This window comes from Mesorhizobium sp. C395A, assembly GCF_030323205.1.
In the GTDB taxonomy this organism is placed as follows: domain Bacteria; phylum Pseudomonadota; class Alphaproteobacteria; order Rhizobiales; family Rhizobiaceae; genus Mesorhizobium.
The window spans coordinates 1,687,995-1,745,665 of the sequence record NZ_CP100473.1; the positions used below are offsets into that span (position 1 = coordinate 1,687,995).

Consider the following 57,671-nt stretch of genomic DNA (forward strand, 5'->3'; position numbering starts at 1 on the left):
CACTGGACCGAAGAACGTCTCCAGATGCCTGCGCGGTTTGCAGTTCCTTGACGGCGGTTTCGGCATCGCTTGGGGACTTGAAGCCAACGATAATCTGGCCCGGAACGAATTCCTTAGTGGGTTCTTTTTGCGCCACCGCCCGGTCTCCGGTCGCAACAACCAATGCCGCCAACGACATGGTTCGAATGAAAGACCACATGGGCTTCACCTCATCGAAGATTTCGACAGTCTTGGGCTAATAAAGTTGGTCAATTCTCATGGCCTTCCACCGTCTCCGACGAGGACGAATGGGGCCCAGTAGCTGGGGTGAGCCTTGTCGATCTGAGTGGGCGCGGCGATGGGACTGACGGGTTCGCTGGACAGCAGCTCGAGCATGGATCTGCGCAGCGCCTCGGCGCGGCTCAGCGAGCCGTCCGCGGCTTGCAGCCGCTGAAGGGTGGCGGTCGTGATCTCGACGGCGGCAGAGGACGCTACCGGCCAATGCGACACCAGGAGGGCGCGGCTGCCGGCATAGAAGAAGGCACGCGCCAATCCGGAGAGTGCCTCGGTGCCCGGCTTGTCGCCGGCTGCCGTATTGCAAGCCGACAGGATCACCCAGTCCGCATTGAGCTTGAGCGCGGCGATCTCGGAGGCGGTCAGCAGGCCATCATCCTGATCTGTCTCTGACCCGGGCGGGGGCGGTGTTAGCACGAGACCGGCCTCCTGCAGCTGGCTGCCCTGCGGCGTGCCATCCCCGCCGGTGAGTTGGCCAGCCAGCAGCCCGTGGGTGGCAAAGTGGACAACCCGGTAGCGCAACAGCCGATCCGAACTGCTGAGCGCCTTGACCGCCGTCTCGGTGGCCGCAGCATCGAGCAGGAGAGCCTTGGGGTCGGCCTTGAGGGTGGTCCCGACACAGCGGAGCTCGAAGGCCGTATCACACAGCCTGGGCAGTTTGTTCAACTCCCCGGCCTCGGCCAGCCCACCGCGAAAGTTCGATGAGGAATACCGGCCACTGACCCTGTCGCTGCTGGCGATCATGGTTCGGCTCGGGGTGCCCTTCGGACAAGCGCTCAGCGGTGGTGGTGACGGGCATGTCGTCTCACCCAGCACCGGATCGCCAATACCGATGAACGGCTCGGGCGCGGGCGTTCGGGTCGGGGTGGTCTGCCGCAGCGCCTTGAGGCTGGCGACCGCCGGCAGCATGGTAATGGCGTGCGAGCGCACAAGCCATGCCGCCTTCCGGTGGGCCTCGGTGATAGCGGCAATCGTCATATCGGGGGGCGCGGTGAGCAGGATATGGAACGGTAGCGCCGTCAGCGGTCCTGTCGGGACAATGATCAGCTCCTTGCCTGTAATTAGATCCTCTGCGGGCGCCAGCAGCTCCTGGTAGAGCTCATGCGCGATCGCCAGCGCCTTGTTGTTGAACGGAAGCCGCCTCACGAGGCGTTTCCCACCCAAAAGCTCGCGGCAGCGCTTTGCCTTGGCCTCATCCTCCCACTCGCCATTATCAAGCCCGCAGCGCAGTGCCGCCACCCGTTCCGACAGGCCCAACTCGCCGAGCTTGCTGCGGAACCAGGTCGACCTCTCCTTCGTCACCACCCAGATGAAGGTCTCCTCGGGGGTCGGCGTCGCCGCTGGCGTGACCAGAAGGAGAACGAGCGCCTCCTGCGGCCCAAGCATCCCCTGCACGTCCTCGCTCGCCAGCGGCGCCACACTGACCAGTTCGGCATAGTCCGGGAAGTCGCGTTCCAACTGAAGTGCTGCGCCGGATAGCTTCTCGTCTGTAGTTCGAAGCTCCAATCTTAGAGTTGCCGCGGTCGCTCCGGCTTGCTGACTGTCGTCGGCCCCAATCAAGTTAACAAGACGACGATCGATTGCAGTCCTGAGTTGCGCAAGGTCTTGTGCCTGACGCACTTTTGCAGCTAGTGGCCCTGAACCGGAAGCGAAACGCGCGGCCATCTGGCTAAGAGCTCCGTTTGCTGAATTCCGAGTACTCGACTGGGCGGCAGAAAATGCAGGATCAAATGCTGCGCTCCGCTGTCCGTTGCCTAGTACCCACGCCGCCCTTATCAACTGAGTGTATGCGAGTTCACTGGCGCTACGTTCATCAGAGTTCTTAAATCGCTTGAAGTCAAAAGCCGCGATTTTTATCTGAGCGGCGACCGCCTGTTGAAGGTAGCGGAAACCCTCCGTTAAAGACCGACGCTCAATGAGGATGAGTCCTAGTTGCCGAAAGGCGTCTGCTGTCTCTGGATGATTGTCTCCAAGCTGACTTCGCAGAATGTCCAATCCACTCTCGGCGTGATTCTGCGCCTCAGCCAGTCTTCCCGTTTCCCGAAGGGCTTCACCCAACCGCATCTGCGTAATCCCAGTGTGCGGATGGGTGTGTCCGATAGCCGACTTCCGAATAGCAAGCGCCTCTTGCAAATGTTCAATGGCCTTGTCGAATTTTCTATTACGAATTTCGGCCATGGCTAAGAAGTTTAATGCATTTGCAATCTCATGATGTCCTGGAGCTCGTGTGCGGATGCTCACCTCATAAGCGCGACCTAGCGTATTCTCCGCCTTGTCGTTTTGGTCCCACGAGAGATAGAGGCGCCCCAAATTCGACAAGATCTGGCCCATGCCTCGGAGCCCGGCGTCGGAGCGATTCTCCAGCAACCTTATCGCTCGCGAATAGATCCTCTCGGCGTCCTGCCCCCGATTCATAGCGGCATAGACCAGCGCTAGGTTATTGAGGACGGATGCCAAGTTGGGACCTCGAGGCGTAACGTGCTTCTCACGTATGGATAGAGCCAACCTCAATGCGTCCTCCGCATCATACAGTAATCCAAGCTCTCTATACACATTTCCCAAATTGTTAAGGCTTACCGAAACCTCATAATTCTCATGTCCAAGTGAAACCTTACGTATTTCAAGCGCCCGTCGATGGAGTTGCATGGCTTCAGTAAATTGACCCAATTCAACGAGCGTTGACGCTAAATTATTTAGGGCGTTTGCAAATTCCGGGCGAGAATTATAAGCTGGTTTATCTAAAGTTATTACTGCCTTTTCGTATATCGCTTTTGCTTCGGAATAATTCCCCCTCTGCCATCTAACATTGCCAAGGCCGACCATGATGGCTGCGACTTCGGGGCTGTCTTCTCTCAACAATGCAAGGCGTAAGTGCAGAGAACTGTTTAATGACCGCTCGGCCTCGTTCAACCGACCGAGTTCTCGTTGAAGATTTCCCAAGTCATAGTAATTTTGGCTTAGCTCAAGTTCGTGTTGTCCACTCATCCTGCGGTTCTGAGAAATTAACGATATAAGGATCTCCTCCGCCTCTAAAGTTCGTCCAGCACCCGCTAGAGCCACTGCCAAGAGGTCCGTCACAATTCTCTCGTGCCCGTGATTCGTATGCATTCTGGCCAAAGCTCGCGCGCGAACTAGATGGTGAATCGCTTCGTCCCAACGCCGGAGGGCAACTAATGCCTTTCCGACGTCGAGCAGCCGGTAGGACATAGAATTACTGTTAGAAGTTGGCGCCTCGATTCCCTCATTCAAAGCCTTTTCCGCTATGGAAAGGGCTTTAACGATGTCGCCTGATAAAAAAGTGGTGTTGAAATCCCCATAAGAGTTAGCGTGAACTTCATAATTAGCCAAGCCGGTGAAAAACAAGGCTGCAGAAACCGCAATTGTCAGCGATCGTAACTTCCACGTAGTGAAGCGATATTCGGCGAGATACATCATTCAGGTGCCTGCGGCTGCCGGATCTGCGATCGGGTATCTACGCGGTCTTCGACAACAGTCCGAATGGGAACTGGTCACATTGTCGGGGCACTGCCTAAGTCGTCTCAGTCGAGCCGAAGGGCACTTTGGCACCCTTCGATTGTCGAATGGATTGTGACCCCACGGCGTGAGAGGCGCAAGCTCAATATCGCGCGAAGTTGTTAAGGATGATCATCAGGTCCGTGAACTGACATTGGGTGCAATGATGCCAGTTTTCACAGTGGTTCTGCGGTCCGCGACAAAACGGCCGTTGCCAGTCTTTATGAGGATGAGCGTTGTGGGTCACACGCCAATGCTGGCATCCAATCTCACAGCTGCAACTGTTCCAAACAAGGTCAAGCGGAATTCCGCGATGGAAGATGGCGAGGGCGGTCATTTCCGGGCGTTGCTAACCGCCTACGAGGTTGACTTCGTCGAGCGCCACCGGTGGCCACCACTCATCAGATTTAATTAGGTAGATGCATGCTCCAATCGCGGAACGTCTGATTGCAGCTATCGCGGCAGTAGCAGATGTGTTTTACTAGACTGGAGGCGACACGACCTAAAACTTTTTTTTCACTACCGCGGCGGGATTTCGCATGCGTACGCTATTTTATGGACCAGTAATGATCGGTGCCGTGATCGCATTGGCCTTTGCCTGTCAGAATTCGCAGGCATTGGAGGGGAACGCACGGAACTCCCTCAAGTGTTGGAAGGAGGGGCCAACGCTTGAGTATAGTCAATTAGTTGGGTCGAGTGTGTCGGAAGAAACCGCAACGCCGTCGATTGCGGACAGCCCGATCTCGCTGATTCAGCCTGATTCGGAAGTTGCGCGGTCCAACACGTTGTGGATTAGCGTGGCCGGAGTTATGGTATTGCCGGCTGATACAAGCCTTGGCGCAACTGGCAGACCTGCAAACGAAGCCCCTCAAGGGCTTAGCCGGGCGTTGGATTCCCGGCGGACCGCAGAGTTGCAAGAGGCAATCGATAGTTCGCTACTGATCACAGCGAGCGGCCTACTCGCTCATCAACGGCCGAGACCAGTCTTTGAAGATCTAAGTGGCGAAGAAGAATTCTCAGCGCGGCAACTAGCCGAGGTTCTCCGCGACGGCCCAACTGCTCGAGTCAAAGCTGGGTTTGATAGAGAAGCGTTCCTGAGAGATCTTCAACTGCCAGTTAATCAAAAGTGCCTCCTTGCCAATGCCAAGGCGTTTGAGTCGCCATTTCAGAATAGGAAGGTTGAAGCTTATAACTTCCAGAATGACCCAATGGGATTCAATGGGTTGTTTGGAACAATGGCCAATGGCAGTGCCCTTCCTTTAACTATCAGGGTTTTCGGAGGCAACGAATGCCCAACATGCGAGCGTGTAAATCCCGTTGAACTCGCGGAGACATTTCAACGCGTCGATCCAATTGAGCTAGATATAGTGTTGAGGGCACTACCGAACCCGCAGGTTCCGGCACCTGCTGACGACGACCCACCAGCCGAGTTCCTGGTAAAGCTACAACAGTACGCCGAGACTGATCGGGCTAAAGCCTGCGCCTCTTCATTCGTACCTAACCAAAGCGCCAGTACGATACTTGAGGTAGCCGCTACGATGTGGTTGATCTACATCAATAACTGCTTCACGGTTATCGACCCGTCATCCCTTTCCGGCTCTCTAAAAAAGGCGCATCTCGAGCACGATCAAAAATTGCTCACGGCTGTGATGAAACGTGTCGTATCATTTGACTTTCCTGCTCCGACCCACCCTCCAAGCGAAGTTTGTAACAAGATAGTGCGCCGGCTGTGCATAAAGCCAAATCCTTGCCATGGCTACCTCATGTATCACGATGGCAATCTTACCATCACCACTGCGCGCCATTGTCTCTTCGCGAACGATTTCCTGAGAACCGAGACAGTGGCAGTGATGCCCTCAGACATAAATGGCATTCTACTCTCCGGAGAAGAATTGCGGGGGAAGCTGTGCGACAGTAGCTACGAATTCGCCAAAGCCTACGATACGGCTGCAGATATCGCCGAGATCCGTCTATGTTCCTTATTCATTGCTGGCGCTGAGATTCAATCGCAGCAATGGAAAGCTTATGACGACGCTCAGGATACACCGAAGTTCGGCGATCAGTTACTCGTTATCGCAAAGAGCCGCGATCTTACCAAGATTGGAGCAGACAAAAGGATTGTGGTGATGGATGACTCGCCCACATGCGCCCTCTTCGCGATAAGCGGGAGCAACCTGTTCCATAACTGTCAGACCATCGGCGGTGTGAGCGGTGCTCCCATTTTCAAAGTCCAAACAGACGGTACCAAGGTCAAGGGCTACACGTTCATCGGCGTTCACGACGGCTTCAGCACGGAAGTGTTGGGCACCCGCGACTTAGGGCGGCTAAAACTTTGGGCAAATTTTGGAACATTTCATGTGAGGAAATCATGAAACGCCAGGTCTTAATTGGTTTCTTGAGTCTGTTTGCCCTCGAAGCACACGCACAGGAACTGACACAAGGAGCAAGCAAAGTCGACGTCCAGGCGTTCGCACGGTTCAAAGGTTTCCAGGACCGCCTTGAGAGCGGGACCGATGCAAATATCAAGGTGAATTTTCCAGCTTTGGGAATACCCTCTGGCAACCCGAACAACCGATTGGAGACTGGGGATGATGTGACGTACACCGTTGACGATGAGGGTCAATGGTACGTGCAAGAATTAGAGGATCAGGAAGGCAGTATCGGTGTAAAGGGCTCGACAAAATTCGTTACCGATCCCGCGCTAGAAGAGGCCGATGAGAAAACTCCGACCGTTGATCACCCGCAGATAACATATTTAACGGATGACCAGGGGGAAGAGGAAGCGGGTGTGGCGTCACCCGATGCGCCGACGGCCGTCATCGCATCGTTCCAACATGGCAATGTAAACTTTTCCGTGCGCTTTTCTTGCAAGTCGGACACCCTTGAGCTGTGCACAGGCGACAAGGCAGTCACCGAAATTGTTGAGGGACTGGAAGTTATTGGGGGGACTGTGAAATGATCATTCGGGCTCTCGCAACTGTTGTTATCTTTCTACTCGCCTCAACTGCAAGTGGAGGAACGACATTCTCTTACTGCGCACCCGGCAAGTTGATGGGCAAGGACGAGGTGGGGTATTCGGGACGGCGAGTCTTCTTTCCAACGCTGAACTTCCCGGTTCAGTTCGATGTTAACCGCGAGCATGTTACAGCGAATAGTCAGATGTATATGCCTGGCGGATACTGCGCCAGCGGCACGTGCAACGGAAACCAGGGCGACCGATGCGCGGTCGCAAACTACCAGCCACCGTGGGAGGACACGTTCTGTGAAAAGGCCGGACGAGGATACACTAATGGGTTGTGTCCCGACAAAAGGGGACATCAGGGCCTAGATATTCGCGCTCCTAGTCTCATCACAGGCGAGACGAAAGCTTGCAAACACAACCGTTGGGTAGTGACTGCTGTGGCCGATGGTAAGGTGACGCGAGCTAAGGGAGCTGTAGTGGAAATCGAGACGGCGACTGGATCATTTATTTATCGCCATATGAACCCAGGAAGCATCAAGCAATTCGGGATCGAGCCCGGCGTTAAGGTTAAGGCGGGAGCGCCCATTGGCAAGATCGACAATTACAATAATGAGGGAACGAAGCCCTATACTTCGCTCCATCTGCATCTCGAAGCTCGGGTGACGACCGCAAAAGGGCGACTGGTGATTGTGCCTCCGTACACCTCCATGATCGCCGCATATCGACGTCAGATCGGCATTCCCGACGGCATTTCGAAGAGCGAACTTGTCAAAGACCAATATGAGGTGACCGCAGGATGCAGATAGCAACCCGAGCCCAGGTGGCGGTGTGGGTCACGCAAAGTTTAGCAGCGCTCCTAGCGATTGCCACGACTTCCGAGGCGGCCGGACGAAAGAGCGCCGACTACTGCCGATCTGGCGGTGGCATCGAAATTGCGGATACCTCTTCCCCGGTCACCGACAAGTTCCTGAAGGAATTGAAAATTGTCGGCGTTGAGACGATCGCCAGATACTACGATTACCCAAATGAGACTATCGAGGGAAAGCGTTTACGCTCAGAAGAAGTACCTCTGCTACAAAAATACGATATGAGTGTTCTTGTTGTATTTCAACACAATAATAACAAAGCGCGCACATTCATTGATTGGAGGTCAAGAGGTCCTTCTGATGCAAAGGAGGCTCTGCGACTTGCGGCGGCGTTCAAGCAAGCGGAACACTCGGCGATTTATTTCGGTGTCGACGGCGATTTCGTTGGCAGGTCTTCCGCCAATTACAAGTTTTACTCCGAGGAGGTGCGATCCTATTTCGAGCAGATAAACCAGGTCCTTCAAGAGCAAGGTGCCAAGTTCAAAGTCGGCGTATATGGGTCCGGCGCGACTTGTAGGATGTTGATCGAGGACAAGCTTGCATCCTTCTGTTGGCTGTCACATTCGCACGGCTTCACCGGCACAAGGGAGGCTATTAAGCAGAAGAATTTCCAAATCGAGCAACTGCTCCCCGCCACGTGTGGCGGGCGTGAGTTAGATCTTGACGATGTCCCGGACGGAATCAAAGACTACGGGCAATTCCAACCGTAAAGGTTGGCTTATCCGAGGTTGAGAAGCTGGCTCCCATGAATGCCGGCCGATCGAGCGATCTCGGAAACGCTGGCCACGGCTCAAACGTCGCTGCAACCAGCTGCTCCTTCTCCTCCGGAGACCCACGCCGGCGCCGCTCAACCGACGTGATCACCTCGATTTGATGCTTCGTCACAGGGCTACTCCTAGTGCTTGCACTAGGACTGCAGCCTTCAGCCTACCTCGGCAAGGCGGCCCTCACCGGAGGGGTACGAGTAAGTGCGACTCAAGTGCCATACTCTCGATGAGATCAGGCGAGCGGCCACATGGCTTCACCTCATCGAAGATTTCGACAGTCTTGGGCTAATAAAGTTGGTCAATTCTCATGGCCTTCCACCGTCTCCGACGAGGACGAATGGGGCCCAGTAGCTGGGGTGAGCCTTGTCGATCTGAGTGGGCGCGGCGATGGGACTGACGGGTTCGCTGGACAGCAGCTCGAGCATGGATCTGCGCAGCGCCTCGGCGCGGCTCAGCGAGCCGTCCGCGGCTTGCAGCCGCTGAAGGGTGGCGGTCGTGATCTCGACGGCGGCAGAGGACGCTACCGGCCAATGCGACACCAGGAGGGCGCGGCTGCCGGCATAGAAGAAGGCACGCGCCAATCCGGAGAGTGCCTCGGTGCCCGGCTTGTCGCCGGCTGCCGTATTGCAAGCCGACAGGATCACCCAGTCCGCATTGAGCTTGAGCGCGGCGATCTCGGAGGCGGTCAGCAGGCCATCATCCTGATCTGTCTCTGACCCGGGCGGGGGCGGTGTTAGCACGAGACCGGCCTCCTGCAGCTGGCTGCCCTGCGGCGTGCCATCCCCGCCGGTGAGTTGGCCAGCCAGCAGCCCGTGGGTGGCAAAGTGGACAACCCGGTAGCGCAACAGCCGATCCGAACTGCTGAGCGCCTTGACCGCCGTCTCGGTGGCCGCAGCATCGAGCAGGAGAGCCTTGGGGTCGGCCTTGAGGGTGGTCCCGACACAGCGGAGCTCGAAGGCCGTATCACACAGCCTGGGCAGTTTGTTCAACTCCCCGGCCTCGGCCAGCCCACCGCGAAAGTTCGATGAGGAATACCGGCCACTGACCCTGTCGCTGCTGGCGATCATGGTTCGGCTCGGGGTGCCCTTCGGACAAGCGCTCAGCGGTGGTGGTGACGGGCATGTCGTCTCACCCAGCACCGGATCGCCAATACCGATGAACGGCTCGGGCGCGGGCGTTCGGGTCGGGGTGGTCTGCCGCAGCGCCTTGAGGCTGGCGACCGCCGGCAGCATGGTAATGGCGTGCGAGCGCACAAGCCATGCCGCCTTCCGGTGGGCCTCGGTGATAGCGGCAATCGTCATATCGGGGGGCGCGGTGAGCAGGATATGGAACGGTAGCGCCGTCAGCGGTCCTGTCGGGACAATGATCAGCTCCTTGCCTGTAATTAGATCCTCTGCGGGCGCCAGCAGCTCCTGGTAGAGCTCATGCGCGATCGCCAGCGCCTTGTTGTTGAACGGAAGCCGCCTCACGAGGCGTTTCCCACCCAAAAGCTCGCGGCAGCGCTTTGCCTTGGCCTCATCCTCCCACTCGCCATTATCAAGCCCGCAGCGCAGTGCCGCCACCCGTTCCGACAGGCCCAACTCGCCGAGCTTGCTGCGGAACCAGGTCGACCTCTCCTTCGTCACCACCCAGATGAAGGTCTCCTCGGGGGTCGGCGTCGCCGCTGGCGTGACCAGAAGGAGAACGAGCGCCTCCTGCGGCCCAAGCATCCCCTGCACGTCCTCGCTCGCCAGCGGCGCCACACTGACCAGTTCGGCATAGTCCGGGAAGTCTGTCTTGAGCCGCCGATCGATCTCGCCGATGCAGGTGCCGATGGTGGCAAGGCGGGCCGCGGTTGCCGCCTCGCCAAGCTTGTCGCGCTTGTCGGGTGGCTGGGAGATGGCAGTAGTGCGAGCCACATCAAGTGCCTGCCATTCGGAGACCAGGTCCTGACGTTCGCGCACCATGGCGGCCAGAGTCGGATCACCCTTCGCCCCCCGGGCCGCCATCTGCGCGAGCGAGGCTGCGGCTTCGGAGGCCTGCGCCCACTGGGCGATCTGGAACATCTCGTGGCGCAGGCTGGCATCCTCATCGGGGCTTTTGGCCCCGATGCGATGGCCGGCCTTGACGAGCCCCCAGAATTGGTCACCCGATTGGTCAGCGTCGCTCTTTCCTTTGCCGGTTTGACTCTCGCCGATCACCGTCATGTCTCGCCGGCTGCGCGCCGCCAGAATGGCTGTGCTGCGCCGCCAGTGGTCGGCAGCCTGCACCCATTGGCTCTGGTCGAAATAGAGGGACGCGAGGTTGTGGAGACCCAAAACAATGTCAGGATGGTCAGCCGGCAACGCTGCCTCGCGGATCGCCTGCGCCCGCCTGTACAAATCCTCGGCGTCGCTGAACCGGGACTGGTCGTGATAGAGGCCGGCAAGGTTGTTGAGGCTCGTTGCTATGTAGGGATGGCCGGCCGGCAGTGCAGCCTCGCGCATTGCCAGCCCTCGCTTATACAATGGCTCGGCCTTGCTCAATCGGCCTTGCGCCTTATACAGGCCGGCAAGGTTATTGAGGCTCGTTGCGATATCAGGATGGCCGGCCGGCAGGGCCGCCTCACGCATCGCCAGCGCCCGCTTGTACAACGGCTCCGCCTCAGTCAACCGCCCCTGGGCCTCATAGTGACTCGCGAGATTGTTCAGGCTCGTTGCGATATCGGGATGGCCGGCCGGCAGCGCCCTCGCGGTCAGTTCCAACGCCCGCCTATACAACAGCTCGGCCTCGGTCAATCGGCTTTGCGCTTTATAAATGGCAGCAAGGTTATTGACGCTTTTTGCGATGTCGCTTTGGCCGGCCGGCAGCAGCGCCTCGCGCATTGCCAGCCCCTGTTTGAACAATGGCTCCGCTTCGCCGAAGCGGCCCAGGTCGTAATAGAGACTGGCGAGGTTGTTGAGGCTCGTGGCAATGTCGGGATGGCCACTTGGAAGTGCTGTCTCGCGGACTGCCAGTGCCCGCTTGAACAACGGCTCCGCCTCGCTGAGCAGGCCCCGGGCATAATAGAAACCAGCGAGATTGTTGAGGCCGGCGGCGATGTCGGGATGGCCGGCCGGCAGCGTAGTCTCCAAGATTGACAGGGCGCGTTTGAACAATGGCTCAGCCTCGCCGAGCCGACCTTGGGCTTGGTAGAGGCTGGCCAGGTTGTTCATGCTCCTGGCAATGTCCCCTTGATCAGGGGGAAGCATTGCTTGGCGCAGCTGCAAAGCTCGCTTTGCAGGGACGATTGCCTCCGCGTCCTTGCCATTCTGGTGGAGATCGAACACCTGAAGATCAAGAGCATTTGCCTCATCGAGCGGCGCCTGGGCTTGCGCGTGGGCAATGTTTACCAGCGACAGCCAACAGCCCAATCCGACGATCACAATTAGCGCCAACGTCCTCCACATCCTTTCCGGTTCGAGCTCAGAACCTATTGAGGTGCCGGCGCGGTCGTGGGCTGCCGCGTTATCATCGCCGCGACATCGAGCAGCCCAGGGCCGCAGGGCGTCGAACAGGCATTTCTGGGTAGTGGCGCGACGCTACTTGCTACCAACACGGCAATGGCTTGTGGGTTATTTCGGAGTCCGGCATTTTTTGCGATTGCCAAGGCGATTGCCGCACTGACGTGCGGGGCCGCCATTGAGGTTCCTTCAAATGCTGCCACGCCCAAAGGATGCGTTGACGAGGGCGCAACTAGACTCCAGATGCCGTCCGGAATTCCGTCCGCGTCATCATCTCGTTGAAGATCGCCGCCCGGCGCCATCACGGTCACGATCCCAAAATTGGAGTAGGGTGCGAGGTGTCCTCGCCGGTCGCTAGCGGCGACCGAGGTCACGTCCTGACAACTGGCCGGCGTGACATCCTTGATGTCCACTGCTTCGTTACCAGCAGCGACGACGATCGTGGTGCCGGCTTGCCGAGCAGCAGCAATTGCGTCAATGAGAACGCCATAGTCCTCAACGACGCAAGCCCCGCCAATGCCGAGGCTCAGGTTAATGACATCGGCCTTGTGAAGATTTGCCGGCGCGTCTTTCACCTCCAGACCCGCTGACCACCTGATAGCTGCGGCCACATCCTCAATGGCACCACCGCATCGACCGAGGACGCGCACGGGCAACACCGAAACTGCCCAATTAATGCCGGCAATGCCGAGCTTATTGTTGGTGGCGGCCGCGCCAATAGTACCGGCAACATGTGTGCCATGCCATGAATCAGACTGAAGATTGGAACAGTGATCACCCGGATCCGTCGGGTCAGCGTCGCGACCCGGGTGGGTGTCACCTTCAATCTCCGGCTGGCTGATGAAATCGTAGCCGGACAACAGATTGCCGGAGCCCTTGATGTCGGGATGCTCGGGCAGAATGCCGGTATCGATCACTGCGACGACGACTGACTTGTCTCCAGTGAGACTGTTTGCCCAGGCATCGATCGCATTCATGCCGACCGGTGGGCTGGCGTAGTCCCAATGGAGTCCGCCCCGGAAGACTGGATCATCCGGGCCCGACTGTGCGGCGCTGAACGGCCCGACCCGCGGTTTGAGCTTGACGTCTTCGAGGTGAACCGGATCTTGAATGCGTGGCCGCTGCAGCTGCATGATCCAATTCGGATGCGCATATTTGACCCGGGGATCTTCGCGGTAAAGTTCAGCAGCCTCTTCGAGCGCAGGCAGAGTCGCAGGACCACGCAGCACTGTGCCTCCTTTTCTGAAATCGAAGGTCACGCGAGCCGAGGTTGCGTCGAGGCGCTCGATCTCGATAATACTTGATTCAGCACCGCCACGAGACTGAACTTCTCCAGATGCCTGCGCCGTTTGCAGTTCCTTGACGGCGGTTTCAGCATCGCTTGGGGACTTGAAGCCAACGATGATTTCACCGGGAACGAATTCCCTGACGGGACTTTGTTGTGAGCTGGCTCCGTCAAGGACCGCAGTTATGCCAAGCGAGGCCAGTAACACAATTCGAATGATGGACCACATGGCGTCACCTCATTGCAAGTCTTGCAGTTCCATAGTTCTCTCACTCCGCTCTGCCGTCTCCGGTCCTGATAACGGCGGCCTTGGTCCTGACAAAGGCGGGCAAGATTGTTAAAGCTGCTTGCAACGTCGGGATGATCGGCCGGCAGAGCGCTCTTCCGAAGCTGCAAAGCACGTTCGGCCAACGGGATGGCTCGGCGTTCTTGCCAGCTTCGTACAGCTCTCTCGCACTGGCATCAAGGACTGTCGCCTCATCGAGCGGCGCCTGCTGGGCCTGAGACTGGGCATAGACCGGGCTTGTCAAAAACGGCGCGCATACGAGCCCTGCGACCAGGATCGACGCCAATGCTCGGATCATCTCAGCCGCCTTGCGTGACTCTTCGCTATCACTTGCTCAATGAAGCCGATTGTGGTCCCAAGACGTGCAAGTTGCAATGGACGGGAGCTCCAAGGACCTCTGGTGGTTTGCGACAGGCATCGGGCCAGCCGATCTCGAGGCTGGATTGCCAATTCTCATGGGCTTCCACCGTCTCCGACGAGGACGAATGGTGCCCAGTAGCTCCCGAGCCTTGTCGATCTGAGTGGGCGCGGCGATGGGACTGACGGGTTCGCTGGATAGCAGCTCGAGCATGGATCTGCGCAGCGCCTCGGCGCGGCTCAGCGAGCCGTCCGCGGCTTGCAGCCGCTGAAGGGTGGCGGTGTGATCTCGACGGCGGCAGAGGACGCTACCGGCCAATGCGACACCAGGAGGGCGCGGCTGCCGGCATAGAAGAAGGCACGCGCCAATCCGGAGAGTGCCTCGGTGCCCGGCTTGTCGCCGGCTGCCGTATTGCAAGCCGACAGGATCACCCAGTCCGCATTGAGCTTGAGCGCGGCGATCTCGGAGGCGGTCAGCAGGCCATCATCCTGATCTGTCTCTGACCCGGGCGGGGGCGGCCGTGAGCGGAACGTCCGGTTGTGATGTTTAAGCCGGTATAGCTGCCATTCGATGCAACCCCATTCGGGAATCAGGCAGCCGGGACTCAGCGCCACAAGCCTTTCAAGCCCGTCCCACCCTAATACCCGGTCTCAACTAGGCTCCGGATGCCATCAATCTAAGGTTCAGCCGCCACGGAAGGCGCTGAGCAGTTCGGATCGGCTGTTGCGCTACCGGGTTGTCCACTTTGCCACCCACGGGTTGCTGGCTGGTCGGGCAGGAATGCGCACATCTCGGCCGAACAACAGGCGCGCGCAGCGTCGCGGGGAACGCGGCTGTCACGCCGCATGCATAATGCGGTCCTTTGCCTGCTTGATGTCGCGGACCGGGGGCACGCCGAACATACGTCTATACTCGCGCGTGAACTGCGGCACGCTTTCATAGCCAACCGCATAGGCCGCGTTGCTCACCGGTTGTCCCTCGGACAGCATCATCCGCCGCGCCTCAATCAGACGTAGTTGCTTCTGAAACTGGAGCGGCGACAGCGACGTGATCGCGCGAAAATGCTGGTGGAAGGACGACACGCTCATGCCGGCCACTTCCGCGAGAGGTTCGACGCCCAGCGATTGGGCATAACTCTCGCGGATAAGCGCCACGGCCTTGCCGATGCGCTGGGCATGACTGTCAGTCACGCCCAGACTACGGATCGCTGATCCATGGCGGCCGGCGAGCAGCCAGAAATGAAGCTCGCGCACCAGTTGCTCCTGCAGCACCGGAAGGGCAGCAGGACGATCGAGCACGCGCAACAGCCGTAGCGCCGCTTCGGCGACCTCGGCTTCGGTAGGATCGACCCGGATCGACCCGCCGACAGACGCCTGCACCACGCGCATCTCCATTGCGAGTGGTTTGATCACGGCGGGATCGATTTCGAAGACGAAGGAGTAATAGGGCACGCCCGCATTCGCGCGCGTGATCTGACTGACAGTCGGCACGTCAGCGGAGATCAGAAGCGAGTCGCCGGCGCCGAAGTCGTAGGTCTGGTTGCCCATCGTCACTCGCTTGCTACCCTGAACCACGAGAGCCACGAGAGGACGGTTGATCGCATACTGCAGTTCGCTGGGGCTGGTTGCTCGGATCATGCTAAGCCCGGGCACGGATGTTTGGGCAATGCCGAGATCATCGGCATTGGCATCGGCGTAGCGGCGAACAGTGTCGAGCAGCGTCTGTGTCATGCCGACTATTCTATGCACATGAATCGCGTCCGCAAGGTAGTTTGGAGAAACAGGCAAGAACGTCACAGGTTCCGGCAACAAGCCCGCCAAGCATCGGCGATACCTCTGGTCGCGGGAACGGCGTCAGCCAAGCCCACCCCAAGCCGAGGAAATTGAAGATGACCGACCTTTCCAACCGACGTGTCCTGATCCTGTGCACCGACGGGTTCGAGGATGCCGAGTTGTACGATCCGCGCCGTTCGCTGCTGGATGCCGGCGCCCAGGTGACCCTGGCGTCGCCGGGCAAAACACCGATTAGCGGCGTGGTCTACGACATGGCTACCGGCAAGTCGCACCCGTCCGAGCACGAGGTCACGCCGGACATGACGCTCTCGGACGTCGATGTCGCCGATTATGATGCACTCATCCTGCCAGGGGGCGTGGTGAACCCCGACAAGCTGCGCATGAGCGAGGACGCCGTGAACATCGTCCAGGCGTTCGATGCGGCGGGCAAGCCGGTCGCATCGATCTGCCACGGTCCCTGGTTGCTGATCGAGGCAGATATTGTTCGCGGCCGGCGAACGACTGGATGGTACTCGCTTCGCACCGACCTAAAGAACGCGGGGGCGGAAGTCGTCGATGCTGAGGTAGTCGTCGACGGTAACCTCATCACCAGCCGCATGCCGTCCGACATCCAAGCCTTCACTGGCGCCATCGTCCAAGCGCTCAGCCGCTGAGGCAGCCATGCGGGGGCTCTGGCTTCCCGCCAGCGAGGAGATTTTCCATGACCAGCATGTTCCAGCTTCTAATCGATGGCGTCAGCCGCGAAGGCTCCGAAGGCGCGACTGTCGCTGTCGTCAACCCTGCGACCGGCGAGCGTTTCGGCGAAGTCGCCTATGCGTCCGCCGCGGACCTCGACGAAACCCTCCGTGCGGCTTCGCGCGGTCTCAAGAGCTGGCAGGCTGTGCCGCCATGGGAACGCGGACGGATCCTCAAGGATGCCGCCGAGCGCCTGCGGGCCGACATCAACCGCATCGCCCAAGTCATTACCCGCGAACAGGGAAAGCCGCTTTCAGAAGCGCGCATCGAAATCGAGCGTTCCGCTGACTTCCTGGAATGGGGCGGCGAGGAGGCGCGGCGCATCGCTGGTCGCATTGTGCCGGGACGTCTGCCAGGCCAGCGCATCGAAATCCAACCTTACCCAATCGGCGTCGTTGCAGCGTTCACGCCCTGGAACTTCCCCATGGCGCTCGCCGCCAAGAAATTTGCCGGCGCCCTTGCCGCGGGTTGTTCGATCATCTGCAAGCCGTCCCCAGAAACGCCGGGATCGGTAGTCGAGATGGCGAACGCGCTGCTGGCTGCGGGCGTGCATCCGGCTGCCGTCGCCGTCGTGTTCGGTGACGCGAATGAGGTGTCCACCCGGCTCATCAATGCGCCCGATGTAGCGAAGATCACCTTCACCGGCTCGATCCCGATCGGCAAGCGCCTCGCAGCGGCCGCCGGCGCAGTGATGAAGCCGGTGACGATGGAGCTCGGCGGCCATGCTCCGGTGATCATCTGCGGCGATGTCGATCCGGAGGCGACGGCCGAACTTCTGGTCCACGCCAAATTCATGAATGCCGGACAGATTTGCCTGTGCCCGTCGCGCTTCTTCGTCGAAGCAGGCATAGCGGAACGGTTCGCGACCCGCTTCGTCGAGTTGGCGAATGCACTTCGCATAGGTGATGGCACTGATCCGCAAACGCAGATGGGGCCGCTGGCCAATGAGCGACGGGTCGAGGCGGTCGCTGCGCTGGTCGAGGATGCCCGCAGCCGCGGCGCGACAATCCTGACCGGCGGCTCGCGCATTGGAGAGCGTGGCAATTTCTATGCGCCGACAGTTCTGACCAATGTGCCGGCCGACGCCGCAATCCTGCATGAGGAGCCTTTTGGGCCGGTCGCGCCGATCCTGCCCTTTACCGACGAAGCGGCGATGCTGGGACAGGCGAACGGGCTGGAGTTCGGGCTGTCCTCCTACGTCTTCACGCATCACGAGGCTCGGCTGCGCCGATTGGTTGACGCCCTTCAATACGGCGTGGTTGGCGTCAATGGTGGCCTGACGCATCAGCCGGAAGCGCCTTTGGGCGGCTGGAAGGAAAGCGGCATCGATACCGAGGGCGGCACCGAGATTCTCGATCCGTATCAGATCACCAAGCACATCAGCCTGCAATGACGCGAGCGGTGGGCGCTAGCAAACCGCGACCGCGACCGCGGCAACGGAGGACCTAAATGCTCGCGCTCGACAATCTCGCCATGCCGCTGTCGTTCGTCGCCGGCCCCGCCATTCTCACGAATGTCTGCGCGATCCTGCAGAACGGCGTGAACATCCGCCACAGCCATTCGGTCGATCAGTGGCGGCGCTTCCAGGCATGGCTTGCGAGCGATGATGGCGAATTCGGCCGCCTCTATGCCGAGCCGACGATGGCGGTCGAACTGTCCGAGCGGCGCGTCTGTCTCCAACTTCGTACCCTCGAACCGCTGCTGCTCGGGACATGCGTGTTCGGCCTCACCTGTTTCCTGGCGTTGGGATGGGCTCTGGCCGAGAACGCGCACCTGACGCTCGCCGAGCCCGCTTCGATCGTGGTTATGGGTTGCGGCGCTACCGGTCTCGGACTTTTGGGCGCCGTCGCCTTCACCATCCCCAGCAAGAACCGCCGTGCGCACCGCCTCATGCTGCTGCATCCCGGTTATGTCCCTGTCCGTGCTGCCGGTCTCGGAGAAGTGCAATGAATAACCTTTCTCTGATCGATTCCCCTTTTTTCGGCGCGAGCCTGACCGACGCGCGGATGCGCGCGATCTTCTGCGCACGTGCTTTCAGGCAACGCTGCGTCGAGACGGAGGTCGCACTCGCGAGAGCGCAGGCCCGGCTCGGCGTCATTCCGGCCGACGCGGCTCGCGACATCGCCCAGGCGGCGGAGTCCTATTCGTTCGACGAAGAGCGCCTGGCTCGCGAGACGGAGATCGTCGGCTATCCTATCCTTCCGATCGTCGAACAGCTTGCCGACGCCGCCGGGAAGGCGGGGGGCTATCTGCACTGGGGCGCGACCACGCAGGACATCATGGACACGGCGGCCGTCTTGCAGGTGCGGGCAGGGCTGGATCTTATCGAAAGCCAGTTGAATGAAGCCATGGACGCGTTGCGCGATTTGGCTGATGCCCATCGCTCCACGCCGATGGCGGGTCGCACGCATCTTCAGCACGCGCTGCCAATCACCTTCGGCTACAAGGCAGCGGTATGGCTGAGTGCGCTTCACCGCCACGAAGAGCGACTGCGCCAGTTGCGGCCACGCGTGCTGGTGGTCGAATTCTCGGGCGCCTCGGGCACGCTCGCCTCGCTTGGCGAAAAGGGGCTGGCAGTGCAGGCTGAGCTCGCAAGCGTCCTTGGCCTCGGCGTGCCCGCGATCACCTGGCACTCGGCGCGTGACGGCATGGCGGAGGCGGTCCAACTGCTGGCGCTCATTTCCGGCAGCCTCGCAAAGCTCGCCTTCGACATTTCGATTATGATGACGACCGAATTGGGCGAAGTGTCCGAACCTTATGTCCGCCATCGCGGCGCATCAAGCACGATGCCGCAGAAGCGCAACCCAATCTCGTGTGAGCTTATCATTGGCGCGGCGAAGTTGGTTCGTCAGCATGCGGGGCTGATGCTTGATGCGATGGTCCATGATTTTGAGCGCGCGACGGGGTCGTGGCACCTGGAGTGGGCAGCGGTTCCCGAGGCGTTCGGGTTAACGTCCGGATCGTTGCGGCAAGCGGTGTTCATGCTGTCGGGCCTTGAGGTCCACAAGGAGCGGATGCGCGCCAATCTCGACGTCTCAAAAGGCCTTATCGTCGCCGAAGCGGTGATGATGGCGCTAGCACCCATCACGGGGCGGCACACGGCGCACGACCTGATCTATGCCGGTTGCCGCCGGGCCGTGGAGAGCGGCGAGTCGCTGTTCGAGGCGCTGTCCGTGATGCCAGAGGCTGCGGTCCCGCTTGGAGTAGAACGGCTGAGGGAGCTGACCGATCCCGCCAACTATCTGGGATCGGCCGCCCAGATGATCGTTCGTGTTCTCGCTGGGGATGTCGACACGCGCTCTGAAGCTGAGCCGCGCGATCCAAGCACGATACGGCGGTCACCAGATAGATGAAGCGCAACCGCTCGAGAGAGGAGACAACTGCAGTTCGCGGTTTGAAGACGCCCAGTCGGATTGGTTCCTGGAATGCCGTGAACGCCGAGCGGCGGGCGACAGGACAGTTTGAAGAGGATGGTGACCCTCGCCAGGTACTCGAGGCTAATCGCGCCACGAGCTCCCCTAAAGTGCGAAGTGGTCGGAACGGGATTCTTGCCTACGTGATCCGGTATGACGGCGGATTTGAGCGCGGCGGCAGGACCTCGGTTGAGAAGCGGTGCAGCTCCTTCAGCTGCTGGACGAGCACGTTGTCGCTCGCCTCGGCTACCGCCCGCTTCAGCTCGCCATAGCGCTTAGGTCCAAGCAGCAGAGAGTACACGATAAGTGGTTTCCACTTGCCGGTCAGCAAGCGGAGCGAAGCGACCGGATGGCGTGATCGCCCGGACCGACTGCAAACAGATTCCCCCACGGGTCGACTATGCGCTGACTCCTATCGGCGAGAGCCTCTCGTGCCCCTGTGGGTATGGGGAACGGAGACGCGGCCGCGATGAAGGCGTGCTAAGGCAACCATCAGATGTATTCGTGCGGCCTGGATGACTGCGGATTGGAGCTGCACTGCATCGCGTTGCCTCGTCTTTTTCGAGTGGAGAGCGGAGAAGGGGGCCGCTCCGTTTGACGAAGCGGGCCTCTCGTCTCGAAGTTAGATTACTTGACCACCGGAGACTTCGATGCGCTGTGCGGTGATCCAGCGATTGTCGGGGCCGAGCAGGCTGGCGACCATTGGCCCGACGTCGTCCGGCACGCCGACGCGGCCGAGCGCGGTCATGCCGGCGAATTGCTTGTTGAGGTCGGGTATGTCGCGCACGGCGCCGCCGAGGAAGTCGGTTTCAATGGCGCCCGGCGCCACCGTGTTGGCGGTGATGCTGCGATTTGCAAGTTCCTTGGCCATATAGAGGGTCAGAATCTCGACCGCGCCCTTGGCGGCGGAATATGCGGAGAAGCCGGGCGAGGAGACCCGCGTCAGGCCTGACGAGAAATTGACGATGCGACCACGGTCCGCAAGCAGTGGCAGAAGCGTCTGTGTGAGGAAGAAAACGCCCTTCACATGGGTGTTGAAGAGAGCATCGAATTGCGCCTCGGTCGTTTCCGTGAAGCCAGCCATTTCGCCTTGACCAGCGTTGTTCACCAGATGGTCGAAGTTATCGCGGCTCCAAGTCGTCGACAGGGCCTGCCCGACAGCATCAGCAAATGTCTTGAACGATGGAACATCCGTCACATCGAGCTGAAGTGCGACCGCCTTGCGGCCAAGAGCCTCGATTTCGGCAATGACTGCCTTCGCATTTTCCGCGCCGTTTCGGTAGGTCAGGATGACATCGCCGCCATGGCGCGCGATGCTGATCGCGGTATTGCGGCCAAGGCCGCGGCTGCCGCCGGTTACGAGGGAAATGGTTGTCATCGTCAGTCTCCTTGAGGTCGTCCGTTTGGACGACCTTTTGTGGAGCCTTCTCCATCCGGCGCGTTGCCGGTTTGTCGGCTAGTCTTGCCTGTTTCTCCAAAGAATCTGCCGCGGGCCGCCGCGCGAACGGCTCGCTCCACGGCTTGACTCGCAAACGGCGAAACCGTTCAGCGATTTGCGGCCGCAGTTTCGATGACCTGGCGACTTATCGGGATGCGTGATCATCGAGACATGAGAGGCGCCACGTCCAGGCAAGCATATCGGATTGCCTAAGTTTGATGCTGTCAAACCGTGGTTCTACTCAAATCACTTTAGGAAATTTAGGGTGAGCGTAGACAAGGTGCCGCCTGTGCGTCCGCCGAATTATCGATTGCTGGACGACTTGAGACACATGGGGTGCGCGTTTTGAACGGACGATCCAGGCATTTTCTTCGGGCTGCCCCGGTTAAGTTCGATGTGGAAGCTCTTCTTTGTGGCCGACATCATTGGCATGAGCTCCAGAATTCTGAAGCGTGTCAGCGAGACCGGTCCGAGGATGATGGTCAACTCAACCGCGGCCAAGCTTCCGCAACCAGGGTATCAGTAGGAAATATAAGCGTGGCTATTTCTCGGAGGTTTCCGGGCAGGCTTTGGTATGTGGCCCTCGCGGGGTCTGTTTGTGCGGCGTTTGCATTGGTGTTGGTCCTCGTTTCATCAACAGAATCCCTGCCTCCGCACACGACCTATGTGAAATATGGATGCATTCCCGACGATCCTTCGAAGCGCGAACGGGACCAATATCTCGGCCTGTCGACCTGCAAATGAGCAGCGTGCCGATGCTAGCTCAGCCCTGGCTTGGTCCAGTTCTCTCCGCCCAGGTTCGATAAATCGGCCTTGCCCTGAAAGGCGTCGCCTGGCGATGCGACGCCGCATCTGTCTGTTGACTAACCCGTCGCTTGGCAAGGGTGGTATCGAAGGCAGCAGCGACTGACTTGGCAAGGTCCTCGTGGAACCTGATACGGAAATTGCGAGTGAAGCGTGACGGATCGAGCAGGTTTCCTTAATTTTGCTGAGGCGCGAAAAATCGCAAAACGCCGCCTGCCGCGAGGGATCTTCGAATACATCGACCGGGGAACCGAAGACGAGCGGGCGCTTGTTGGGAACAGAGCTGCCTTCGATCGGATCAAGATTACACCGTATGTCTTGCGAAGCAGTTCAAACAGATCGACGACGATTTCGCTCTTCGGTCACGAATACAGTGCGCCACTGGTGGTCACGCCGACGGCTTTCGCAGGATTAGTCTACTTCAATGGCGAGATGGAACTCGCCAAGGCTGCGGCGGAGTTCGGCATTCCGTTCACGGCTGCGACAGAGGCGATAACCTCAATTGGGGTCGTCGCGCGAGCAAGCTCAGTCCCGATATGGTTTCAACTCTATTTGTGGGACAAAGAGGAAATCTCGTTCAACCTGATGGACAAGGCTTGGAGTTCAGGCGTCCGAACGATTGTCGTCACCGTAGATACTCCCGTTCTGCCGAATCGAGAGTTCAATGTTAGAAACGGTTTCGACGTTCCGCTACGATTTTCGCCTCGCAATGTTTTTGATGTGGCCATGCATCCGCGCTGGGCCCTTGGCGTTTTAGGGCGCTATGTCGTTACGGAAGGGATGCCCACTTTCGCGAACTATCCGGACCAATACCGAAAGAATCTACTCAGGAGAGACCGGGGATACCCCCTGGACTTTATGCCAAACCTAAGTTGGGACCACATGGCCAGAATTCGCGACCGTTGGAAAGGGACCATGGTGATCAAAGGCCTCCTTCGGCAAGGGGACGCGCTGGAGGCCAAACGCGTCGGCGCCGACGGCATCGTTGTATCGAACCATGGCGGACGTAATCTGGACAGCGCGATTGCGCCAATCGATGTACTCCGCGGAATAGTCGACTGCGTTGGCCCCGGAATGACAGTGCTGGCCGACAGCTCGGTTCAGCGCGGCAGCGATGTCTTCAAGCTGCTGGCTAGTGGCGCGAAGGCGGTCCTGCTGGGACGTAGCATGCTGTACGGCACTGCGGCTGGTGGAAAGGCAGGAGCTATTGCAATGATGAGCATTCTTAGGGAAGAACTCGCACGGACCATGGACATGAGCGGCTGCCAAACGATCGGCGACGTCAATCAGGATTTGATCGCTTGAGCTGAACATGAGGTAGACGCAGAACCAGAAATATTTGCATTTACTCTTCCTGCCTACATCTGACCAAGGAATGCAGCGCTCTCGGCTAGATTGGGCGGTGAATTCACGATCAACCGCTTCGTCACGATTCGCTGTGGGATTCAGGATGCCAGCGCACCAAGAGATTTGGGTTCGTACGATATATGCGGATTTAGAATTCCTGCAGGATCGAGAGCAGCGCGGATGCGGTTCATCGCAGCGATTTCAGCGGTTGACCGGGACCGCCACAGATGCGCGGCCTTTTCTCGGCCGATCCCATGTTCGGCAGAAATCGAAGACGGTTCGTAGGACGCCAAGGGGTCATAGACGCATTCCTCGATAACGCGTCTCGCGTCGGAAGAATGCCCGTCGTGTCCGATCATGAAATGAATGTTGCCGTCAGCGAGATGCCCGAAATAGTAGGCAGTGGCGTTTGATACCCGGGCTTTGAGGCGCGCTTCGACGTCTGCGATGTAAGCCGCATACTTATGTGGCCGCATGCTGACGTCAAAGGAAAGCACTTGTTTATGAGCTCTCTCGATGACATCGGACCCATCACGGATTGACCAGAGACGGCGCTCCTGGACCGGTGTCGTCGCCAGCGCGCTGTCGATAATGTCGTCGATCCCCTCCAAGGCCCCGATCAAACTTTCGACTGCCTGTTCGCCACTATCCATGCCCTCGACCTGGGCGAGCAAGTAAACGGGATGACCCTGTGGAAGCGGAGGCGCTTCTGCCGACAGTGCGGTGCTCACTTTCTCGAAATAGCCATTCCACATGATCTCCAAGGCCAGCAAGGAATGGCCGCAGGCACGCTCCATCGCGCCCATCACCACGAGGGCGCTGTCCAGGTGGCTGAGTGCCAACAGAACACTCGCCGTGCCGACAGGGCGCGGGCTAAGCTTCAGCAAAGCCTTGGTCACGACACCCAGCGTTCCCTCGGAGCCGATGAATATCTGCTTCAGGTCGTAGCCGGCGTTGTTCTTGGGTAAGCCCCTCAGATCGGTAAGGATCGACCCATCGGAAAGGATCACTTCAAGGCCGACAACATTGGATCGTGTCATGCCAAACCGGACGACGGAGTTCCCGCCCGCGTTCGTGGCGATGTTTCCACCGATGGTGCAACTGCCCCGGGCGCCTAGATCGACGCCATACCGCAATTCGTGCTCCGCAGCGAAATCATGGACCGCCTCCAACTTCGTTCCCGCCCCCACCACAACGAGGCGCGTGCTCGGGTCGAAGCTCTCGATCTTGTTTAGCCTCTCGGTGGAAATTCCGAAGTAGTGCGATGGCGTGTGGGTACCATGCACGAGCCCGGTCAGCCCTCCCAGCGTAACCACGGGAGCCTGTTGCCCGTGAAAGAGTTTCAGGCACTCCGCCACTGCCTCGGTGGTCCCGGGTCTGACGACAAGTGCCGGGCCACCTGGCGGCCCGGCAATGACATTCGATCCGCCCACGAGCTGCCGAAGGCTAGCCTCAAGGGTCTCGCTGTTCATGACACGCCTGCGCCTGAAAACATTGCCGCGTCATTGTCTATCTGGAGCAGGGTCGGTCTGTTTCTCTTGAAAGCGTCCTTGAGCTCACGGCTGAGTTGTTCGAGCGATTCAATTTGAACGGCATGGCATCCGAAGCCCGTCGCAATCATCTGGAAGTCGGGCGTGTAGAGGTCCACGCCCACCGTGGGGATGTCCGACGCAATCATGGCATCTCGGATTTCGCCATATGCTCGGTTGTTCCAGAGAATGATCGGAAGGCTGACTTCATTCTCAACTGCCGAGGTGAGTTCCTCGATCGTGTAGAGGAAGCTGCCGTCGCCGACGATCGCGACCACCTGACGATCCGGGCAGCCGATCTTCGCTCCGATGGCGGCGGGGAGGGCACTTCCGAGCGTGCCGTAGCCGTTCGGGAACAACCATGTGCCAGGTTCTTTCGAGGGGAAGAAGTGATTACCTGTGTATGCAAGTTGAGTGGAGTCGGCGCAGATGACGGCATTCGGATCAAGCGCTGCCGCTATGGCCCTCAAAATCGGCTTGTGCTTGTGGGACTCCGCGGACCAACCGGCGTCCTTTTCCACCGCCGCCCTGATGTCGGCGACTCGTCGCTGCGCGATTTCACTCTGATCCGCGTCGGCACCGCCGCACCTTTCGATTATCGCCTGGAGCGCGACCTTCGCATCGGAGAGCATAGCGATGCGCGGGAGATAGTTCATGGTCAACTGTCGCGGATCGATGTCGATCCTGATCAACGCACCATTTATCCGGTAGCTCTTGCAGGTGTAGAGCAGGTCAGTCTCACTGAGTTCCGTTCCGACTGCCAGCACTACGTCGGCATCCTCGATCGCGCGGTGCATGGGAGGAAAAGGAAGACTTGAGCCAAGGGAAAGGGGATGGGTTTCCGGCAGGATTCCCTTACCGGTATTCGTCGTCACCACGGGGATTTCAAGTTGCTCCGCGAGCGCCAGGACTTCTCGGTTCGCGCTGCGAGCTCCTCCGCCGACGATCATGATGGGACGCTTGGCGCCCATTAGCATTGAGGAGACTTGGCTGATCACATCCGGGTGCGGCCCGGGTCTATACAGTTGGAGCGCTTGCTCGCCAGGCACCGCCACCTTCGAGCTGAGGAGGTCTCTCGGAACTTCGATCAGGGCCGGCCGCGGACGCGACACCTCCATTGACGACATGGCCCGGTGGAAAACCTCCTCGATGTTTGAAGGCTCGAGCAAGGTATGGGTGAAAGCAGCAATCTGCTCCTGGACAGCGGACTGCGACTTGGTCTCGTGCAGGGCGCCGCGGCCCACTCCGATTTCTCCGCGCAAGTTGTTCGCGGCGATCACGAACACCGGAATGGAGTCCGAATAGGCTTCGGCAATACCTGTGGCAGCATTGAGCACACCGGGTCCGGTGATGAGCATGCACGCGGCCGGTCGGCCGGTCGCGAAGGCATAGCCGTATGCCATGAACGCGCCACCCTGCTCGTGCCGAGGCGTCACGTGCCTGATCCGCCGTTCGGGAAGGGATTTATAGAAGTCGACGGTGTGCACACCGGGAATGGAGAAAATCGTGTCGATCCCATAGGATTCCATGAGACGAAGAATGGCGTCCGCCACCGTCGTCTGGCCGATTTGCATTTTGTCGCCCATATCAGGCCTCCCCGCCTTTGGTCAGAACCATGACGGCCCTGGCAATCTTGCGCGCGGAATTGACGAGGTCGGCCGTCCCGACATGTTCCTCAGGGGTATGCGCCCACTTCTCGTCACCGGGACCGAGGCCGATCGTGGGGATGCCGGCGGCGTTCATGAACGTGCCGTTCACGCCGAAACGCCAGGCGGAGATGGCCGGGGCGGTGTCGTCGACGTCGAGTGCGGCGACGATGGCAGCCTGAGCCACCAGGCTGGTTTGTGGGGTGAACATCAACGGGTAATGGTTGGTGACTTCGGCGGTCCACTTGACCCCCTCGGTTTCTCCGTATGCGGACCTCAGGATTTGACGGATTTCCGACAGGCAGCTCTCTTCATCCTCTCCCCGGATGTAGCGACGGTCGACCCTCATCTTCACGAGGTCCGGTACGACGGCGGTGCCATTGTCCGGGAACGAATGCATGCCGGTCACGACTATCGTGGCAGGGCCAAGGAGCTCGTCCTCCGGCAGCGTAGACGCGTATTGCTCCAAAGCACCGATGAACGCCGTCGAAAGATAGATCGCATTGACGCCGTTCGACGGCTCCGACGCATGGGAGGTTCGCCCATGGAAGCAGACCTCGAACTCCAGCTTGCCGCGGTGACCGAGATAGACTTGCCCCCTCGTTGATTCCACCGAGATTCCATAGTCAGCGCGAATTCCTCCTTCGATAACCGACTTCACACCCTTGGGAGAGTCCGTCTCTTCCTCGACGTCGGCGACAACGATCACATCGCCGCCCGGCTTCAGCCCGCTGCGCTGCAGGGCACCCACCGCATAGACGGCCGAGATGACGTTGCACTTCATGTCACACGATCCACGGCCGAAAATGGCCTGACCGCTTTCGCCCCAACGGGCGGCGTCCACGAGTTCACCGGAGAATGGATTGTGCATAGCGCCAACCGGGACGTGATCGATGTGGCCGTTGATCATGATGGATGGCCCGGTCCCGTCGCCGAAAACCGTCCCGATAACATTTCCGTTCGCATCGATTTTTACGTCGTCAAAGGAAAGCTCGATCATCTTTTCGGCGACGAATTTAGCGACATTCGCCTCTTGGCCGGTGAGGCTCTCGATGCGTACCACCTCCTGGCAAGCCGCGATAAGCGCGGGAGCGTCGATCGCTTCGTCAATGGCCGCACCAACTGAATTTCTGAGCATGATGAAGTACTCTTCTGTCTACTGTCGACATTTTTGACCTTTAGGAACGGCCTCATGTCGGGATTAATGGGAAATTTGGTGCTGAGCTCGCGATGCTGCCGTCCGGCCGCGTTGAGCTATTTCGTGGAAGCAAAGGCGTCCAGTGATGTCATTATGTGCTCAGCGAGCGCTGCGGCGGCCTTGTCAGGATCGCCGCTTTCTATCGCTTGCACGAGAGGCTCATGCTCCTGCGCAACGTCCATGAGATTCTTGTAACCTGCATTGTCGATCGTAAGCGCGAGGCGAAGATGGTCGAACAGAAGCCCGGCGACCTTTTCGATGTACGGGTTCTTGGCCATCCGCCAGAGAGCTTCGTGGAATTCAAGTTCTGCGTCGACCACGCCAGGCAAATCGCCATTCTTCGCAAAATTCGACATCGTTTTGATGAGCTTGCGCAGCTTCTTGACGTCTTCGGCGGTATGGCGCTCGGCCACCGCCCTGATCGCTAACGCCTCGATGGCATTCCTCACGACATACAACTGGCGAATCTTCTCCGCACTCATCTGGATAACCGAGGTCCCGTAATGGGTGCGGCTCTCAAGAAGTCCGGCTTCGGTCAGGCGGTTGACGGCTTCGCGGATGGGCGCGCGGCTGATGCCGAGAGATTTGGCGATGCTCGCTTCGACAATGCGCTCCCCCTGGGCGATCTGTCCTGAAAGAAGTTTGGCACGGAGGTCGAAGTACACCTGATCAGCCACCGAATTGCGCTGGATCACCAAGCCGTTGGTTTCATCTTGTTTCACGACACCCATGGTGGGCCTTTCTTCATGGTTGGCGCAGCCTACCGAATTCGGTCCAGCATCAGCGCAGGCAACTTAGCGGAACTTGCGAAAAAAGAATACGAAACCGTGCAACGATACGGATCCGCTCCGTTTTCCAATGTGGAGAACCTCCCCGGCTTTTCGCCGGGGAGGTTGGGCGGACTACGCAGCAGGTTTCACAGATTTGCGCAGCAAAGAGGCGGCACGGTCAAGAGCATCAACGATGGTATCGGCCTCCACTTCGGTAAGCACCAGCGGAGGAAAGAACTTCAGACCGGGTGGATCGATTTCCGCGACGCTGTGGCATAAAACGCCATCGGCGAGGATCTCTCTGTAGAGTTCACGCCCGACATCCCGGTTGGCAACTTGAACCGAGACGGCAAGCCCGAAGGATGTGACGCCCCTGAGAACATCGGAATGTTTCGAGCAGAGCGCTTGGAAGCCGTTGTGGAGGTATGCTCCGACTTTGCGAACGTTCTCCAACAAAGCTGGACTTGAGGCGACGTCAAGCACCTTCGCCGCGACAATACAGCTGATCTCGTTGCCGCCGAGGCTGGAGATGTACGCGAACCGATGCTGATTCATGCACTGCTCGTAAATCTCCGCCCGCATCAATACGGCACTCGCAGGGTACAGGCCACCCGACAAGCCCTTCCCGGTGATCATCATGTCCGGATCGATGTCATACTGCTCCGAAGCCCACAGTGTCCCCGATCGACCCAGACCCGCGCGTGTTTCGTCCACGATGAACAGGACCCCGCGCTCCTTGCAAAGGCGGGAAGCCTGGGTGAAGAAGTCGTTGGAAGCCGCCTCGAAGGTCTCGTAGTCCATCGGCTCGATGATGAAGGCCGCGATCTCGGAGGTAAGAAGACGGTCGAGTTCCTCGAGATCGCCGAACCGCTCGAGAAAGTTCGAGTGCGAAGGGAGATTATAGTGGTCGATGATCCCTTCTTCGGGCGAGCCCGTGACGATAGCCGCGAATCCTGTATGGCCGTGATATCCATGCCTGTAGGCAAGCATCTTCTGGCGCTTGGTAACGCGGAACGCGAACATTGTCGCCAGATCGACTGAAAGGGTGGAGCAAAGAGTAATCACGCTCCGATTCAGATGGGCCTTGGGCGCGAGCGCCGCCAGCTTGTCCTGGAGTTCCAAATATTTGGCATTGGGTACCGACCAAAGCCCGGTGTCCCGGCCGTCGTCGAGCGCCTGCCGCAGCACAGCCAAGATCTCTGGATGGCGATGTCCCAACGCGTGCACGCCGCCGCCGGTGCCGCAGTCGATCAGGCGCCGCTTGCCCTCGATGTCCCACATGTAAACGCCTTCGCGTTTGCCGATGACGAATTCAGCGCCTTTCGCCTTCTGCCGCTCAGCATTTGACCGCCAGGATCGCTCGATGAAGGCGTCGAAAATTTCGGCACTTGTGCGAAGTGCCTTCTGGTTTTCGGTTGTCATTTTACGATTCCATTCTCGCAGTCACTGCGCATCCAACGTGAAGTGCCAAACCTTCGAGACGATCTTCCATCCGTCGGCGGTTTTTACGCAGGTCAGTTCGTCCACGAAGTTCTTCGGAATGAAAATCTCCTTGACGCGAAGATGGGCTGTCGTGGGGCTGGCGATCTCGATCGCAACGACCTCATCTCTCCTGGGATCGTTGCGAGACGCCGGTGAAACACGGCCCCGCACGATCTCGAGGTACTTGTCGACGCCCATGATTACGGGTTCCGCTTCCGTGAAGCAGTAGAGCATCGCCGCGGGATGAAACACCTCAGCGAAGAGGTCCGCCTTCCCGAAATACAGCGCGTCGAAGTACTTGGTTGCGAGCTCGCGCAACGCGGCTTGGCCTGACATGATGTCCTCTCTTACGTTTGTTCGGTGCGGGCCGATCAAGCCTGTTTCGTCGTGCGGTTCTGGTGGGCTACCGCCGCCAGGCACGTGAGCTCGAACATCAGGTTCGCGGCGTTGATGCAGGTGATCCCGGTCGGATCGAGCGACGGCACGACTTCGCAGATGTCACCGCCGATCAAATCGATGCCATTGAGCGACCGCAGGATCATTTGGGCGTCCCGCATCATGATGCCGCCTGGCTCTGGGACACCCGTGCCGGGTGCGTCCTTCGGGTCCAGGCCGTCGATGTCGATCGAGAAGTAAGTCCGGCCGGCGCCGATTACGCGTTTGATCTCCTCGATGACCGCTGCGCGGCCCATCGTCTCGTACTCGTCCATCGGGATCATTCGGATGCCGACCTGACCACCGTAGACGATGTCGTCGTCGCCATAGCGGGTACCCCGCAGACCGATCTGGACGATCCGCTTGGGATCGAGAAGGCCTTCTTCCACCGCACGGCGCACGAAGGTGGCGTGGTTGTACTTCGTTCCCATGAATTCATCGAAGGTATCGGAATGCGAGTCGATCTGGATCAGACCCACCGGGCCGTCCTTGGCTATTGCCCTGAGAATTGGAAGCGGGACCGTGTGGTCCCCGCCCACAGAAATCGGCACGGCGCCAGCCCCGTGGACACGCTGGAAGAACTGTTCAATGTGCTCGACGCTTTTCTCGACGCTGAGTGGATGGGTTGGCGCGTCGCCAATGTCGGCGATATTCGCGATGCGGTATGGAGCGACGCCGGTGGTCGGATTGACCTGGCGGATCAAGCGAGAGGCCTCACGAACGCCCGCCGGTCCCTGTCGTGCACCGGATCGGTACGTCGCGCCCAGATCCAGGGGAACGCCGACCAGAGCGATGTCGATGGAAGGGGAAATCTCCGATCGGGCGGCGCGCATGAACGTTGCGATCTCGGCGTATCGCGGGGTAACGGATGAATCAACGGGATTGAATTCGTTCGACATTTCATTCCTTTCTTGTCGACCATTGAGGTCAAGCGGCCGCAAATTTAGATCAGCGCGTCAATGCCTCAGCAGGTGAAGCATGTGTTTGCGGTAACGGGTGAATTCCTCGCTCGCGACGATGTCGGGGACGCGCGGCCTCGGCAGTTCAATTCTGAAGTCTTCGATGATCCTGCCGGGGCGCGCGCTCATGACCAGCACGCGGTCCGCAAGATAGACGGCTTCCTCGATATCATGGGTCACGAAGATCACGGTGGTCCGTTTGCGAGACCAGATATCGAGCAACAGTTCCTGCATCCGAGAACGTGTCTGTGCGTCGAGCGCCCCGAACGGCTCATCCATCAACAGAACGCTAGGCTCCATCGCCAGAGCGCGGGCGATCGCCACGCGTTGCTTCATGCCGCCCGAAAGGACTTTCGGAAACTGGTCCGCGTATTCCTTGAGACCCACAATCTCAATGAGTTCATTGGCGATTTGAGAGGCCTTGGCCTTCGGCCAGCGATTCAGTTTCGGGCCGAACTCGATGTTCTGCCTCACCGTAAGCCATGGATAGAGAGAATAGTTCTGGAAGACCATTCCGCGATCCGGGCCTGGTTGGGCAACGGATTGTCCATCGACCTTGATTGACCCAGTCGAAGCTTCTACCAGCCCGCCCACGACATTGAGCAAAGTTGATTTTCCGCATCCGGATGGCCCCAGAAGACAGACGAACTCACCTTGCTCAATTTCCAGAGTGGTATTCGTCAGCGCTATCTTCGGAGCTTCGCGATGCCGGGCGAATTCCACGCTGACGTTGTCGACAAGAACGCGTGTCATGGTGGTCCTCAGTACATGTAGGGAAAAAACTTGCGGTGCGCATAGCGGAACGCGAGGTCGGTCAAGACGCCCAGGATGCCGACGGCGACGATCCCGGCGATGACCTGGTCCGTCAGAAGGAAGCGCTGGGACTGCAGGATGGCGATACCCATTCCCTTGTCCGCTCCGACGAGTTCCGCGACGATAACATAGGTCCAGGCGATGCCCGCCGTGATGCGGAGCGCGTCCACGATTGCCGGAACGCAGGCGGGCAGCAGAACCTTGAAGAACACCTGTCGAGAGCTCGCTCCAAGCGAGTAGGCACTGTTCATAAGGTCGCTGGAAACGCCTTCCGAAATGCTCGCGATGAACAGGGCGAGGGGGAAGAACGTGCCCATGAAGACGATCGAGATTTTCTGCGATTCGTTGATCCCGAGCCAGATGATCATCAGCGGCACGAAGGCGGTTGCAGGCAAATAGCGCGCGGTGCTGAGCAACGGTTCGAGAAGGGAACGGAAGAACGGGAAATTCCCGATGAGAATGCCGATCGGCACGGCCACTACCGCCGCGATAAAAAATCCGCCGAATACACGGTAAGAGCTCGCCCAGACATCCTCCAGATAGCCACCGCTCACGACCATGTTGGCCAGACGACTGGCGACTGCGATGGGGCTGGGAAGGAAGAAGGGTTGAATCCAACCGGCCTCGGTGACAAGCAGCCACAGCAGAAAAAAGCCGAGTACCCCGACGACGGAAATCGTCATCCGTTCGCCAGCAGGCAGGTTTGCCCTGGGCCTCAAATATGTCCGCACCTTGGTAAGGAGGCCTGGGCGTCTCTCAGAGACGCCCGCGTTTTTGATGTCGCCGTTCATCGGAAGCGCTTGGAAAGTCCGCATCGTCCCTCCAGGCTCACTTTGCCAGCTCGCCAGCGATGCCGACGACCTTTGCGGCGTCCGGCGTCGAGCGCAGCACGCCGATTTTCTGATAGAACTCACCCGCCTGGGACACGAGTGCAAAGGCCGGGCTGCGATCACCGGAGAAGAACGCCACGTTGTCCTGTTTGCTGAAGAAGCGAACATCCTTCAGTGTGCCCTCGAGTGTCTCGGTGCTCATCTTCAGATTACGAGCGATGATCTCATGCGCCTCCGCTGGGTTCTTCCCCATGAAAGCGATGCCTTCGAAGTAGGCGTCGACGAACGCCTTCATCTCCATCTTGTGTTGGTTGGCATAGTCTGACTTCGCGGCGAGCGCGTCGACGATTAGACCTGGCATCGTGCTGGTGTCGGCCAGGATCTTGCCGAAGTCGGTAGCAGCGGCCTTTGAAAGCCACGGCTGCCACGTCACGGCGGCATCGACGCTGCCGGCAACGAAGGCTGCGCCGGCGTCACCCGACTTCATGTCGATGACATGGACGTCTTCGAGCTTCAATCCGGCCTTGTTGAGCGCCTGCGCGAGAAGGAACTGCGAGACCGAGCCCTTCTGAACACCGACTGATTTGCCTTTCAGGTCCGCGACGGTCGCTATCTCCTTCTTCGCGACAATTCCGTCGCCGCCGGCCGACTCGTCGAGCGCGGTCAGAACTTCTAGGTCAGCTCCGTTTCCGGTAAACAGTGCGAAGTTGTCCATCGTCGAGGCGACGATATTGATCTGGCCGCCCTGCATGGCGGCGATGGCGTCTGATGATGCCTCGATGATCTGCAGGCTTACATCCAGTCCTGCCTTTTCGAAGAAGCCCTTTTCCTTGGCGATGTAGAGCGCGCCGTAACCAATCCAGGTCGAGTGCGCGACCGAAATCTTTTCCGCCGCATCAGCGACGTTCCAGATTGAAGACATGGTGATAGCGATTGTGCCCGCAAGAGCGAGTTTTTTAAGGAGTTTCATTGACGTTCCCCATTACGTTCTTGGCGACTGTCCTCTGTCGACAATGTTTCGTCTCACATAAATCTGATGTAGTCAATGCGAAATGGTCCTCTCGCGATAACTGTGATTTATGGGCTGGCGCCACCCCATGAAGTCGTGCGGGATTTATCCTGGAGCGGCGGATGCACGGTCGAAAGGCGGAATATGCGTTTAGAAATCCCACCTCTGGACAAGGTCGACATTCGGCTCCTTCGGGTCTTTAAGGCGGTTACCGAATGCAATGGTTTCGCGGCCGCCGAGGAAACGCTCGGTCTGGGCCGATCAACGATCTCAATCCACATATCCGACTTGGAAACGCGCTTCGGCCTGAAGCTTTGCATTCGCGGTCCTAGTGGGTTCTCTCTGACGCCACAGGGACAGGTCGTGTATGAGGCCACCCTGCGGCTCTTTAGCGAGATCAACAGTTTCAGAACGACAGTCGCCGGGTCCAAGGGGCAACTCATGGGCGAACTGACGATATGGCAGATGGAGAACATTGCGAGCGATCCGCTGAACCCTCTGGTAGGCGCGCTTCAGCGATTTCGCGAGCGCTCGAATGGCGTTGAAATAACCATGAATGTGGTGCCATCCAACGATGTCGAGCGGGGGGTTTATGACGGTCGTTGCGATCTTGGTCTTACTGGAAGCCGGAGCCCGATAAATGGCTTGAAGTACGAAGAGGCCTACTCCGAAAGAATAACGCTCTACTGTGGTTCGAAGCATCCGCTTTTCGGCCGTTCCGAAAGGACGCTGAGCGATGATGACCTGCGTCAGGTGGATTTCGTCCGGCGAGGGTTTGTAACTCAGCAGCAGGAAATGGTCGAAACCAACTGGAACTCTACGGTTGTTTCGATGCACGTCGAGGCGACTCTCCAGTTCATCTTGACGGGTCTCCACATCGGCTATCTTCCCGATCAGTACGCTGCCGCATGGGTTGACCTCGGCATACTGCGAAAAATCAATCCGGAACGATTCAGCGTGAATTGGCCGGTGTACGTCGTGTCTCGCGAGAGCAACGCTCCCTCCGTCCTCGTCTCGACGTTTCGAGATGATCTCCTCAGCGAGTCGCGACGCCTGGCAAGCCAGGAAACGAGTTGAGCCACGTCAGAAGAGGGTTTGGACGATCAGCGCCAGCACCCTCTCTCCCTCCTTGAATTGCGTTTTGTCGATAAACTCGTCGACCTGGTGGGCCTGGGATATACTCCCCGGCCCAAAGACCACTGTAGGAAGCCCCGCCGCCTGGAAGAAGCCGGCCTCAGTCGCATATGACACCCCTTTCACATTCGGCGAGGAGCTGAAGCGGCCTACGAGCTGTTCCGCGGCACTGGAGGCTTCTCTGACAAGTGGCGGAATATGGAAGCGCTCGGTGATCTTGATCTCAGAACCGGGGGCCGTCGCGCGCAGCCCAGGAAGCACGACATCCCGTGCAAGACTTGAAATCCGTGCGAGGATAGTTGCGGCCTGCCCCAGTTCCATTGTTCGGGCCTCCATCTGGAAGCTGCACCGCGCGGGAATGACATTACCAGCGGTGCCTCCTTCGATGAGCCCGACTGTGACAGTGGGATGCGGCACGTCGTAGAGCTCGGCATTCGGCGATGGCTGTTTCTCGAACTCCCTGGCAATCTCCTCCACCTCGCAAACCAAGCGAGCGGCCGCATGAATGGCGTTGGCGCCCAGGTGTGGAAGACTTGAGTGGGCCGCTTTGCCGAAAATTTCGATCGTCCAATCGAGCGCGCCTTTGTGCGCGCCCACGACCTGCATTTCCGTGGGTTCGCCCACGATGACGGCGAGAGGCTTCGGGACGGACTTCTCGATGTGGCGGACGATGGGTTTCACACCTTCGCAGGAGATCTCTTCGTCATAAGAAAACGCAAGGTGGAGCGGCTTCGTGAGCTCGGCGATGGGAATGGTCGCGGCAAGCGATAGAGCAAGGGCGAGGAAACCCTTCATGTCCACCGCCCCGCGCCCATAGAGGCGTCCATCCGCCTCTCGCAACGCGAATGGGTCGGAAGTCCAGGGCTGGTTCCCCGCGGGAACGACGTCCATATGGCCCGACAGGACAACGCCGCCCGGAACCAATGGTCCCAACGTCATGAGCAGGCTGGTTCTGGTGCCATCAGGTGAGGGGAACCTTTGGATGGCTGCCCCCAAGGACTTGGCGAACGTTTCGACATAGTCCGCGATGTCTTGGTTGGATTGGCCTGATAGGGACTTAAATCCCACCAGCTTGGACAGGATTTCGATAGCATCTGTAGAGGGCATCCTTCATTCGACCTTTGGTTCCTGGCTGCGACGGCGGTCCAGCCCGAGGGATGAAGCCGCCGTCGCCGTCCGCCGGCAAATGGGAGGATGCCGTTCGTCGCCATGCCAATACTGTGAGTTCGCCGAGTATGAGAGGGCAGGGCTCTGCTAAGCCGTTATCCGGTTCAATACCTCCGAACTGCCGAAGACGATCTGGTCCGGTAGAATCTGCGATCGCTTTCATCGAGAACGTTTCCAGTCTCGGGCTCCTCATAGCCGCCATTAGAATGGCGGATGATGTCAAACCTTCAAACGATGGTTTGGGGCTCTTATGTGCGCCGGGAATGCGTAGCGTTCGACGAGGTAAACTGAAAAATAGTTGTCGACAGTGGACAATTGATTTGTCATGCTCGACCTTGTCAAGGCAGATGAGGTTGCAGATTGGACTGGGCTGGGCAGATCGCGTCGGGAACGATTTTAACCGTCGGGCTGGCGCTTGCGACACTTCCGATCGGCCTGTTGTTTGGATTGGCGCTGGCCTTGGCATCGAGGTCGCAAAATCTTTACGTGCGGGTCGTTTCAGCGGTCTACTCGACAGTGTTCCGCGGCTTACCGGAGCTTCTGACGCTGATCGTGATCTATTACGGAGCGCAGGAACTGCTCAATCAGTTCGCTGACGAAATCGGGATCGACGGATTTGGCGAGATCAGCCCGTTTGCAGCCGGCGTATTCTCCTTGGCCCTCGTTTTCGGGGCCTTCTCTGCGGAAGTCTTCCGGTCGGCGCTAAACTCCATTGCGAGCGGCCAGGCCGAGGCCGCTCAGGTGATCGGTCTTACTCGCTTTCAGACGTTCAAGGATGTCATCGCACCGCAGATGCTGCGGGCGGCGATGCCAGGCCTGTCGAATACGTGGATTGTATTGTTGAAAGATACATCGTTGGTCTCGATCATCGCGCTCAACGACCTCATGCGCACGACCAGCCTCGCGGTATCGAGCACCAAGCAACCGTTCGAGTTCTACGGGACTGCCTGCATCATTTATCTCCTGTTGACCACGGTCTCCGAACGCACCGCGGGCGTTCTCGAGGCACGGCTCTCGCGCGGGTATGCCAGGAGCGCGTCTTGAATTTGTTCCTGCCCGACTTTGCTCCTCAACTTCTTGCCGGTTTTGCCGTCACCTTGAAGATCGTGGCAATATCCGCCTTGCTGGGATTCCTTGCGGCAATTCCGCTGACGCTGGCGCTTCTCAGTGGTCGTGCATCCATTCGTTTCATAGCCAGTTCATACCTGCTCTTTTTCCGCGGTACGCCGCTGCTCGCGCAGCTTTTCCTGGTCTACTACGGAAGCGGTCAGTTCCGCGCAGCCCTAGAGGGTGTCGGCCTCTGGTGGCTATTCGCGGACCCTTTCTTTTGCACGATCTTGACGTTTTCACTGAACACCGCAGCCTATCAGGCCCAGATTTACCGGGGCGCCATAAACTTGGTAGCGCGCGGACAAACCGAGGCGGCACAGACCCTCGGTTTGTCCCGCTACAACACGTTTGTCGACATCTTGATTCCGCAGGCGATGGTCGTCGCAGTGAGACCGCTCGGCAATGAGCTTGTCCTTCTTGTAAAGGCGAGCGCGGTCGCTTCCATCGTCGCCGTCTATGATCTGATGGGCGCCGCCAGATTGGTCTATGCGAGGAGTTTCGAACTAAGCCCATACCTTTGGGCAGGGCTTATCTACATCTGCTGCGTCGAGGTGCTCAGGTTGAGCTGGAATGTCCTTGACCGTCGGTTTCGGCGGCATCTGCCGAACAGCCATTGACAGATGTCCGCGCATCGATAAGTTGGCGACTGTCGACAATAAAAACGTGTCGATCCCCCAGGAGGAACAAATGAATTTGAAACGTCTTATGACGGGAGCCGTCTTTGCGGCTGTCTGTTCGGTCAACTCAGCTTACGCACAGCAGGCACTGAAAATCGGAACGGAGGGTGCCTTTCCTCCCTTCAATTTTGTCGACGCGAATGGCGAGCCCCAAGGGTTCGAAGTCGATCTCGGTCATGCGATCTGCAAGGCGGCCAAGCTCACTTGCACATTTACCGCGATTGCGTTCGACGGCCTGATTCCTGCACTCAAGGCAAAGAAGATCGATGCGATCATCGCCTCGATGAACATCACCGACGAGCGCAAGAAAGTCATCTCGTTCGTCGGGCCGTATTACGTCGATCCGCCACGCTTCGTTGGCAAATCTGGATCGCCTGCCGATGTCACCCCGGCGGGGCTTAAGGGCAGAACCATCGGTGTAGCGTCGGGAACGATTAGCGAGAGTTACGTTCGCGACGTTGCCGGGACAACAGCAAAAATCACGAGCTATCCGAGCCTGGACAATGCCCTCCTTGACTTGTCGGCCGACCGCGTCGAACTCGTCCTTGACAACGCAATCGCCCTCTCCGAGGGATTTTTGAAGAAACCTGAAGGAAAAGGGTTTGAGTTTATCGGACCCGCGCTGTCGGACACCAAGCATTTCGGCATCGGCCCAGGCATTGGAATTCGCCAGAACGATAAGGCTACGGCATCCGCGCTTGCTACAGGTCTGAAGGCGGTACAGGACTCCGGCGAGTTCACAACATTGAGCCAGAAGTATTTTGGCATGGATATCTCTCCGAAGAAGCCATGAGCATTCGGAGCAAGAGCATGGAATCTGAACGACACACGACGACTCCGGCGATCGATGTCGCCGGAGTGTCCAAGCGATTTGGCCTACACCCGGTTTTGACGGCAATCACCTTGCAGATGCCTGTCGGAAAACGGTTCGTCGTCTGCGGTCCGTCGGGGTCGGGCAAGTCGACCCTTGTACGCTGCATCGTCGGTCTTGAGCGAAGATCCACGGGCTCAATCAGGGTGGCGGGTCATGATCTCGATCCGGATTGTGCGAACGCAAGACAACTCGCCGGCGACGTTGGAATGGTTTTCCAGCAATTCAATCTTTTCCCGCATCTTACCGTCATGGAAAACCTCATCCTGGCGCCGCGGCGCGTGAAGAAGATGACACGGGCTGCTGCGGAGGAAATTGCCATGATGCAGCTGAGCAAGGTGCGCGTGGACCAACTGAAGGATAAGTATCCGTCTCAGTTATCAGGAGGTCAGCAGCAACGCGTGGCAATCGCCCGCGCTTTGACGATGCAGCCTGCCGTGATGCTCTTCGACGAGCCAACCTCGGCGCTCGATCCCGAACTGGTGAACGAAGTGCTCGACGTCATGCTGGGTCTTGCCGACGAAGGGATGTCGATGATGATCGTCACGCATGAGATGCGGTTTGCGAGGCAGATCGCCGACCAGATCGTCTTTATGGATCAGGGGGAGATCGTCGAGGTTACGCCGCCCGACTGCTTCTTCAACGCGTCCCAAAATTCCAGAGTGCGTTCTTTTGTGGAAGCCACGACAAGGGGATAGGTGTGTCAGTCGCTAGGCCTTGATGGTTGGAAATACGAAAGCAAATAGAACTCGTGACTGACGTTGCCTGGCAGCATTATTTCATACGCATCCAGAGCTCCTCTACGATATTCCCAAGACAGCGGGTTCCGTCGCGCGCCATCTCCGTCTTATGGCATCACTAGATCGCAACTGGGATCGGTGGAACTGGTCGTTGCGATCTGGCGGCGAAGCCGATCGACGAACCGAAGGCGATCTGGATCAGCCGGCGGAAACGGCCCGAGGCGTCGCCAAAGGCGAGCGTCAAACTGGCGACCACGTGGGGGTTCGACAGCGAATGGCGCCGCGCGCTCAGGAGCGAGCGCGGCCAAAACCAGGACCAGTCCCCAAGCAAAACCACCGGCACCATGAGGAGTTACATGACCAGTTCCGACCTTGCATCCAAATTGAAAGATGGCACTCTCTTAGTCGACAAAGCCCTGGTGGGCGGGCGCTGGGTGGGCGCCAGCGAAGGATCCATCTTCGCCGTGACCGACCCCGCCACCGGCGAACACATCCTATCAGTCCCAGATCTCGGCGAACTGGAGCTCCAGGAGGCAATCGACGCTGCTCACAAAGCGCAGAAGAAGTGGGCGAAGCTGACTGGAAAGGAACGAGCATCATACCTTCGAAAGCTGTATGACCTCGTCGTTCAAAATGTCGAAGACCTTGCGGTCATTCTGACAGCAGAAATGGGCAAGCCACTCCAAGAAGCCCGGACCGAAATTCTCTACGGCGCGTCCTACATTGAGTGGTTCGCCGAGGAAGCAAAACGGATTTACGGCGATGTCATTCCCGGCCATCAGGCTGACAAGCGCATTTTCGTGCTGAAGAGTCCGGTTGGTGTGGTTGGCGCAATTACGCCCTGGAACTTCCCGAGCGCGATGCTCGCCCGGAAACTTGCGCCCGCTTTGGCGGTGGGATGTTCGGTGGTCGCCAAGCCGGCCGCGCAGACACCATTGTCGGCGCTCGCCCTTGGGGTACTTGCGGAGAGGGCCGGTATCCCGGCGGGCGTGCTGAACATCGTCACATCTACCAACGCATCAATGGTTGGTTCGGTGCTCTGCGCAAGCGACAAAGTTCGAAAGATCTCGTTTACAGGCTCGACGAATGTCGGGCGAATCCTCATGAGGCAGGGTGCAGACCAGATCAAGAAGCTCAGCCTTGAGCTTGGCGGCAATGCACCGTTCATCGTTTTCAACGACGCTGATATCGACGCGGCCGTGGAAGGGGCGATCGTCGCTAAATTTCGCAATGCGGGCCAGACCTGCGTCTGCGCAAACCGCATCTATGTGCAGTCGGGAGTCTACCAGGAGTTCGCGTCGAAACTCGCAAGCCGGGTGCGCAACCTGAACGTCGGCAATGGCTTTGCAGAAGGGACGCAAATCGGCCCTCTGATCGATGAAAATGCAGTCAAGAAGGTCAATGAGCATTTGCAGAACGCGCTGTCGCACGGCGCACATATAGCGACAGGCGGGACAAGCGGTGAACAAGGCAAGCAGTTTTTCTCGCCGACCGTACTGCTCGGTGTCACCTCCAAGATGAAGGTGGCGACGGAAGAAACCTTTGGTCCCCTTGCGCCTTTGTTCTCGTTCGAGACAGAGGAGGAGGTCGTGGCAATGGCGAACAAGACCGAGTTCGGTCTGGCCGGCTACTTCTACTCGCGAGATGTCGCCCGCATATTCCGCGTTGCCGAAGATCTTGAAACTGGGATGGTGGGTATCAACACAGGTCTTATCTCGACCGAGGTCGCTCCATTTGGCGGCGTGAAGCAATCGGGGATGGGACGGGAAGGTTCGAAATATGGGGCCGACGACTACATCGACATCAAGTACATCTGCTTGAGCGTTTCGTAGCCGATGATCGAGACTAGCAAGCGGCGCGCAGTGGGTACCGCTTGCTGGAACATCTGTCTATAGCGCTCGTCGCGGCGATGGCCAACGTTATGGCTTCGAAGCTCGCAATCATCAAACTTTGGTTTGGCGCAACATAATTTCGAATTTCTTCCGGCGATCCTAAACAGGAGCGAGTGAACCATGGCCTCTCCTGCGCAGCGACGAGGAGAAAGTCAGGCTTCCCGTAAAACTCAAAGCTGAGAACGAGAAGAGGGGCTTACGGCGATCGGCTTCCAGCCGACCTGCCAACCTTGGATGAGTTCGACGCGCCGGATCTTTCAGGATCATCATCGCCGGCAGGCACTCTTCGAGCGGCACCGATGGAGGCAAAGAGAGCAGAAGCATGAACCAAGACATTGGCAGCTACTTCAATCGATTCTCGGTCCCGGCCGAAGTCATTTCTTTCGTCTGCCGTCCGATAGGCCATTTCATTGACGGGAAGGAAATTGATTCAGCTGCCGACGTCATCGATGTTATCGAGCCGTTCACCCGTCAAAGATTGACGGGGCTGGCAAGCGGAAGTGCAGAAATTGTCGATCGCGCAGTGCGTTCGTCCCGCAAGGCTCTCACAGGTCATTGGGGGAGAATGCCGCCGCTGGAACGACAGAAGCTTATCCTGCGATTGGCTGATGCGATCGACGCCGATGCAGATTTCCTGGCCCATCTGGAAACCATCGACGTTGGGAAATCGATTTCAGACGCGAGGTCGATCGACGTTTTCGGCTCGATCGCAAATTTCGAGTATTTTGCAGGCTGGACGAGCAAGCTGGATGGCAGGACAGCGAGCGCAGTCTCCCTACCTGGCGAGACGCTGACCTACACCATCAAGGAGCCGGTCGGGGTTGTGGCGGCAATCATCCCGTGGAATTTCCCACTGCAGATCCTCTCTTGGAAACTTGCGGCCGCGCTTGCTTGCGGATGCACAGTCGTCTGCAAACCGTCGGAGCTCACGCCTCTCTCGGCAATGAGGGTCGCCCAACTGGCGACCAAGGTTGGTTTTCCTGATGGCGTTATCAACGTCGTAAACGGCTTTGGCCACATCATCGGCCAGGCGTTGGCCGCCCACCCGGGTATCGACAAACTTTCGTTTACTGGTTCGACAGCCGTGGGAACGGCGGTTGGGAAAGCCGCGCTCGATACGATGAAGCGCCTGACGCTTGAACTCGGAGGCAAATCGCCTGTTATCGTGACGAGCAAGGCGAACCTGGATAACGCAGCGAACGCTATTTTATCAGGGATATTCATGAATTCCGGCCAGGTCTGCGACGCGGGATCCCGCGTCTATGCCCATGCCAGCGTCCACGACGAATTGGTCGAGAAGCTGAAGGATGGTGCAGAGAGTTTGGTAATCGGTCCTGGTTTGGATCCGACCTCCAGGATCACCCCACTCGTCTCGGCGGCGCATCGGGGCCGCGTCCTAGAGCATATCAAGAGCGCGCATTTGGAAGGCGCATTACTCGTTACCGGCGAAGGGCCAGGCGGAACGGGTCGCGAGGACGGCATTCTTCGTCCGACGATCTTCGAGGAATGCTCCGAAGGAATGGGAATTTTCCGCGAAGAAATCTTCGGCGCCGTTCTGGGCGTTGCACGATTTGAGACCCTTGATGAGGCGGTGGAAAGGGCCAACGCGAGCATCTATGGCCTCGCTGCCGCTGTCTATTCCGACAATGTTGACGAAACAGTGCAGCTCTCCCGGCGGCTCAAAGCCGGGAACATTTACATCAATGCACATGGGCTCCTGGATCCGACCATGCCATTCGGTGGGGTGGGAGCTTCGGGCTTTGGCAAGGACATGGGACCGGAACAACTCGACGGATTCCTGACAACAAAAAGCATCTACCTTCAACTCGGAAAGTGATGCGTAACTATCTCACACAGCGCTTTCGGGAGGAGGCAACGATGGAAACATTGCGGCGAACTAATACTGATCAGGAGCTGCCACGGTTTTCGGAGCACACTCGGGCCATCGCCAGTGAAGGAGCGGCAGGCTGGGCGATCGCGGACGCGGCGGCGGATGCTGTAGATCGAGGCGAAGACGTCGTCAGCCTCTGCCTTGGGGATACCTCGTTCGACACGCCGACGAGGATATCTGAAGCTGCAATTCAAAGCATCCGAGGCGGTCGGACGCACTACGCTCCGGTTCCGGGCACGCCCGGCCTTCGTCGCAACATTGCTTCCGCCCAAAAGCGGTTCGATGGGCTTGATTGGAGTGCAACTCAAGCCATTGTATTTGGTGGAGCACAAAATGCTCTTTTCGCCGCCCTGATGACCGTTGCCGGAGCTGGCGACGAGGTGCTCTGCCTCGAGCCTTGGTATGCCACATACGAAGCGGCAATACGCGCCGGTGGAGCAGTGGCCCGACCCGTCAAACTATCGCTGCAAAATGCACGGCAGAAAATATCCGAGGATATTCTCCGTGCGGCGGTAAGAGATCGAACGCGGGCGATCTTGCTGAACTCCCCAAACAATCCCGGCGGATATGTGTTCGGCAAGGAGGATCTGGAAACCGTTGCGAGATTTGCTGAGCAGCACAATCTGTGGATCATCAGTGATGAGGTTTACCGCAGCACAATCTTCGACGGCAAGTTCCTCTCAATTGCGTCCATTCCTGGCATGAGGAGCCGAACGATAATTGTGAACAGCCTATCCAAGTCTCATGCAATGACTGGCTGGAGGCTTGGATGGACGCTTGGGCCGGTCTCGGCATCAGTTCATCTGGAAAATCTTGCGCAATGCATGCTTTTTGGATCGCCGACCTTCATCCAGGATGCGGCAGCGGTGGCCCTCGATGAAGCGGGTGACGAAGAAATGCGTTTCTTCTCAAGCGAACTGAAGCGCAAATGCGATTTGATGTGCACCAGGCTCTCCGAAATTCCCAATTTAAAAGTCGCGAGGCCGGGTGGCGGCATGTTCTGTTTCATCGACGTTAGTGCAACTGGTTTGCCCGGCACGGAGTTTGCCGAGCGTCTGTACTCCACGGAACGACTGGCAATCGTGCCAGGCATCGCGTTTGGACCGGACATGAAAAAGTACATACGTATCTCCTTCTCGGGCGCCGACTCCGTGATTAAAAGCGGCATGGACCGGCTGAAACGATTTTGCGCGGGATTGTAACTGCGAGCGGGTATTCGTAGTCGATCGGCCGATAGACCGACCAATCTGGTCGTTGCGCGTGTCGTGCCAAGCGCGCTGATGACGCCGTCCACGTCCCACCAAGCGGCTCGGTCTGGCATATCGGAGAAATCGATCACGACGTTCTGCAATCGGTCGCGTGACTCGATCGGGCGGCGTGTCAGGGCGATGACTCGGCTGATCCGCGCGCCGGCAAGCACCTGCTCCACGACACAGGATCCGACATGCCGGTGCCCACCCACGATTAGCAACCTAGTCATCCAATATCCTGCGGGTCGAGATGGCGTGAGGGCGCGCGAGAGAAGGCTGTCGAGCATGCGATCCGGCAGGTGCCTAGCCGGCGGGTGGAGATACCTAACGGCAGCGCCCGCAGTTGGGCTACTCCGGAGCCCTGAGTGACGCTTCAAGGTGATCTACGATCGCCCGAACTTTTGCAGATGGCCTGGGCCCCGCCGGGAAAGGTCTAGGCAACTCGTCGTCGGGGCGGGTAGCACTCCGACGCATAGTGGCGCAGAAGCGCAGAAGCGAACCCGCGCGCACAATGAGACACGCCGAACGCCGATCAGTTCGCTGGTGCGAGTGACTGCTTGGTTAGCTTCGCTGCGCTGGGGCTCATTAAGGACAGTAAGGGGAGTGCGGCGGCCCCGAGAAGCGCGCTCGTGGGTCCCAGTTCGCTAACTTCGACCCTTTCGGGAGAGTCGGACCGAATCGATGGTCCAAGTGGATGAAGGTCGTCGACTAAGGCCTTCAAGAGTTGGACCGGTGCCGTTCCACCAATAATGATGCGTTCTGGATCGAACCCATTCTCAAGGCTAACTACTGCGGATCTGAGCGCCGGGATGGCATTGGCGACCCAAGATCGAGTTGCCTTGTCAACAGCGGCTGACTGCTTGGACCTCGGTCTCAGTCCAGCGGTGCTGAGATAGGTGTAGAGGCAGCCCCGATTGCCACAGTGGCAAAGAGGGCCAGCGGGGTCGACAATGACGTGTCCGAACTCCCCAGCATTGCCCCGATAACCGCGCTGGAGCTCGCCGCCTCGGACGATTGCACCGCCGACACCGTCGCCGACGAAGAGATAAAGGAAGTCTGCCGCGCTTTTCGCACGCCCGAACAGCGGGCGTTCCTCGAAAGCCTCAAGCGCGGTCTCAAGCTCACCGAGTCGCTCGTCGACCTCGTCGGGCAGTTCGTCCGCGCCTTCATGCTCCGAAACAAGACGATCGAACTCGACCTTGAGCGCGTCGCGCGTCGCTTCCTCCTCAGCCGTGAGCGGCACGGGTTCACCATGGAGCCGCCGCAGCCCATAGGTGTGGCCATAGGCGAAATCAGGCGCGACCTCGGTCCACTTCCAGCCCTCGGCGGCAACCGCCTCGGATTCACTGCTGAGCTTGTCGGCCACCATCTTGTCGATCAGGGCGACATCCTGCAGCCAGCCACCATCATCGCCCTCGAAAAGATCGCGCAGCACCGAGCCGCCCGCTTCGACATACGCCTCGATGCCGATGAACAGCGCCCGCTTGTCGGTGGCGCGGACGGCGCCTTCGGTCAGCATGCGCCGGATGGCATAGGCCGACTTGTCGTAGGAGGTCTTGAGGCGCTCCAAGACCTGTTCCTGGCGCGCATGGTCGCCGGACACGGTGAACGCCTCGAGTTGCGCCAGCGTCATGCCATCCTCGGCATAGACATCGAGCAGCACCGGAGACACCGATGCGAGCTTGAGGCGCTGCTTGATCACGTTCACCGAGACGAAGAAGGTCGCAGCGATTTCCTCCTCGGCCTGACCCTTCTCGCGCAGGACGAGAAAGGCGCGGAACTGGTCGAGCGGATGCAGCGGCGCGCGCTGGACGTTCTCTGCTAGAGAGTCCTCCTCCGCAATGCCGCCCTCGCGGACGACACAGGGGACTGGCGCGGTCTTGGCCAGGCGCTTCTGCTTGACGAGCAGTTCCAGTGCCCGGAAACGCCTGCCGCCGGCCGGCACTTCGAACATGCCGGTCTCAGTGCCGTTTTCATCCACGACCCTGTAGGATGCCCCGGCGGGCGATGTCCTCGGCGAGTTCCTCGACCGAGACACCGGCCTTTATGCGTCGGACATTGGACTGGCTCAGCACGAGCTGGTTGAAGGGCACGTCGCGGGAGGGCGACAGGGTGATGGTGGGCTTCTTCTTGGCAGTAGCCATTGGGATGTACTCCGCGACGGGCGGCCGGGAACCTCTCTCGGCCTCCAACCCGTCACGAAGATCGGCGCCGCCCTCTCACTCTGAGGGACGACGCCGCAAATCCTTGCTCCCGGAAAGGCACGCAACCGGAGACAGGGACATCCGTATCGCCGGCTTTGCTGAAATCAGGCTACACGGTCGAGCAGCTTCTTGGCCTTGCCCTCAAGCTCGAGCCGAGCGTCCTGATGTGGCTTGTCGCGCGCCACGGCGGTGATGCCCTGCACGAAGTCGAAGATGCTCGTTGGCTTGCGTCCTTCCTCCGCGAGCACGGTCTCGATGATCTTCGCTGTGTCCGCCTTGGAGAAGCCGCGCTTGCGGAGAAACTCCGCGCGATCCTCGTCGCTGCGGGCGACGATCTTTTCGCGCGCCGCCTGGATGCCGGTGACGAAGGGCATGGGCGAGGAGTTGGCGAAACGGGTCAGAGCCGGCGCTGCCTGGTGTGCGAAGCGTGAGGCAGCATATTTGGAATGGCGGATTGTGATCTCCTCGAAGTCCTCGACGCCCCAAAGGTTGCGGTTCTGGCACACGGCGCGGAGATAGAAGCTGGCGATGCCAAGTGTCTTCGCACCGACCTCGGAGTTCCAGCAGTAAAAGCCCCGGAAATAGAGGTCGGGCGAGCCATCCGGTAGCCTGCCGGCCTCGATCGGGTTGAGGTCGTCGACCAGGAAGAGGAACACGTCGCGATCCGAGGCGTAGAGCGTGGTGGTATCCGAGGTGATGTCGACACGGGGATTGTAGATGCCGGTCGACCAGTCGAGCACGCCGGGGATCTTCCATCGCGTGTCGCCGGTGCCATTGCCGGCGATCTTCTGAACGGCCGCAACCAGTTCGTGATCATAGATGCGCCCATAGTCCGGGCCGGTGACGGCGCGGAGCTCGATGCGCCCGTTCTCGACCTCGAGCGTCTTGACCTGCTCGGCGCGGTGCGCGGTCAGGCCATATTGCAGGTTGATGCCGGCGAGCGGTGCCGGCAGCTGGCGCAGGTAGGTCGCCGGGGCGCCCACGATGCCGGCGAGTTGACCAAAGCTCCAATGCGTCGGGGCAACCGGTCTATCCGCACCGGGAAGCACCAGGGCAAGCCGCTCGGCATCGTCGCGGCTGGCTTCGACCCGGATCGCCGCGCTCTCGACTGTACGGGTCCGGCTGCGCTCGGACCGCCCCTGCACTGAAGCCATCAACTCGGACAGCGACAGGTAGCGCTCATCAGCCGGACGGTTGAACCATTCCGACGACACGCGGCCGATGCGTTGGCCGCGGCTCGCATCCACCTTGTAGCCACCGGGTGCGTCGCGGCCGGCATCGATAGTGACTGAATTGTTCATGAGAGTTCTCCATGACGGGCGCCGGAAGCCTCTCTCCCAGCCCTTCGCCGTCATGGCCCTCCAAAACCGTTCTCTCACTCTCGCGGTGCTCAAGGCCGACACGGAGGAGGGGGCTATACGCGCTGTCGGAGCCGCGCCGCGTCAGGGATGGAAGCCCTCAGGGTGAAGACCCGTGCAGCGGGGCTTCAGCGCAGCCGAGAGTCCGGCCCGGAGGGACGCCCATCTCGAACTCATTTTCATTTCGCTGTAGAGTGCCGGCATGTGCAATGCCTACGAACAGCATGTGAAGTGGGTCGAATACGTCCAGATGATGCAGGCACTCGAGCTTGGCATCCCGACGCAACAGACCGAACTCGATTTGCCGGGAAGCGACGACATCCGGATCAACGACATGGCCCCCGTGATGCGCGCTGCCGGCAACGGCATTGAGCTGGTGCCCATGAATTTCAGCTTCCCACCTTCCAACCCGAAGGGTGGCCCAGTCTTCAACTACCGCTCTGACGGAAGGCATTTCGACAAGAGCAACCGATGCCTCGTTCCCGCGTCGGCCTTCTTCGAATTCACGGGCAAGAAGTACCCGAAAGCAAAACATCGGTTCACGCTGAACGATGCACCATTCATGGCGATCGCCGGCTGATGGCGCGAAGGCACAGATGGCTCTATCCCGGCCTTCGCCATGCTGACCACCGAACCTGGTCCGGATATTGTTACTTATCATGACCGCCAGGTGGTAGTTCTGCGTCCCACCGACTGGGCGCACTGGATCTACCTGACGAAGACAGAAGGCGAACTGCTGCGCCCCCCTACCGGAGGGCTCACTCGCGGTTGAAACCGTTCGACAGGGATCGGACTAGGACGGCGTGGGTAGGCCAAAAGGCCGGAATGGGGCCCATTCCGGCCGGCAGCTTTCGTGCCCATTCCAGCCATTGGCGCTCCGATCACGCGAGGGCAGCTTTTTGGCCCACGTGGACGTGGCTAATGCCTCCAACTAGCTCGCTGTGGACGCTAGTCCTGCGGTATGTCGGGCGGCGGCTCATCCCCGGGATCCGACATCAGCTCGTAGGGCAGGGCCTTCGTGAAGCGGCCCAGGCTGCCGAGGATCGCGAACACCCTGTCGGGGAGCGCATCGATCACCTGGTCCCGCAGGAAACAAATCCAGGGTTCATGGTCGGTCGTCGACCAGACGAAATACTGGTCCCAGCCACGCTCCGCGATCAGGGCCACGAACGTCTGGCGCTGCGGGATCGACCATTCGAAACCGCCATGGAACATCCGGTTCCGGTAGCTGAGCAGAGCGACGATCCAGTCGAGGTCATCAGGGCGAAGATGAGCAGAGACTCCGGTGGCGTCACAAAGCTGTGGCAGGCCGGAAACGATGTCGACGCCGGCATCACTTTTGCCGAAGTACCATTGGACGTTCCATCTTTCTGGATTGTCCTTGGCCCGGCGCCAGCGCTTGTGATCGGGCGGGGCGATGCCCTTGGCGACGTATTTATCGCCCAAGGCGCGGAAGGCTTGCGCGAAAATAGTCTCGAGCGTCGGGACGATCATGCCGACGGCAGATAGGCTGATTGCTGCGTCGCTATATGTCGACCGCCAGATCGCATCGACATGCTCATCGACAACATGATCGTGGTACGGGCCCTGGTAGGTTCGGGCTTCTTCCTCCAATTCCTTGATGTTGGTGCTGACATGGTCGGCAGATCGTCGGTGCTCTCTCAGGACAGCCCTGATCGCCTCGAGTTGGGCATCCCAGTCGATCGTCGACACGAGACGGTAGAGGTAGTCACGATCATCGAGCAGGTTTTCGAGGCCAGTCTTGAGGCGCTCCGGGTCGGTCGTCATCATCCCTCCAGGTGCAGATCGCCGTGGTGAGCGGTCGCCGCTCCACCGCTGACCGGCCGCTATTCCGCCGCCTTCGGCAACAAGTCGAGACAGCTCGTATCTCCGGCCACCGTCAGGAAATTGATGGCGTCGACCACATTGGAGACTGCCCGCGTGTCGCCGGTCGACAGGCCGGCGACAAAGATTGCTCGCAGGTTTTGCGACCTCACGCCGAGCTCCATCATATCGAGGTGACGGTTCTTGATCAGCGTCGAGATGGTTTCCACGGCCCGGTGTGGGAGCGGGGAGCTGAATTCCGCGATCCGATCCACGAGATGAAAGGTCTGGCCTGGCCCATATCCGGCATTCGACGCCGCGATGGTCTGCTGCATGAGCCAGTCGGGGTCGAGGCCCCGTTGGTAGTAGAATTGGCCGATCGCGCCGATCTCATTCTGAAAGACCGTGCGTTGGGCCGAGGGCTCTGAAGCAGCCAGCAGCCTTCGATCCCAATAGCTCTGCGCTCGAAGGCGCCTCTCCCCTTCGGGCAATGCCAGCTGGGTGCCCAGAAACCACATCGCCTTCCGCCGCGCCTCGATCGGGGCGTCATTCCAGAACTGGGCATAGACGTCTTCAGGGAGGGCATCGACGATGTAGAGGATCACTAGGTAGTGCGTGAACCTCTCGGTGAGATGTTCTCGATCGGCACCCGGCACGTTTTCGGCCAGGCGTTGAATCTCGTTCCGATAGCAATCGCTCATTTGAGTGGCTAGCCAGGAAAGGGGACCCGTGCCCATCTGGATGTGCGACAACCATACCGCGTCGCGCAGCTGCGCATCGGGTGTCTCGAAGAAATTCGTTGCATTGGCCTCGAGGAAGTTGGCCGCGAAGTAGCTGAGCCAACCGAGGTAGCGCCCGATGACCGCCCGCGGTATTCGCCCGTCGGCACCGCTCCGGGCGACCCCGGCGTCCAGAATGCTCTTGATCTCCGGCAGAGCGGTGAGAGCGTGGCCCGGATCCTTGCCGACCGGCGTTTCCGGGTTTTTGCTCAGCCAGAAGATGAGCTGAATGCAAAGCTCCAGGGCGGCGCCGCGCGACGTGGACGTGGCGGCGAAATAGACTTGCCGGCGGTAGGTCTCCTCGAAGCTCTCAGAGTCAGCCGGCGACGAGCTCTCGTAGAAGGAGAGGACTTGGGCCCGGACCTCGGATTCGAGGCCAAAGCTGATGCCTTCCTTGCCCAATTGGAGCCCGACGGAGATCAGTTCGATTGCGGCCTTGCGGGTCCACGACCAGTCGGCGTCATGGCCCTCGCCTTCGTTTCCGGTCAGACCCACGCGAGACACAAGCGTTCCGGTAAGCGCGATGATGCCTCCCCAGCTGACCGCGTTTTTGTTCCGGACGACGGTCGTCAGGGCCTCAATGATCCTGCGGATATAGATTGCGGGGACGCCCGAGAATTTGGGGGCCCCTTCGGAGAAGGCCAACGCATTCTGCTCGGCAGCCTGCCGCAATTGCTGGCTGAGAGCGGTCACCGTGACCTTCTGCGCCTGGGGGGAGGGTCGCCAGTCGGTGAGGAACGAGGCGATGTCCTCGATCGAACGGTTCGCGAGGTCGGCCGCGACCGCTGGACTGATATCGGGCTCATGCAACTCCTTCAGCCACGCATCGGGGTCACCGTGACGCTCGACGTCTTGCTGACGGTCCTTGGGAAGCACCTGGCGCCAATGCCATTGCACCTCCCGCAGCACTGATGCCCTGAAGTGGTTTCGTTCCTCGTCATTGGGCTCTCGCCCGGTGCTTTTCTTGAACCGCTCCTGCCAGCTCGGCTCGTGCTTTGACGGGACTTTGTCGACCGCCCCCAAGATCCTGGCCTGGGTCTCGTCGGGCAAGCGGTCGAACCAGGCGGCCGCCAGCTCCCCGTACTCCATACTGCACCACGTCTCGCCGATCAGGTCGGCGTCATCGAGACTCGAGGTGGCGAGTGAGGGTGCAGCTGCGGGATCGAGGGAAAGGACGTGGAGCCGCAAACGGGTGAGCAACCGCGAAGGATATTTCGAGATTTCGGCGACGATTGCCTCTAGTCGGTCAGGGTGTGCCGAGGAGATGAGCCGCGCCGATCGGACGGTCTCGCCGACCAATGCATCGATGATGCCGTGCTTGGGGCCATGATCGGAGATGGTCCTAGACATGTGGTGGGAATAGTCGCCTGGGGGATCGTCGCTCACCCGTCGTTCGATGCGCAGCGCGGCATCCAGCATCTCGCACAGCACTCCGACAAGGTCGGTGCCCAACCCGGCAGCGCATGCGCGAACGTCCTGGGGCAGGAAGTGCTCGAACATGTGCTGGCCGAACAGGGTCGTGGCCCTGCCGTCCTCGGGAATGATCCGGTAGAGTGAGCCGAAGAGGCCGAGAGCGGCCTCGTGGCGATCCGCTTTGACAAGATTTTCGAGGATCGTATGGACGGCTGACGAATGGGGCAGTCGCGTGTCTTGGCCGAGCCAGCCCTTTAGGATGTCGACGAGGCCCTCGGCCTCGCCGGCTGGCAGGGCTACAATCGCCTCCGCGCCATGCCAATGCACATCCTGGTCTTCGGATCCACCGACTGCACGCAGCGCGGCGACCACCCTCGCTCGAACTGCGGGATCGCTCGAAGCCGCCATCCTCACGAGGTATCGCCCTGCGGGCCAATGCTGCAGGCGCAGCCCGTCATCTATGTCATCGAGGCCGACCCACGACGCGGCGAGCAGCCGGTGCTCGGCAAGGGGATCGAGCCAGTCCGCGGAGTGGAGACGCTCGAAGAAGTAGAACAGCAGCGGGAGCGCGCCGGGAATCTCACGCGACAGGGCCTGCACTGCCGCCTTTCGGTCCGGCATTGCGAGAAGCTCGTCGAGGCGTCGGATATAGGCCGAGTACTTGCCCTGCAGCGCGACCATAAGGCCCCGTACTGCCGTGTCGAAAGGCGCCTGCCATTCCGAACGGAACTGAGCGTCCACTTCCAGCGACTGATGCAGTTCTCGCCCGTAATGTGCCTTTGCGTGCGCGGCCATCACGGACTTCCAGGATCGAGCAACATCGCCGTCGGGAGCGAGGCCCAAGGTGGCGCAGATCCGTTCGATCTGTTCGCGATGGCTGTGCTTGGGCGCCAGGGTTGTGACCGCTCGATCTGCCGCCTGTTGGATGTATCCAAGTGACCTCAGCGCGGCGCCGGCCTGGTCGAGACGATTTTGCGCCTCGGGCGAAACCGTTACCGTCAGATCGGCAGGAGTTGCAAGAAGTTGCCGAAGGATCGCATCGATCTCGCGCATGGCGTGGCCCGCCAGCGGCACCGATACGCGAAGGGGCAGGGTGCCGGCCGCGAGCCGGCAAAAGTCGACGTACCGATCCGCGGTCCGCTTTCCCAGCAGGCGCTGCAGAAGAGAGGCAGTATGGCGCTGCTCCTCGGACATGTCGGGTAAAGCGAGTTCTTCGACCATTCCCGCCTGTCCCGCCCCCGATCGAATTCTTCCTGGCCCGGAAGCTAAGGTCACCGTTTTGGCAGGTGCCATCTCAACTAAGTCGACGATCGGTAGGCCGGTCAACTCGCCGTCGCGGTGATCATGGCTGCGAAACGGTTTTCCGGTACTTTAACTGACCTTACCGGATGCGGGTCGGAGTACAAGGCGGGGGTGATCGAACGTCGGCTTATGGCGTAAGGCCGCCTGCCGCCGCCTTTGCGGTTGCAGCTGGGCACGGACGATGCGAGCGCTATCGAAAGTCGCGTGTCTTCACCTTGATCGGTTCAACCTGCAGCGTTGGATCGACGAGGTCCCGTGGCCGCAGGCCCTTCGGCAAGCTTCGCGGATCGATCCCTGGTCCACGGTGATGGGCTTCATCCCCTCGCCCATGCGGAAGTGGAAAGGGCGCCTCTCGGTTGCCGACGCTGGCGAGTTCACCGGAAAGATCGGTGAGGGAATGGGCGACGAGATGCACCACTTCGCCCTCACGCTGAATCTTGCCGCGGACGCTGAGCATCGAGGAGGACAGCAGCACGCGGCGGAATTTCTCGAAGACCTTGACCCAGACCACGACATTGGCGGCGCCGGTCTCGTCCTCCATGGTCAGGAACATCACGCCCTTGGCCGATCCGGGCCGCTGGCGGACCAGGACGAGGCCTGCCGCCTCCAGCCAGCGGCCGTCGCGCGCCTGCATCGCCTCGCTGCAGCTGACGATTCGGCGCCGGATAAGATCTGCGCGCAGGAACGACAGCGGGTGGTTTCGTAGGGTCAGGCCCACGTGACCGTAGTCCTCGACCACTTCCCGGCCAGCTGTCATCGGCCGCAGTGTGAGAGCCGGCTCATGGATTTCCGACACGGTCCGCTGCTCGTGAGCCGAGGCTGCGGCAAAGAGAGGCAGGGGTTCGTCGCGGAGCCCCTTGAGCGCCCACAACGCCTCGCGTCGGGCCAGGCCGAGATCGGGACGAAAGGCGTCAGCCTCGGCGAGTTGGACCAGAGATGCCGACGGCACCCCGGCGCGATGCCAGAGATCGTCGATGGATGCGAACGGCTCGTCAGCTCGGGCTGCAACGATCGCGGCAGCATCGACATTGGCCAGCCCCTTGACCATCCGCAGACCAAGCCGGACGGCGAAGCGTCCATCCTCGCCAATCGGCTCAAGCGTGCAGTCCCATCGGCTCGCATTGATGCAGACGGGCCGGACCTCGACGCCGTGGGCTTGGGCATCGCGCACAATCTGGGCCGGCAGATAGAAGCCCATCGGCTGGGAATTGAGCAGTGCGCAGCAGAAGACATCGGGATGGTGGCATTTCATCCAACTCGAGGCATAGGCGATGAGCGCGAAGCTGGCGGCATGGCTCTCGGGAAAGCCGTAGCTGCCAAAGCCTTCGAGCTGCTTGAAGGTGGTTGCCGCGAATTCCGGCGTATAGCCATTGGCGATCATGCCACCGATCAGCTTGTCGCGGAACTTGCTGACGCCGCCCGTGTGCTTGAAGGTCGCCATGGCACGGCGCAATTGGTCGGCCTCGCCGGCGGAAAAGCCGGCGCAGACCATGGCCACCTGCATGGCCTGCTCCTGGAACAGGGGAACGCCCAAGGTCTTGCCGAGCACGCGCTCAAGCTCGGGGGTCGGGAACTCGACCGGCTCCTTGCCCTCCCGGCGTCGCAGATAAGGATGGACCATGTCGCCCTGGATCGGGCCGGGGCGCACGATGGCCACCTCGACGACGAGGTCATAGAAGGTGCGCGGCTTGATGCGGGGCAGCATCGACATCTGGGCGCGACTCTCGATCTGGAAGACCCCGATCGTATCCGCCTTGCGGATCATGGCATAGGTCGCAGGGTCTTCAGCCGGGAGGGTGGCCAGGTCGAGGGTCATGCCCTTGTGCTCGGCCAAGAGGTCGAAGCTGCGCTTCATGCAGGTGAGCATGCCGAGCGCCAGGACGTCGACCTTCATGAATTTGAGGATGTCGATATCGTCCTTGTCCCACTCGATGACCTGGCGGTCGACCATGCGGGCCGGCTCGATCGGCACGAGATCGTCGAGCCGGTCATTGGTCAGAACGAAGCCACCTGGATGCTGCGACAGATGGCGTGGCGTACCCTCGAGTTGCTGGGCGAGTTCGAGCGTCAGCCGCAGCCGGCGATCGGCGAGGTTGAGATTGAGATCTTGGACGCGCTTCTCGTCGATGCCCTCGTCGTGGCCCCAGACCTGCGAGGACAGCAGCTTGGTGAGGTCCTCGGGCAGGCCGAGAGCCTTGCCGATATCGTGGACGGCGCCTTTGGTGTGATAGCGCACCACGGTCGAGCAGAGCGCGCTGTGGTCACGGCCATAGGTTTCGTAGACCCACTGCATGACGATTTCGCGCCGCTCATGCTCGAAATCGACGTCGATGTCGGGTGGCTCGTTGCGCTCCTGCGAGACGAAGCGCTCGAAGAGGAGATTGTTGCGCTCAGGATCGATGCTGGTGATGCCCAGCACGTAGCAGACGGCCGAGTTGGCGGCCGAGCCTCTGCCCTGGCACAAAATATCCTTGCTGCGCGCGAACTGCACGATGGCGTTCACGGTGAGGAAGTACGGAGCGTATTGCAGGATTTCGATCAGGCGCAGTTCGTGCTCGATGAGCGCCACGACTTTGTCAGGCACACCCTCGGGATAGCGACGCGCTGCACCTTCCCAGGTGAGCTGTCGGAGCGCCTGCTGCGCCGTCAGGCCGGGCAGCATCTTCTCCTCTGGATACTGGTAGGCGAGTTCGTCGAGGGAGAAGCGGCACTGGCGCGCAATTTCGACGGTGCGAGCGAGGGCTTCCGGATAGCGCGAAAATAGCCGCGCCATTTCCTCAGGCGGCTTGAGATAGCGGTCGGCATGCCGCTCGCGCCGGAACCCCAACTCGTCGATGGTGATGTTGTGGCGAATGGCGGTCACCACGTCCTGGAGGATGCGCCGGCTTGGTTCGTGGAACAGAACGTCATTCGTCACCACCGTCGGCACCCGCATCTGGGTGGCGAAGTTGGAAAGCTCGTGCAGCCGGACCTGGTCGTTGGGCCGCCGGCGCAGGGTCAGCGCCAAGTAGGCGCGATCGCTGAAGATCTCCCTCAGGCGACGCAGTTGCAGGGCGCAGGTGTGATCGGCGCGGTCGGGGACAAGAACGGCGATCAGGCCCTCGGCATAGTCGGCCAGGTCGCTCCATTCGAGGTGGCACTTTGCTTTGCCGCCGCGTTTCTTGCCCAGGGTCAGCAGGCGGCAGAGCCGGGAATAGGCGGCCCGGTCGGTGGGATAGACGAGCAGCGACATGCCGTCGACGAGATCAAGGCGACAGCCGACGATGAGCCTGACGCCGGTGTCCTTGGCGGCCTGATGGGCCCGCACGATGCCGGCTAGAGAATTGCGGTCGACTACGGCCAGGGCCTCAATGCCGAGCGCTGCCGCCTGGGCGAACAGGTCGTTGCAAGAACTGGCGCCGCGCAGGAACGAGAAATGGCTGGTTACCTGCAATTCGGCATAGCGCGGGGTGGTCATGCGAAGACCCCATGCAGGAACCATTTGTGCGAGCCGGTCCCGGGATCCTCGCCGTCGCCGGCACGGTAGATCCAGAAGCGCTCGCCGGACTCGTCCTCCACCTGGAAATAGTCGCGTACCGCGATCAGTTCGGCATCGCGCTGCCACCATTCGCCAAAAACGCGCTCGGGACCGTCGGCCCGCGCGACGCGATGCCGGATGCCCCGCCAACTGAACCAGACCGGCGGATGGTCGGGCAGCAGGGCCATCGTCTCGATGGGTTCGGGCTGGGTCAGCAGACGCGGCGGGCGAGGCCATTCACCGGGCCAACTCGTCCCGTCGTCTGGCGCATTCGGCGCGATGCGGCGGACTGAGCGTTCGGGCACGTCACTCTCGACCGGGGCAAAGCGGTAGAGCCGCTGCTCGCCAATACGGTTGGCAAGCACGTCGATGAGATCGGTAATGTCGGGTTCCGGCTCTTCGACCAGTGAGGAGATGATCTGCTTGGCTCCGAAGGGCTCGGCGAGGGTCGCGGCCAGGGTCATCACCTCGATGCCGAATCCGGGATCGACGGTTTCGATCCGGTCGGTGAGGAGTCGGGTCAGTCGTTTGACATCGTGCACTGGCACGGCGGTGCCGACGCGAATGGCC

General features: G+C 59.7%; 44 protein-coding genes and 2 pseudogenes (2 of these 46 cut by a window edge). 19 read left to right on the forward strand and 27 right to left on the reverse strand.

Going from position 1 to position 57,671, the window contains the following annotated elements:
- Positions 1 to 199, reverse strand: partial view of a CHAT domain-containing tetratricopeptide repeat protein gene (locus tag NLY37_RS08375; protein WP_286442095.1) — the 5' end (the start) only. It extends 3,701 nt beyond the left edge of the window; 199 of the gene's 3,900 nt are visible here — the first part of the coding sequence; it begins with the start codon at positions 197 to 199; its stop codon lies off the left edge, out of view.
- Between the two features lie 56 nt (positions 200 to 255).
- Positions 256 to 3,708: a tetratricopeptide repeat protein gene (locus tag NLY37_RS08380; RefSeq protein WP_286442097.1), complete on the reverse strand. Its 3,453-nt coding sequence runs from the start codon at positions 3,706 to 3,708 to the stop codon at positions 256 to 258.
- Between the two features lie 644 nt (positions 3,709 to 4,352).
- Here NLY37_RS08380 and NLY37_RS08385 point away from each other — a divergent pair.
- Genes NLY37_RS08385 through NLY37_RS08400 form a run of 4 tightly spaced genes read left to right on the forward strand, consistent with a single transcriptional unit; the run spans position 4,353 to position 8,324 of the window.
- Positions 4,353 to 6,158 carry a trypsin-like serine peptidase gene (locus NLY37_RS08385; RefSeq protein ID WP_023743508.1) on the forward strand — a complete coding sequence of 602 codons (1,806 nt, stop codon included), beginning with the start codon at positions 4,353 to 4,355 and terminating at the stop codon, positions 6,156 to 6,158.
- Positions 6,155 to 6,745 (forward strand): hypothetical protein, encoded by a 591-nt coding sequence (locus tag NLY37_RS08390; protein WP_023743507.1) that lies wholly within the window; start codon positions 6,155 to 6,157, stop codon positions 6,743 to 6,745. Before NLY37_RS08385 ends, NLY37_RS08390 begins: the two co-directional genes overlap by 4 nt.
- Positions 6,742 to 7,554, forward strand: a complete 813-nt coding sequence (locus NLY37_RS08395) for a M23 family metallopeptidase (protein WP_084559074.1) — start codon at positions 6,742 to 6,744, stop codon at positions 7,552 to 7,554. The genes NLY37_RS08390 and NLY37_RS08395 overlap by 4 nt, the downstream gene beginning before the upstream one ends.
- Entirely contained in the window at positions 7,545 to 8,324 is a 780-nt protein-coding gene (locus NLY37_RS08400) for a glycoside hydrolase domain-containing protein (protein WP_023743505.1), read from the forward strand. The genes NLY37_RS08395 and NLY37_RS08400 overlap by 10 nt, the downstream gene beginning before the upstream one ends.
- 362 nt (positions 8,325 to 8,686) lie before the next feature.
- Here NLY37_RS08400 and NLY37_RS08405 read toward each other — a convergent pair whose 3' ends face one another.
- From NLY37_RS08405 to NLY37_RS08425, 5 genes are all read right to left on the reverse strand, one after another.
- A complete protein-coding gene (locus NLY37_RS08405; RefSeq protein WP_286442101.1) occupies positions 8,687 to 11,776 on the reverse strand; it encodes a CHAT domain-containing tetratricopeptide repeat protein in 3,090 nt (1,029 codons plus the stop codon).
- Between the two features lie 35 nt (positions 11,777 to 11,811).
- Positions 11,812 to 13,356, reverse strand: coding sequence for a S8 family serine peptidase (locus NLY37_RS08410; protein ID WP_050588489.1), 1,545 nt, complete (start codon positions 13,354 to 13,356; stop codon positions 11,812 to 11,814).
- On the reverse strand, positions 13,311 to 13,544 hold the full coding sequence (locus NLY37_RS08415) for a tetratricopeptide repeat protein (protein ID WP_156934004.1): 234 nt from the start codon (positions 13,542 to 13,544) through the stop codon (positions 13,311 to 13,313). The genes NLY37_RS08410 and NLY37_RS08415 overlap by 46 nt, the downstream gene beginning before the upstream one ends.
- A 466-nt stretch (positions 13,545 to 14,010) precedes the next feature.
- Positions 14,011 to 14,385: a CHAT domain-containing protein gene (locus NLY37_RS30930; RefSeq protein WP_502882101.1), complete on the reverse strand. Its 375-nt coding sequence runs from the start codon at positions 14,383 to 14,385 to the stop codon at positions 14,011 to 14,013.
- A 222-nt stretch (positions 14,386 to 14,607) separates the two neighbouring features.
- A complete protein-coding gene (locus NLY37_RS08425; RefSeq protein ID WP_023741904.1) occupies positions 14,608 to 15,501 on the reverse strand; it encodes an AraC family transcriptional regulator in 894 nt (297 codons plus the stop codon).
- A gap of 158 nt (positions 15,502 to 15,659) precedes the next feature.
- Here NLY37_RS08425 and NLY37_RS08430 point away from each other — a divergent pair, with 158 nt between their 5' ends.
- From NLY37_RS08430 to NLY37_RS08445, 4 genes are read left to right on the forward strand one after another with little or no spacing between them, the layout of a single operon-like run.
- On the forward strand, positions 15,660 to 16,217 hold the full coding sequence (locus tag NLY37_RS08430; RefSeq protein WP_023741903.1) for a type 1 glutamine amidotransferase domain-containing protein: 558 nt from the start codon (positions 15,660 to 15,662) through the stop codon (positions 16,215 to 16,217).
- A gap of 47 nt (positions 16,218 to 16,264) precedes the next feature.
- Positions 16,265 to 17,692, forward strand: a complete 1,428-nt coding sequence (locus NLY37_RS08435) for an NAD-dependent succinate-semialdehyde dehydrogenase (RefSeq protein ID WP_023741902.1) — start codon at positions 16,265 to 16,267, stop codon at positions 17,690 to 17,692.
- Positions 17,693 to 17,748: 56 nt separating this feature from the next.
- The gene (locus NLY37_RS08440; protein WP_023741901.1) at positions 17,749 to 18,249 is read left to right on the forward strand and encodes a hypothetical protein; all 501 of its coding nucleotides are present in this window, start codon (positions 17,749 to 17,751) and stop codon (positions 18,247 to 18,249) included.
- On the forward strand, positions 18,246 to 19,652 hold the full coding sequence (locus tag NLY37_RS08445) for a class-II fumarase/aspartase family protein (protein WP_084558954.1): 1,407 nt from the start codon (positions 18,246 to 18,248) through the stop codon (positions 19,650 to 19,652). The genes NLY37_RS08440 and NLY37_RS08445 overlap by 4 nt, the downstream gene beginning before the upstream one ends.
- Positions 19,653 to 19,851: 199 nt before the next feature.
- On the opposite strand, the gene NLY37_RS30935 is transcribed toward NLY37_RS08445, so the two are convergent.
- Positions 19,852 to 20,103, reverse strand: a complete 252-nt coding sequence (locus NLY37_RS30935) for a winged helix-turn-helix transcriptional regulator (protein ID WP_084558953.1) — start codon at positions 20,101 to 20,103, stop codon at positions 19,852 to 19,854.
- On the opposite strand from NLY37_RS30935, the gene NLY37_RS08455 reads away from it, so the two are divergent.
- On the forward strand, positions 20,067 to 20,231 hold the full coding sequence (locus NLY37_RS08455; RefSeq protein ID WP_245270921.1) for a hypothetical protein: 165 nt from the start codon (positions 20,067 to 20,069) through the stop codon (positions 20,229 to 20,231). The two genes, NLY37_RS30935 and NLY37_RS08455, sit on opposite strands and share 37 nt — an antisense overlap.
- A gap of 103 nt (positions 20,232 to 20,334) precedes the next feature.
- Here the strand turns inward: NLY37_RS08455 and NLY37_RS08460 are convergent, their stop codons facing one another.
- Positions 20,335 to 21,090, reverse strand: a complete 756-nt coding sequence (locus NLY37_RS08460; RefSeq protein WP_023741898.1) for an SDR family NAD(P)-dependent oxidoreductase — start codon at positions 21,088 to 21,090, stop codon at positions 20,335 to 20,337.
- A 1,017-nt stretch (positions 21,091 to 22,107) separates the two neighbouring features.
- Here NLY37_RS08460 and NLY37_RS08465 point away from each other — a divergent pair.
- On the forward strand, positions 22,108 to 23,259 hold the full coding sequence (locus NLY37_RS08465) for an alpha-hydroxy acid oxidase (RefSeq protein WP_023741896.1): 1,152 nt from the start codon (positions 22,108 to 22,110) through the stop codon (positions 23,257 to 23,259).
- 140 nt (positions 23,260 to 23,399) lie between these two features.
- Here the strand turns inward: NLY37_RS08465 and NLY37_RS08470 are convergent, their stop codons facing one another.
- The 10 genes from NLY37_RS08470 to NLY37_RS08515 all read right to left on the reverse strand — a co-directional run bounded on the left by NLY37_RS08470 (position 23,400) and on the right by NLY37_RS08515 (position 33,933).
- The gene (locus NLY37_RS08470) at positions 23,400 to 24,773 is read right to left on the reverse strand and encodes an FAD-binding oxidoreductase (protein ID WP_023741895.1); all 1,374 of its coding nucleotides are present in this window, start codon (positions 24,771 to 24,773) and stop codon (positions 23,400 to 23,402) included.
- Entirely contained in the window at positions 24,770 to 26,416 is a 1,647-nt protein-coding gene (locus NLY37_RS08475) for a 5-guanidino-2-oxopentanoate decarboxylase (protein WP_286442108.1), read from the reverse strand. The genes NLY37_RS08470 and NLY37_RS08475 overlap by 4 nt, the downstream gene beginning before the upstream one ends.
- 1 nt (position 26,417) lies before the next feature.
- A complete protein-coding gene (locus tag NLY37_RS08480; protein ID WP_023741894.1) occupies positions 26,418 to 27,614 on the reverse strand; it encodes a M20 family metallopeptidase in 1,197 nt (398 codons plus the stop codon).
- 116 nt (positions 27,615 to 27,730) lie between these two features.
- Positions 27,731 to 28,405 carry a GntR family transcriptional regulator gene (locus tag NLY37_RS08485; RefSeq protein ID WP_023741893.1) on the reverse strand — a complete coding sequence of 225 codons (675 nt, stop codon included), beginning with the start codon at positions 28,403 to 28,405 and terminating at the stop codon, positions 27,731 to 27,733.
- 171 nt (positions 28,406 to 28,576) lie between these two features.
- Complete coding sequence (locus NLY37_RS08490) at positions 28,577 to 29,866, reverse strand: class-III pyridoxal-phosphate-dependent aminotransferase (protein WP_023741892.1); 1,290 nt, start codon at positions 29,864 to 29,866, stop codon at positions 28,577 to 28,579.
- A gap of 21 nt (positions 29,867 to 29,887) precedes the next feature.
- Positions 29,888 to 30,262 (reverse strand): nuclear transport factor 2 family protein, encoded by a 375-nt coding sequence (locus NLY37_RS08495; RefSeq protein ID WP_023741891.1) that lies wholly within the window; start codon positions 30,260 to 30,262, stop codon positions 29,888 to 29,890.
- Positions 30,263 to 30,297: 35 nt separating this feature from the next.
- Positions 30,298 to 31,260 carry an agmatinase gene (locus NLY37_RS08500; RefSeq protein ID WP_023741890.1) on the reverse strand — a complete coding sequence of 321 codons (963 nt, stop codon included), beginning with the start codon at positions 31,258 to 31,260 and terminating at the stop codon, positions 30,298 to 30,300.
- 57 nt (positions 31,261 to 31,317) lie between these two features.
- Positions 31,318 to 32,073: an ABC transporter ATP-binding protein gene (locus NLY37_RS08505; RefSeq protein ID WP_023741889.1), complete on the reverse strand. Its 756-nt coding sequence runs from the start codon at positions 32,071 to 32,073 to the stop codon at positions 31,318 to 31,320.
- A gap of 8 nt (positions 32,074 to 32,081) precedes the next feature.
- Positions 32,082 to 32,816, reverse strand: a complete 735-nt coding sequence (locus NLY37_RS08510; RefSeq protein WP_245270920.1) for an ABC transporter permease — start codon at positions 32,814 to 32,816, stop codon at positions 32,082 to 32,084.
- A 145-nt stretch (positions 32,817 to 32,961) separates the two neighbouring features.
- The gene (locus tag NLY37_RS08515) at positions 32,962 to 33,933 is read right to left on the reverse strand and encodes an aliphatic sulfonate ABC transporter substrate-binding protein (RefSeq protein WP_286442112.1); all 972 of its coding nucleotides are present in this window, start codon (positions 33,931 to 33,933) and stop codon (positions 32,962 to 32,964) included.
- Between the two features lie 183 nt (positions 33,934 to 34,116).
- Here NLY37_RS08515 and NLY37_RS08520 point away from each other — a divergent pair, with 183 nt between their 5' ends.
- Positions 34,117 to 35,049 (forward strand): LysR family transcriptional regulator, encoded by a 933-nt coding sequence (locus NLY37_RS08520; RefSeq protein WP_023741885.1) that lies wholly within the window; start codon positions 34,117 to 34,119, stop codon positions 35,047 to 35,049.
- A 6-nt stretch (positions 35,050 to 35,055) separates the two neighbouring features.
- Here NLY37_RS08520 and argE read toward each other — a convergent pair whose 3' ends face one another.
- Positions 35,056 to 36,213: an acetylornithine deacetylase gene (gene argE / locus NLY37_RS08525; RefSeq protein WP_023741884.1), complete on the reverse strand. Its 1,158-nt coding sequence runs from the start codon at positions 36,211 to 36,213 to the stop codon at positions 35,056 to 35,058.
- Between the two features lie 420 nt (positions 36,214 to 36,633).
- Here argE and NLY37_RS08530 point away from each other — a divergent pair, with 420 nt between their 5' ends.
- Genes NLY37_RS08530 through NLY37_RS08545 form a run of 4 tightly spaced genes read left to right on the forward strand, consistent with a single transcriptional unit; the run spans position 36,634 to position 39,629 of the window.
- Complete coding sequence (locus NLY37_RS08530) at positions 36,634 to 37,317, forward strand: ABC transporter permease (protein WP_033003023.1); 684 nt, start codon at positions 36,634 to 36,636, stop codon at positions 37,315 to 37,317.
- Complete coding sequence (locus tag NLY37_RS08535) at positions 37,314 to 38,000, forward strand: ABC transporter permease (protein WP_023741882.1); 687 nt, start codon at positions 37,314 to 37,316, stop codon at positions 37,998 to 38,000. Before NLY37_RS08530 ends, NLY37_RS08535 begins: the two co-directional genes overlap by 4 nt.
- Positions 37,960 to 38,853 (forward strand): transporter substrate-binding domain-containing protein, encoded by an 894-nt coding sequence (locus NLY37_RS08540; protein ID WP_198024942.1) that lies wholly within the window; start codon positions 37,960 to 37,962, stop codon positions 38,851 to 38,853. The genes NLY37_RS08535 and NLY37_RS08540 overlap by 41 nt, the downstream gene beginning before the upstream one ends.
- A 17-nt stretch (positions 38,854 to 38,870) precedes the next feature.
- Positions 38,871 to 39,629, forward strand: a complete 759-nt coding sequence (locus NLY37_RS08545) for an amino acid ABC transporter ATP-binding protein (RefSeq protein WP_023741880.1) — start codon at positions 38,871 to 38,873, stop codon at positions 39,627 to 39,629.
- 160 nt (positions 39,630 to 39,789) lie between these two features.
- On the opposite strand, the gene NLY37_RS08550 is transcribed toward NLY37_RS08545, so the two are convergent.
- Entirely contained in the window at positions 39,790 to 40,017 is a 228-nt protein-coding gene (locus NLY37_RS08550; protein WP_031246185.1) for a hypothetical protein, read from the reverse strand.
- A gap of 10 nt (positions 40,018 to 40,027) precedes the next feature.
- Here NLY37_RS08550 and NLY37_RS08555 point away from each other — a divergent pair, with 10 nt between their 5' ends.
- The 3 genes from NLY37_RS08555 to NLY37_RS08565 all read left to right on the forward strand — a co-directional run bounded on the left by NLY37_RS08555 (position 40,028) and on the right by NLY37_RS08565 (position 44,656).
- Positions 40,028 to 41,503, forward strand: a complete 1,476-nt coding sequence (locus NLY37_RS08555; protein ID WP_023741878.1) for an NAD-dependent succinate-semialdehyde dehydrogenase — start codon at positions 40,028 to 40,030, stop codon at positions 41,501 to 41,503.
- A 382-nt stretch (positions 41,504 to 41,885) separates the two neighbouring features.
- On the forward strand, positions 41,886 to 43,400 hold the full coding sequence (locus NLY37_RS08560; protein WP_023741877.1) for an aldehyde dehydrogenase family protein: 1,515 nt from the start codon (positions 41,886 to 41,888) through the stop codon (positions 43,398 to 43,400).
- Between the two features lie 41 nt (positions 43,401 to 43,441).
- A complete protein-coding gene (locus NLY37_RS08565) occupies positions 43,442 to 44,656 on the forward strand; it encodes a pyridoxal phosphate-dependent aminotransferase (RefSeq protein ID WP_286442120.1) in 1,215 nt (404 codons plus the stop codon).
- A gap of 580 nt (positions 44,657 to 45,236) precedes the next feature.
- Here the strand turns inward: NLY37_RS08565 and NLY37_RS08570 are convergent.
- Positions 45,237 to 46,848: pseudogene (locus tag NLY37_RS08570) on the reverse strand (ROK family protein).
- A gap of 164 nt (positions 46,849 to 47,012) precedes the next feature.
- Positions 47,013 to 48,209 (reverse strand): hypothetical protein, encoded by a 1,197-nt coding sequence (locus tag NLY37_RS08575; RefSeq protein WP_023741175.1) that lies wholly within the window; start codon positions 48,207 to 48,209, stop codon positions 47,013 to 47,015.
- A 259-nt stretch (positions 48,210 to 48,468) separates the two neighbouring features.
- Here NLY37_RS08575 and NLY37_RS08580 point away from each other — a divergent pair.
- Positions 48,469 to 49,063: pseudogene (locus NLY37_RS08580) on the forward strand (SOS response-associated peptidase family protein).
- A gap of 151 nt (positions 49,064 to 49,214) precedes the next feature.
- Here the strand turns inward: NLY37_RS08580 and NLY37_RS08585 are convergent.
- From NLY37_RS08585 to NLY37_RS08600, 4 genes are all read right to left on the reverse strand, one after another.
- The gene (locus NLY37_RS08585; protein WP_023741177.1) at positions 49,215 to 50,057 is read right to left on the reverse strand and encodes a hypothetical protein; all 843 of its coding nucleotides are present in this window, start codon (positions 50,055 to 50,057) and stop codon (positions 49,215 to 49,217) included.
- A gap of 56 nt (positions 50,058 to 50,113) precedes the next feature.
- Positions 50,114 to 53,503: a hypothetical protein gene (locus NLY37_RS08590; RefSeq protein ID WP_023741178.1), complete on the reverse strand. Its 3,390-nt coding sequence runs from the start codon at positions 53,501 to 53,503 to the stop codon at positions 50,114 to 50,116.
- Between the two features lie 271 nt (positions 53,504 to 53,774).
- Positions 53,775 to 57,041, reverse strand: a complete 3,267-nt coding sequence (locus tag NLY37_RS08595) for an error-prone DNA polymerase (protein ID WP_023741179.1) — start codon at positions 57,039 to 57,041, stop codon at positions 53,775 to 53,777.
- Positions 57,038 to 57,671: the 3' end of a Y-family DNA polymerase gene (locus tag NLY37_RS08600; RefSeq protein WP_031245995.1), read on the reverse strand. It continues 887 nt past the right edge of the window; 634 of the gene's 1,521 nt are visible here — the last part of the coding sequence; its start codon lies off the right edge, out of view; the stop codon is at positions 57,038 to 57,040. The genes NLY37_RS08595 and NLY37_RS08600 overlap by 4 nt, the downstream gene beginning before the upstream one ends.

Excerpts from the sequence above, each read along its gene's own strand:
- NLY37_RS08520 (WP_023741885.1), top strand. The coding sequence starts at position 34,117 with ATGCGTTTAGAAATCCCACCTCTGGACAAGGTCGACATTCGGCTCCTT.
- NLY37_RS08430 (WP_023741903.1), top strand. The coding sequence starts at position 15,660 with ATGACCGACCTTTCCAACCGACGTGTCCTGATCCTGTGCACCGACGGG.
- NLY37_RS08380 (WP_286442097.1), bottom strand. The coding sequence starts at position 3,708 with ATGATGTATCTCGCCGAATATCGCTTCACTACGTGGAAGTTACGATCG.
- NLY37_RS08485 (WP_023741893.1), bottom strand. The coding sequence starts at position 28,405 with ATGGGTGTCGTGAAACAAGATGAAACCAACGGCTTGGTGATCCAGCGC.
- NLY37_RS08555 (WP_023741878.1), top strand. The coding sequence starts at position 40,028 with ATGACCAGTTCCGACCTTGCATCCAAATTGAAAGATGGCACTCTCTTA.
- NLY37_RS08445 (WP_084558954.1), top strand. The coding sequence starts at position 18,246 with ATGAATAACCTTTCTCTGATCGATTCCCCTTTTTTCGGCGCGAGCCTG.
- argE (WP_023741884.1), bottom strand. The coding sequence starts at position 36,213 with ATGCCCTCTACAGATGCTATCGAAATCCTGTCCAAGCTGGTGGGATTT.
- NLY37_RS08390 (WP_023743507.1), top strand. The coding sequence starts at position 6,155 with ATGAAACGCCAGGTCTTAATTGGTTTCTTGAGTCTGTTTGCCCTCGAA.
- NLY37_RS08480 (WP_023741894.1), bottom strand. The coding sequence starts at position 27,614 with ATGCTCAGAAATTCAGTTGGTGCGGCCATTGACGAAGCGATCGACGCT.
- NLY37_RS08495 (WP_023741891.1), bottom strand. The coding sequence starts at position 30,262 with ATGTCAGGCCAAGCCGCGTTGCGCGAGCTCGCAACCAAGTACTTCGAC.
- NLY37_RS08460 (WP_023741898.1), bottom strand. The coding sequence starts at position 21,090 with ATGACAACCATTTCCCTCGTAACCGGCGGCAGCCGCGGCCTTGGCCGC.
- NLY37_RS08410 (WP_050588489.1), bottom strand. The coding sequence starts at position 13,356 with ATGTGGTCCATCATTCGAATTGTGTTACTGGCCTCGCTTGGCATAACT.
- NLY37_RS08550 (WP_031246185.1), bottom strand. The coding sequence starts at position 40,017 with ATGGTGCCGGTGGTTTTGCTTGGGGACTGGTCCTGGTTTTGGCCGCGC.
- NLY37_RS08385 (WP_023743508.1), top strand. The coding sequence starts at position 4,353 with ATGATCGGTGCCGTGATCGCATTGGCCTTTGCCTGTCAGAATTCGCAG.
- NLY37_RS08510 (WP_245270920.1), bottom strand. The coding sequence starts at position 32,816 with ATGACGATTTCCGTCGTCGGGGTACTCGGCTTTTTTCTGCTGTGGCTG.
- NLY37_RS08425 (WP_023741904.1), bottom strand. The coding sequence starts at position 15,501 with ATGACACAGACGCTGCTCGACACTGTTCGCCGCTACGCCGATGCCAAT.
- NLY37_RS08565 (WP_286442120.1), top strand. The coding sequence starts at position 43,442 with ATGGAAACATTGCGGCGAACTAATACTGATCAGGAGCTGCCACGGTTT.
- NLY37_RS08595 (WP_023741179.1), bottom strand. The coding sequence starts at position 57,041 with ATGACCACCCCGCGCTATGCCGAATTGCAGGTAACCAGCCATTTCTCG.
- NLY37_RS08515 (WP_286442112.1), bottom strand. The coding sequence starts at position 33,933 with ATGAAACTCCTTAAAAAACTCGCTCTTGCGGGCACAATCGCTATCACC.
- NLY37_RS08585 (WP_023741177.1), bottom strand. The coding sequence starts at position 50,057 with ATGATGACGACCGACCCGGAGCGCCTCAAGACTGGCCTCGAAAACCTG.
- NLY37_RS08475 (WP_286442108.1), bottom strand. The coding sequence starts at position 26,416 with ATGGGCGACAAAATGCAAATCGGCCAGACGACGGTGGCGGACGCCATT.
- NLY37_RS08560 (WP_023741877.1), top strand. The coding sequence starts at position 41,886 with ATGAACCAAGACATTGGCAGCTACTTCAATCGATTCTCGGTCCCGGCC.
- NLY37_RS08400 (WP_023743505.1), top strand. The coding sequence starts at position 7,545 with ATGCAGATAGCAACCCGAGCCCAGGTGGCGGTGTGGGTCACGCAAAGT.
- NLY37_RS08575 (WP_023741175.1), bottom strand. The coding sequence starts at position 48,209 with ATGAACAATTCAGTCACTATCGATGCCGGCCGCGACGCACCCGGTGGC.
- NLY37_RS08435 (WP_023741902.1), top strand. The coding sequence starts at position 16,265 with ATGACCAGCATGTTCCAGCTTCTAATCGATGGCGTCAGCCGCGAAGGC.
- NLY37_RS08395 (WP_084559074.1), top strand. The coding sequence starts at position 6,742 with ATGATCATTCGGGCTCTCGCAACTGTTGTTATCTTTCTACTCGCCTCA.
- NLY37_RS08490 (WP_023741892.1), bottom strand. The coding sequence starts at position 29,866 with ATGACAACCGAAAACCAGAAGGCACTTCGCACAAGTGCCGAAATTTTC.
- NLY37_RS08545 (WP_023741880.1), top strand. The coding sequence starts at position 38,871 with ATGGAATCTGAACGACACACGACGACTCCGGCGATCGATGTCGCCGGA.
- NLY37_RS08440 (WP_023741901.1), top strand. The coding sequence starts at position 17,749 with ATGCTCGCGCTCGACAATCTCGCCATGCCGCTGTCGTTCGTCGCCGGC.
- NLY37_RS08470 (WP_023741895.1), bottom strand. The coding sequence starts at position 24,773 with ATGAACAGCGAGACCCTTGAGGCTAGCCTTCGGCAGCTCGTGGGCGGA.
- NLY37_RS08590 (WP_023741178.1), bottom strand. The coding sequence starts at position 53,503 with ATGGTCGAAGAACTCGCTTTACCCGACATGTCCGAGGAGCAGCGCCAT.
- NLY37_RS08505 (WP_023741889.1), bottom strand. The coding sequence starts at position 32,073 with ATGACACGCGTTCTTGTCGACAACGTCAGCGTGGAATTCGCCCGGCAT.
- NLY37_RS08500 (WP_023741890.1), bottom strand. The coding sequence starts at position 31,260 with ATGTCGAACGAATTCAATCCCGTTGATTCATCCGTTACCCCGCGATAC.